Annotated in this window: 46 protein-coding genes and 1 pseudogene (2 of these 47 only partly in view); 19 read left to right on the top strand and 28 right to left on the bottom strand. The window is 72.8% G+C overall.

Going from position 1 to position 57,671, the window contains the following annotated elements; genetic code table 11:
* The 5 genes from dapB to eccD all read right to left on the bottom strand — a co-directional run.
* Window positions 1-60, bottom strand: the start of a protein-coding gene (dapB, locus tag ACH414_RS10715) for a 4-hydroxy-tetrahydrodipicolinate reductase (RefSeq protein WP_382547818.1). Its footprint begins 693 nt before the window's first position; 60 of the gene's 753 nt are visible here — the first part of the coding sequence; its start codon is at window positions 58-60; its stop codon lies off the left edge, out of view.
* A 25-nt stretch (window positions 61-85) separates the two neighbouring features.
* The gene (locus tag ACH414_RS10710) at window positions 86-1,465 is read right to left on the bottom strand and encodes a M16 family metallopeptidase (protein ID WP_382547820.1); all 1,380 of its coding nucleotides are present in this window, start codon (window positions 1,463-1,465) and stop codon (window positions 86-88) included.
* Complete coding sequence (locus tag ACH414_RS10705) at window positions 1,462-3,672, bottom strand: polyribonucleotide nucleotidyltransferase (protein ID WP_382547822.1); 2,211 nt, start codon at window positions 3,670-3,672, stop codon at window positions 1,462-1,464. Before ACH414_RS10705 ends, ACH414_RS10710 begins: the two co-directional genes overlap by 4 nt.
* A 293-nt stretch (window positions 3,673-3,965) precedes the next feature.
* Window positions 3,966-4,256 (bottom strand): 30S ribosomal protein S15, encoded by a 291-nt coding sequence (gene rpsO, locus ACH414_RS10700; protein WP_128976159.1) that lies wholly within the window; start codon window positions 4,254-4,256, stop codon window positions 3,966-3,968.
* A gap of 224 nt (window positions 4,257-4,480) precedes the next feature.
* Complete coding sequence (eccD, locus tag ACH414_RS10695; RefSeq protein ID WP_386570459.1) at window positions 4,481-5,956, bottom strand: type VII secretion integral membrane protein EccD; 1,476 nt, start codon at window positions 5,954-5,956, stop codon at window positions 4,481-4,483.
* 182 nt (window positions 5,957-6,138) lie between these two features.
* Between eccD and eccCa the strand changes: the two genes are divergently transcribed.
* The 6 genes from eccCa to ACH414_RS10665 are packed head-to-tail and all read left to right on the top strand — an operon-like array spanning window position 6,139 to window position 14,258.
* Complete coding sequence (gene eccCa / locus ACH414_RS10690) at window positions 6,139-10,092, top strand: type VII secretion protein EccCa (protein WP_398941498.1); 3,954 nt, start codon at window positions 6,139-6,141, stop codon at window positions 10,090-10,092.
* Window positions 10,089-10,607 (top strand): hypothetical protein, encoded by a 519-nt coding sequence (locus tag ACH414_RS10685; protein WP_398941496.1) that lies wholly within the window; start codon window positions 10,089-10,091, stop codon window positions 10,605-10,607. The genes eccCa and ACH414_RS10685 overlap by 4 nt, the downstream gene beginning before the upstream one ends.
* Window positions 10,604-11,233 carry a hypothetical protein gene (locus tag ACH414_RS10680; RefSeq protein ID WP_382547830.1) on the top strand — a complete coding sequence of 210 codons (630 nt, stop codon included), beginning with the start codon at window positions 10,604-10,606 and terminating at the stop codon, window positions 11,231-11,233. The genes ACH414_RS10685 and ACH414_RS10680 overlap by 4 nt, the downstream gene beginning before the upstream one ends.
* Window positions 11,233-12,981: a putative T7SS-secreted protein gene (locus ACH414_RS10675; RefSeq protein WP_382547832.1), complete on the top strand. Its 1,749-nt coding sequence runs from the start codon at window positions 11,233-11,235 to the stop codon at window positions 12,979-12,981. The genes ACH414_RS10680 and ACH414_RS10675 overlap by 1 nt, the downstream gene beginning before the upstream one ends.
* Entirely contained in the window at window positions 12,978-13,958 is a 981-nt protein-coding gene (locus ACH414_RS10670) for a type VII secretion system-associated protein (RefSeq protein ID WP_382547834.1), read from the top strand. The genes ACH414_RS10675 and ACH414_RS10670 overlap by 4 nt, the downstream gene beginning before the upstream one ends.
* Before the next feature lie 54 nt (window positions 13,959-14,012).
* Window positions 14,013-14,258 (top strand): DUF397 domain-containing protein, encoded by a 246-nt coding sequence (locus ACH414_RS10665; protein ID WP_361177472.1) that lies wholly within the window; start codon window positions 14,013-14,015, stop codon window positions 14,256-14,258.
* Window positions 14,259-14,333: 75 nt separating this feature from the next.
* Here ACH414_RS10665 and ACH414_RS10660 read toward each other — a convergent pair whose 3' ends face one another.
* The 4 genes from ACH414_RS10660 to eccB form a co-directional block, all read right to left on the bottom strand.
* Window positions 14,334-14,627: a WXG100 family type VII secretion target gene (locus ACH414_RS10660; RefSeq protein WP_382547836.1), complete on the bottom strand. Its 294-nt coding sequence runs from the start codon at window positions 14,625-14,627 to the stop codon at window positions 14,334-14,336.
* Between the two features lie 44 nt (window positions 14,628-14,671).
* Entirely contained in the window at window positions 14,672-15,010 is a 339-nt protein-coding gene (locus ACH414_RS10655; RefSeq protein ID WP_329424753.1) for a WXG100 family type VII secretion target, read from the bottom strand.
* 179 nt (window positions 15,011-15,189) lie between these two features.
* Complete coding sequence (mycP, locus tag ACH414_RS10650) at window positions 15,190-16,449, bottom strand: type VII secretion-associated serine protease mycosin (RefSeq protein WP_398941492.1); 1,260 nt, start codon at window positions 16,447-16,449, stop codon at window positions 15,190-15,192.
* Window positions 16,450-16,463: 14 nt separating this feature from the next.
* Window positions 16,464-18,005: a type VII secretion protein EccB gene (gene eccB, locus ACH414_RS10645; protein WP_398941491.1), complete on the bottom strand. Its 1,542-nt coding sequence runs from the start codon at window positions 18,003-18,005 to the stop codon at window positions 16,464-16,466.
* Between the two features lie 191 nt (window positions 18,006-18,196).
* Between eccB and eccE the strand changes: the two genes are divergently transcribed.
* From eccE to ACH414_RS10605, 8 genes are all read left to right on the top strand, one after another.
* Window positions 18,197-19,522, top strand: a complete 1,326-nt coding sequence (gene eccE / locus ACH414_RS10640) for a type VII secretion protein EccE (RefSeq protein WP_382547842.1) — start codon at window positions 18,197-18,199, stop codon at window positions 19,520-19,522.
* 278 nt (window positions 19,523-19,800) lie between these two features.
* Window positions 19,801-20,634, top strand: coding sequence for a hypothetical protein (locus tag ACH414_RS10635; RefSeq protein WP_398941522.1), 834 nt, complete (start codon window positions 19,801-19,803; stop codon window positions 20,632-20,634).
* Between the two features lie 226 nt (window positions 20,635-20,860).
* Window positions 20,861-23,683, top strand: coding sequence for an SCO5717 family growth-regulating ATPase (locus ACH414_RS10630; protein WP_398941488.1), 2,823 nt, complete (start codon window positions 20,861-20,863; stop codon window positions 23,681-23,683).
* Window positions 23,684-23,889: 206 nt separating this feature from the next.
* On the top strand, window positions 23,890-25,728 hold the full coding sequence (locus tag ACH414_RS10625; RefSeq protein WP_391770287.1) for an ABC transporter substrate-binding protein: 1,839 nt from the start codon (window positions 23,890-23,892) through the stop codon (window positions 25,726-25,728).
* 3 nt (window positions 25,729-25,731) lie between these two features.
* Window positions 25,732-26,796 carry an ABC transporter permease gene (locus ACH414_RS10620; RefSeq protein ID WP_382547846.1) on the top strand — a complete coding sequence of 355 codons (1,065 nt, stop codon included), beginning with the start codon at window positions 25,732-25,734 and terminating at the stop codon, window positions 26,794-26,796.
* Window positions 26,793-27,677, top strand: coding sequence for an ABC transporter permease (locus ACH414_RS10615; protein ID WP_382547848.1), 885 nt, complete (start codon window positions 26,793-26,795; stop codon window positions 27,675-27,677). The genes ACH414_RS10620 and ACH414_RS10615 overlap by 4 nt, the downstream gene beginning before the upstream one ends.
* Window positions 27,674-28,639 (top strand): ABC transporter ATP-binding protein, encoded by a 966-nt coding sequence (locus tag ACH414_RS10610; RefSeq protein WP_382547850.1) that lies wholly within the window; start codon window positions 27,674-27,676, stop codon window positions 28,637-28,639. The genes ACH414_RS10615 and ACH414_RS10610 overlap by 4 nt, the downstream gene beginning before the upstream one ends.
* On the top strand, window positions 28,636-29,619 hold the full coding sequence (locus ACH414_RS10605; protein ID WP_382547852.1) for an oligopeptide/dipeptide ABC transporter ATP-binding protein: 984 nt from the start codon (window positions 28,636-28,638) through the stop codon (window positions 29,617-29,619). Before ACH414_RS10610 ends, ACH414_RS10605 begins: the two co-directional genes overlap by 4 nt.
* Before the next feature lie 116 nt (window positions 29,620-29,735).
* On the opposite strand, the gene ACH414_RS10600 is transcribed toward ACH414_RS10605, so the two are convergent.
* Both ACH414_RS10600 and ACH414_RS10595 read right to left on the bottom strand, forming a co-directional pair.
* Window positions 29,736-30,956 (bottom strand): hypothetical protein, encoded by a 1,221-nt coding sequence (locus ACH414_RS10600; protein ID WP_398941485.1) that lies wholly within the window; start codon window positions 30,954-30,956, stop codon window positions 29,736-29,738.
* 112 nt (window positions 30,957-31,068) lie between these two features.
* Window positions 31,069-32,394, bottom strand: coding sequence for a type III polyketide synthase (locus tag ACH414_RS10595; RefSeq protein WP_383162131.1), 1,326 nt, complete (start codon window positions 32,392-32,394; stop codon window positions 31,069-31,071).
* On the opposite strand from ACH414_RS10595, the gene ACH414_RS10590 reads away from it, so the two are divergent.
* Window positions 32,393-33,610 carry a cytochrome P450 gene (locus ACH414_RS10590; RefSeq protein ID WP_382547857.1) on the top strand — a complete coding sequence of 406 codons (1,218 nt, stop codon included), beginning with the start codon at window positions 32,393-32,395 and terminating at the stop codon, window positions 33,608-33,610. The two genes, ACH414_RS10595 and ACH414_RS10590, sit on opposite strands and share 2 nt — an antisense overlap.
* Window positions 33,611-33,629: 19 nt before the next feature.
* On the opposite strand, the gene ACH414_RS10585 is transcribed toward ACH414_RS10590, so the two are convergent.
* The 9 genes and pseudogenes from ACH414_RS10585 to rimP all read right to left on the bottom strand — a co-directional run bounded on the left by ACH414_RS10585 (window position 33,630) and on the right by rimP (window position 44,827).
* Window positions 33,630-34,583 (bottom strand): bifunctional riboflavin kinase/FAD synthetase, encoded by a 954-nt coding sequence (locus ACH414_RS10585; RefSeq protein ID WP_398941520.1) that lies wholly within the window; start codon window positions 34,581-34,583, stop codon window positions 33,630-33,632.
* Between the two features lie 2,700 nt (window positions 34,584-37,283).
* Window positions 37,284-37,727: pseudogene (locus ACH414_RS10580) on the bottom strand (serine protease); the annotation flags it as partial.
* Window positions 37,728-37,936: 209 nt separating this feature from the next.
* Window positions 37,937-38,836 (bottom strand): tRNA pseudouridine(55) synthase TruB, encoded by a 900-nt coding sequence (gene truB, locus ACH414_RS10575; protein WP_382547859.1) that lies wholly within the window; start codon window positions 38,834-38,836, stop codon window positions 37,937-37,939.
* A complete protein-coding gene (rbfA, locus tag ACH414_RS10570) occupies window positions 38,833-39,273 on the bottom strand; it encodes a 30S ribosome-binding factor RbfA (protein WP_382547861.1) in 441 nt (146 codons plus the stop codon). Before rbfA ends, truB begins: the two co-directional genes overlap by 4 nt.
* Before the next feature lie 36 nt (window positions 39,274-39,309).
* Window positions 39,310-39,603 (bottom strand): DUF503 domain-containing protein, encoded by a 294-nt coding sequence (locus tag ACH414_RS10565; protein ID WP_382547863.1) that lies wholly within the window; start codon window positions 39,601-39,603, stop codon window positions 39,310-39,312.
* Between the two features lie 137 nt (window positions 39,604-39,740).
* Window positions 39,741-42,830: a translation initiation factor IF-2 gene (gene infB / locus ACH414_RS10560; RefSeq protein WP_382547865.1), complete on the bottom strand. Its 3,090-nt coding sequence runs from the start codon at window positions 42,828-42,830 to the stop codon at window positions 39,741-39,743.
* Window positions 42,831-42,975: 145 nt separating this feature from the next.
* Complete coding sequence (locus tag ACH414_RS10555) at window positions 42,976-43,257, bottom strand: YlxR family protein (protein WP_382547867.1); 282 nt, start codon at window positions 43,255-43,257, stop codon at window positions 42,976-42,978.
* Between the two features lie 74 nt (window positions 43,258-43,331).
* Entirely contained in the window at window positions 43,332-44,327 is a 996-nt protein-coding gene (nusA, locus tag ACH414_RS10550) for a transcription termination factor NusA (protein ID WP_382547869.1), read from the bottom strand.
* A gap of 2 nt (window positions 44,328-44,329) precedes the next feature.
* On the bottom strand, window positions 44,330-44,827 hold the full coding sequence (gene rimP / locus ACH414_RS10545; protein WP_382547871.1) for a ribosome maturation factor RimP: 498 nt from the start codon (window positions 44,825-44,827) through the stop codon (window positions 44,330-44,332).
* Between the two features lie 156 nt (window positions 44,828-44,983).
* Between rimP and ACH414_RS10540 the strand changes: the two genes are divergently transcribed.
* Genes ACH414_RS10540 through ACH414_RS10525 form a run of 4 tightly spaced genes read left to right on the top strand, consistent with a single transcriptional unit; the run spans window position 44,984 to window position 47,850 of the window.
* Window positions 44,984-45,526 (top strand): hypothetical protein, encoded by a 543-nt coding sequence (locus ACH414_RS10540; RefSeq protein WP_382547873.1) that lies wholly within the window; start codon window positions 44,984-44,986, stop codon window positions 45,524-45,526.
* Entirely contained in the window at window positions 45,523-45,939 is a 417-nt protein-coding gene (locus ACH414_RS10535; protein WP_382547874.1) for a ferritin-like domain-containing protein, read from the top strand. The genes ACH414_RS10540 and ACH414_RS10535 overlap by 4 nt, the downstream gene beginning before the upstream one ends.
* A 41-nt stretch (window positions 45,940-45,980) precedes the next feature.
* Window positions 45,981-46,865, top strand: a complete 885-nt coding sequence (locus tag ACH414_RS10530; RefSeq protein ID WP_398941480.1) for an aminoglycoside phosphotransferase family protein — start codon at window positions 45,981-45,983, stop codon at window positions 46,863-46,865.
* 40 nt (window positions 46,866-46,905) lie between these two features.
* Window positions 46,906-47,850, top strand: a complete 945-nt coding sequence (locus tag ACH414_RS10525; RefSeq protein ID WP_398941479.1) for a slipin family protein — start codon at window positions 46,906-46,908, stop codon at window positions 47,848-47,850.
* Between the two features lie 88 nt (window positions 47,851-47,938).
* Here the strand turns inward: ACH414_RS10525 and ACH414_RS10520 are convergent, their stop codons facing one another.
* The 8 genes from ACH414_RS10520 to ACH414_RS10485 form a co-directional block, all read right to left on the bottom strand.
* The gene (locus ACH414_RS10520; RefSeq protein ID WP_382547880.1) at window positions 47,939-49,639 is read right to left on the bottom strand and encodes a proline--tRNA ligase; all 1,701 of its coding nucleotides are present in this window, start codon (window positions 49,637-49,639) and stop codon (window positions 47,939-47,941) included.
* A 70-nt stretch (window positions 49,640-49,709) separates the two neighbouring features.
* Entirely contained in the window at window positions 49,710-50,264 is a 555-nt protein-coding gene (locus ACH414_RS10515) for a GNAT family N-acetyltransferase (protein WP_382547882.1), read from the bottom strand.
* Between the two features lie 42 nt (window positions 50,265-50,306).
* Window positions 50,307-51,152, bottom strand: coding sequence for a GNAT family N-acetyltransferase (locus ACH414_RS10510; protein WP_382547884.1), 846 nt, complete (start codon window positions 51,150-51,152; stop codon window positions 50,307-50,309).
* A gap of 130 nt (window positions 51,153-51,282) precedes the next feature.
* Window positions 51,283-52,440 (bottom strand): flavodoxin-dependent (E)-4-hydroxy-3-methylbut-2-enyl-diphosphate synthase, encoded by a 1,158-nt coding sequence (ispG, locus tag ACH414_RS10505; protein ID WP_382547886.1) that lies wholly within the window; start codon window positions 52,438-52,440, stop codon window positions 51,283-51,285.
* A gap of 115 nt (window positions 52,441-52,555) precedes the next feature.
* Complete coding sequence (locus ACH414_RS10500) at window positions 52,556-53,860, bottom strand: M50 family metallopeptidase (RefSeq protein WP_382547888.1); 1,305 nt, start codon at window positions 53,858-53,860, stop codon at window positions 52,556-52,558.
* Window positions 53,857-55,104, bottom strand: coding sequence for a 1-deoxy-D-xylulose-5-phosphate reductoisomerase (gene dxr / locus ACH414_RS10495; protein ID WP_382547890.1), 1,248 nt, complete (start codon window positions 55,102-55,104; stop codon window positions 53,857-53,859). The genes ACH414_RS10500 and dxr overlap by 4 nt, the downstream gene beginning before the upstream one ends.
* Window positions 55,105-55,137: 33 nt before the next feature.
* A complete protein-coding gene (gene aroA, locus ACH414_RS10490; RefSeq protein WP_398941476.1) occupies window positions 55,138-56,385 on the bottom strand; it encodes a 3-phosphoshikimate 1-carboxyvinyltransferase in 1,248 nt (415 codons plus the stop codon).
* Between the two features lie 90 nt (window positions 56,386-56,475).
* Window positions 56,476-57,671 carry the 3' portion of an acyl-CoA dehydrogenase family protein gene (locus ACH414_RS10485; RefSeq protein WP_382547894.1) on the bottom strand. Its footprint extends 733 nt past the window's final position, so the window shows 1,196 of its 1,929 coding nt (coding positions 734-1,929); the start codon falls outside the window, past its right edge; its stop codon occupies window positions 56,476-56,478.

Here is a 57,671-nt window from a genome sequence, read left to right as displayed (position 1 = left end):
GACCGCCTCGGAGCCGATGCGGCCCTGGGCACCGAGGACCGCCACGCGCAGCTTGCTCATCGCACTTCCTTAGGGGACTCGTCGGTCAGGAGACCGCTTGGTGGAGGCGGTCCGCCTGCTTGTCCTTCAGCGGGCCTATCACCGAGAGGGAAGGCCGCTGCTCCAGTACATCGCGGGCCACTTCCCGTACGTCGTCCGGGGTGACGGCCGCTATCCGGGTCAGCATGTCGTCGACCGACATCTGGGTGCCCCAGCACAGCTCGCTCTTGCCGATGCGGTTCATCAGCGCACCGGTGTCCTCGAGGCCGAGCACGGTGGAGCCGGAGAGCTGGCCGATGGCGCGGGCGATCTCGTCGTCCGTGAGCCCCTCGCGGGCGACCTTGTCGAGCTCGTCCCGGCAGATCCGCAGCACGTCGTGGACCTGACTGGGCCGGCAGCCCGCGTACACGCCGAAGAGGCCGCAGTCGGCGAAGCCCGAGGTGTACGAGTACACGCTGTAGGCCAGGCCGCGCTTCTCCCGGACCTCCTGGAAGAGACGGGAGGACATGCCGCCGCCGAGGGCGGTGTTCAGCACGCCGAGCGCCCAGCGGCGCTCGTCGGTGCGGGCCAGGCCCGGCATGCCGAGGACCACGTGCGCCTGCTCGGTCCTGCGGCCGAGCAGCTCGACCCTGCCCGCGGTGCGGATGGTGCGGTGCCCGTCGCGCGGGGCGATCGGCAGGGCGTCGGTACGGGTGAGGGCGCCGGCCTTCTCGAAGGCGCGGCGGACCTGGCGTACCACCGTGGCGTGGTCGACGTTGCCGGCGGCGGCGACGACCAGGTGGGTCGGGTCGTAGTGCTTCTTGTAGAAGCGGGCGACCTGGTCCCGGGTGAGCGCGTTGATCGTGTCGACGGTGCCGAGGACCGGGCGGCCCAGAGGGGTGTCGCCGAACATGGTCTGCGCGAACAGGTCGTGCACCATGTCGCCGGGGTCGTCCTCGGTCATCGCGATCTCCTCGAGGATCACACCGCGTTCGGCGTCCACGTCGGAGTCGAGGATGAGCGAGCCCGTGAGCATGTCGCAGACGACGTCGATCGCCAGCGGCAGGTCGGTGTCGAGGACCCGGGCGTAGTAGCAGGTGTACTCCTTCGCCGTGAAGGCGTTCATCTCGCCGCCGACCGCGTCGATCGAGGCCGAGATGTCGAGGGCGGACCGCTTGTGGGTGCCCTTGAAGAGGAGGTGTTCCAGGTAGTGGGTGGCGCCGTTGAGGGTCGGCGTCTCGTCGCGGGAGCCGACGTGCGCCCAGATGCCGAAGGTGGCGGAGCGCACGGAGGGCAGGGTCTCGGTGACGATCCGGAGGCCGCCGGGCAGGGTGGTGCGGCGGACCGTGCCGATGCCGTCCCTGCCCTTGAGGAGCGTTTGGGTACGGGCGACGGCCCGCCCCTCCGAAGAGGGGCGGGCCGTCGTCACGGAACTACGGGACGTCACTTGTCGGTGTCGTCCTTCGCCTCGTCCTCGCCCTCGATCACGGGGATCAGGGAGAGCTTGCCGCGCTGGTCGATCTCGGCGATCTCGACCTGGACCTTCGAGCCGACCGCGAGCACGTCCTCGACGTTCTCCACGCGCTTGCCACCGGCGAGCTTGCGGATCTGCGAGATGTGCAGCAGGCCGTCCTTGCCCGGGAGCAGGGAGACGAAGGCACCGAAGGTGGTGGTCTTGACGACCGTACCCAGGTAGCGCTCGCCGACCTCCGGCATGGTCGGGTTGGCGATGCCGTTGATCGTGGCGCGGGCGGCCTCGGCGGCCGGGCCGTCGGCGGCACCGATGTAGATGGTGCCGTCGTCCTCGATCGTGATCTCGGCGCCGGTGTCCTCCTGGATCTGGTTGATCATCTTGCCCTTGGGGCCGATGACCTCGCCGATCTTGTCCACGGGGATCTTGACGGTGATGATCCGCGGGGCGTTCGGGGACATCTCGTCCGGCGTGTCGATCGCTTCCATCATCACGTCGAGGATGTGGAGGCGGGCGTCGCGGGCCTGCTTGAGGGCCGCGGCCAGGACGGAGGCCGGGATGCCGTCCAGCTTGGTGTCGAGCTGGAGGGCGGTGACGAACTCCTTCGTACCGGCGACCTTGAAGTCCATGTCGCCGAAGGCGTCCTCCGCACCGAGGATGTCGGTGAGGGCGACGTAGTGCGTCTGGCCGTCGATGTCCTCGGAGATCAGGCCCATCGCGATGCCGGCGACGGGGGCCTTGAGCGGCACACCGGCGTTCAGCAGCGACATGGTGGAGGCGCAGACCGAGCCCATGGACGTCGAACCGTTGGAGCCGAGGGCCTCGGACACCTGGCGGATCGCGTAGGGGAACTCCTCGCGGGTCGGCAGGACCGGCACGATGGCGCGCTCGGCGAGCGCACCGTGGCCGATCTCGCGGCGCTTGGGCGAGCCCACGCGGCCGGTCTCGCCGACGGAGTACGGCGGGAAGTTGTAGTTGTGCATGTAGCGCTTGCGGGTCACCGGGGAGAGGGTGTCCAGCTGCTGCTCCATGCGGAGCATGTTGAGGGTGGTGACGCCCAGGATCTGGGTCTCGCCACGCTCGAACAGCGCCGAGCCGTGCACGCGCGGGATGGCCTCGACCTCGGCGGCGAGCGTACGGATGTCCGTGATGCCGCGGCCGTCGATGCGGACCTTGTCCTTGATGATGCGCTCGCGGACCAGCTTCTTGGTCAGCGCGCGGTAGGCACCGGAGATCTCCTTCTCGCGGCCCTCGAAGGCCGGGAGGAGCTTCTCGGCGGCGAGCTCCTTGATGCGGTCGAGCTCGGCCTCGCGCTCCTGCTTGCCGGCGATGGTCAGCGCCTGGGCGAGCTCGCCCTTGACGGCGGCGGTCAGCGCCTCCAGGACGTCGTCCTGGTAGTCGAGGTAGACCGGGAACTCGCCGGTGGGCTTGGCGGCCTTGGCGGCGAGGTCCGACTGGGCCTTGCACAGGACCTTGATGAAGGGCTTGGCGGCCTCGAGACCGGCGGCCACGACCTCCTCGGTCGGCGCCTCGGCGCCGCCCTTGACAAGCTCGATGGTCTTCTCGGTGGCCTCGGCCTCGACCATCATGATCGCGACGTCGCCGTCCTCCAGGACGCGACCGGCGACGACCATGTCGAAGACGGCGTCCTCGAGCTCGGTGTGCGTCGGGAACGCGACCCACTGGCCCTTGATCAGGGCGACACGGGTGCCGCCGATCGGGCCGGAGAAGGGCAGACCGGCCAGCTGCGTGGAGCAGGAGGCGGCGTTGATGGCGACCACGTCGTACAGGTGGTCGGGGTTGAGCGCCATGACCGTCTCGACGATCTGGATCTCGTTGCGCAGGCCCTTCTTGAAGGAGGGGCGCAGCGGGCGGTCGATCAGGCGGCAGGTGAGGACGGCGTCCTCGGACGGCCGGCCCTCACGGCGGAAGAAGGAGCCGGGGATCTTGCCGGCCGCGTACATCCGCTCCTCGACGTCCACCGTCAGGGGGAAGAAGTCGAGCTGGTCCTTGGGGCGCTTCGAGGCGGTGGTCGCCGAGAGGACCATCGTGTCGTCGTCCAGGTAGGCGACGGCGGAGCCGGCGGCCTGCTTGGCGAGGCGGCCGGTCTCGAAGCGGATCGTGCGGGTGCCGAAGGAGCCGTTGTCGATGACGGCCTCGGCGTAGTGGGTCTCGTTCTCCACTAGCGGTTTCTCCTACGTGTTCGTCTTTGCGTCCGTCGGCCCGTGTGGCCGGGGACGGTGTCGACGGAGGCGGAGAGGCGCGCTGGTGCGGGCCGGTCTTCGATCGAAGCTCCCGGGTCTCGTGCCCGGGGGCCACTACCGAGGACCGGCGGCTAGCAGGCGGCTTCTCGCCCTCCGTCTGTGCTGTTGTGCGGTGCGGTTGTGTCACCAGCCTAAGGTCCGGTGCGCACCTTTCGCACGTACAGCAAAGGGAGCGGCCCCCTGAAAGTGGGAACCGCTCCCTTCACGGCTGCTTACTTGGCGCCGCCGGCCGCACCACGGCGGATGCCGAGGCGGTCGACCAGCGTACGGAAGCGCTGGATGTCCTTCTTGGCCAGGTACTGCAGCAGGCGGCGGCGCTGGCCGACCAGGATCAGCAGACCACGACGGGAGTGGTGGTCGTGCTTGTGGGTCTTGAGGTGCTCGGTCAGGTCCGAGATGCGGCGGGACAGCATCGCGACCTGGACCTCGGGGGAGCCGGTGTCGCCCTCCTTGGTGCCGAACTCGGCCATGATCTGCTTCTTGACAGCGGCGTCGAGAGCCACGCGGATCTCCTCTTGGTGTTCGTGCGCCCACGAGTGCCCCTGGTCTGGGTCTCAGGGGAATCTTCCGTGACTCGTGAGCGAAGGTCCGATGAGCGCTGCTTCCCGATCCCGTGAGGGGCTTCCGGAAGCGCGTACACAAACGGCCGTCACACAGCGTACCAGCTCGCCGGTGAGGCCGTTCGGGTGAGCCGGACGGGCGCCCCGGCCGGGAGCTCGGGACGCCCTTAGCTCGTCAGGGACCTGGCCGCCATGAAGACGTCGAGGACGGCGAGGCAGAGCGGGACCAGGGAGAGCAGGACGAAGCCCTCGGCGAGGTCGAGCAGACGGCCCCAGAAGGGCGAGAGGCCCTTGCGCGGGATGATCAGGCCGATCGCGGTGACCAGGGCGGCGCCGGCGGCGACGGCCGCGGTGAGCCAGATCGTCCGCACGTCGAGGCCGCCGCGGTCCCCGTACATCACGAGGTCCTTGACCAGGTCGACCGGCGGGTTCAGCGAGAGGCCCAGGATCAGCAGCGCGATCGCGGCGAGGCCGGCCACCAGAACGCAGGCGACCTGCGAGGTGTAGCGGAAGAGCCGGGCGCGCAGCAGCATCGCGAGGCCGGCTGCCAGGGCGAGCAGCTGGCCCCAGACGTTGCCGGCGAAGCCGAGGACCGCCGCGGAGCCGACGACGACGGCCGCGCAGCCGCCGACCAGGCCGAGCAGCATCTCGTGGCCGCGCCGGGCCTGCAGGGCGATGCGCTCGCCGTCGACCGGCTGCGCCTCCTCGTGGGCGGCGTGGTGCGGGTCGGCGAGGAACTCGTCCTCGGAGGCGCTGCGCGGGGAGGCGTAGCCGATGGGCAGCCGGGCGAAGCGGGCCGAGAGGCCGGGCAGGAAGGCGACCAGGCCGATGGCGACGGGCACGCAGACGGCGGCCGTCTCGGTGGCGGAGGACTCGGTCAGGATCGCCACGAAGGTGGCGAGGGTGCCGACGGTGGCCAGGAAGGTCGCCGCGACGAAGGGGGCGTCGCCGGACGGGGTGAGGGCGACGAGGGCGACGGCCGCGACCAGGACGGTGACACAGCCGAGCAGGAACTGGAGCCGGCCGGGGCCCTGGCCCGCGTCGGGGGCGATGATGCCGGAGCCGGCGATCAGCAGCAGCGGCAGCGCGCCGAGGCCCAGGGCGACGGCGGTGGCGCGGTCCCCGTAGACCCGGGCGCGGACGCCCGCGAAGGCGGTGAGCAGCACGCCGGCGGCGCCCGCGATGACGCCGGGCAGGCTGTGCATGTCGTGCCGCAGCGGGTCGGCGAACCAGAGCACGAAGCCCATGAGGACGAGCAGCAGCACGCCGCCGACGAGTCCGGCGCCGCGCAGCAGGTCGTCGCTCCACAGGTGCCGGTCTCGGGTGACGGCGGAGGCGACGGCGTCGGAGACGTCGTCGAAGACGGCCGGCGGCAGCGACTGCGCGAAGGGGCGCAGCGAGAGCACCTCGCCGTCGAGGACCTGCTGGGCGGCGAGCGTACGGCTGCCGTCGAGGACGGAGCCGTCGCGTCGGACCAGGTGGTAGCCGGTGGGGGCGCCGGCCGGCTGGGTCTGCCCGGTGAGCCTGAGGATCTCCGGGTAGACGTCGGCGACGGCGATGTCCTCGGGGAGTGCGACGTCGATGCGGCTGTCCGGCGCCACGACGGTGACGCGGCAGAAGCCGGTCGCTGCGGTCGTACTCACGTGTCTGGACCCCCTGATTCGCGGTTGCGCACAGTGCGGCGCCACCCTACCGGGGACCGGCTCGGGTGGCTGCAAGTAGGATCCTGCACTCACGGGGGGAGTCCGCATGGAACACAGCCGACGGGGGCGCCGGTGCGGAAACTCCCTCACGAGCCCGCCCGTAACGAGGGATTGATGCGCCGGTGAGCCAGATCGTCGTCAAACGCCCGCCGAGGTCCCTTCCTCCGGAAGTACCCGGTGAGGAACTGGTCCTGGAGTCCCCGCCGGAACTGCCGCGGGGGCAGCAGGAGTCCGCGTTGATGCAGCTCCTCCCGATGCTGGGCATGGGCTCGTCCGTCGTCTTCTTCTTCATGACGCCGTCGCCGATCATGCGGATCATGGGCACGCTGATGCTGGTGTCGACGGTCGGCATGGCCGTCGCCCAGTTCGTCAGATTCCGCCGCGGTGCGCAGGGGCAAATGGCGGATGTGCGGCGGGACTACCTCAAATACCTCGCGCAGACCCGGCGTACGGTGCGCCGCACGGCCCGCCGCCAGCGGGACGCGCAGCTGTATCTGCACCCCGCGCCCGAGCAGTTGTGGTCGGTGGTCGCCGAGGGCTCGCGGGTCTGGGAGCGCCGGGTCGGCGACCACGACTTCGCGCAGGCGCGCATCGGTCTCGGCGCGCAGCAGCTGGCGACGCCGCTGGTGGCGCCGGACACGGCGCCGGTGGACGAGCTGGAGCCGCTGTGCGCGGGCGCGATGCAGCAGTTCCTCGCCGTGCACGGCACCCTGGACGGGCTGCCGATGGCGGTGTCGATGCGGGCGTTCTACCACGTGACGGTCTCCGGCGATCCGGAGTCGGCGCAGTCCGCGGCGCGCGGTCTGGTCGCGCAGCTGGTGACCCTGCACTCCCCCGACGACCTGATGCTGGCCGTGGTCGCGGCGCGCGGTGCGCAGGAGCGCTGGGACTGGACGAAGTGGCTGCCGCACACCCAGGTGCCGGGCACGGTCGACGGGGCCGGCACGAAGCGGCTCTTCGGTGACGACCTGGGCGAGCTGGAGCAGCTGATCCGCTCGCGGCTCGACGGGCGGCCGCGGTTCAGCCGGGACAACCAGCCGGTCCTGGACCAGCCGCACGTCGTGGTGGTCCTGGACGGCGGGATGGTGCCGCCGGACTCGCTGTTCGCGGCGGCCGAGGGCCTGCAGGGCGTGACCATCGTCGAGGTGGTCTCCGGTGAGCTGGACGAGCCGCGGGGCGGTCTGTCCGTGGTCGTGCGGCCCGGGCGGCTGCGCCTGGAGTCGGGCGGCGGCTTCGCGTACGAGGGTGTGCCCGACGTGATGTCGCTGCCGGCCGCGGAGGCGCTGGCCCGGCAGCTGGCGCCGCTGCGGATGGGCGGCGGGGACGACGACGAGCCGCTGCTCGCCAACCTGGACTTCACGGATCTGCTGAACCTGGGCGACGCGGCCTCGGTGGACGTGGCGCGCACCTGGCGGCCCCGGTCGGTCGCCGAGCGGCTGCGGGTGCCGATCGGTGTCGGCGAGGACGGGCAGCCGGTCATGCTGGACCTGAAGGAGGCCGCGCAGGAGGGCATGGGCCCGCACGGTCTGTGCGTCGGCGCGACGGGTTCCGGAAAGTCGGAGCTGCTGCGCACGCTGGTGCTGGGTCTCGCGGTGACGCACTCCTCGGAGACGCTGAACTTCGTCCTCGCGGACTTCAAGGGCGGCGCGACCTTCGCGGGCATGTCGCAGATGCCGCACGTGGCGGCGGTCATCACCAACCTGTCGGACGACCTGACGCTGGTCGACCGCATGGGCGACGCGATCCGCGGCGAGCTCCAGCGGCGCCAGGAGCTGCTGCGCTCGGCGGGCAACTACGCGAACATCCACGACTACGAGAAGGCGCGGGCGGCGGGCGCTCCGCTGGAGCCGCTGGCCTCGCTGGTCCTGGTGATCGACGAGTTCTCCGAACTCCTCACCGCCAAGCCCGACTTCATCGACATGTTCATCCAGATCGGCCGCATCGGCCGTTCGCTCGGTGTGCATCTGCTGCTGGCCTCGCAGCGCCTGGAGGAGGGCAAGCTGCGCGGTCTGGACACGTACCTCTCGTACCGGATCGGTCTGCGGACCTTCTCGGCGGCGGAGTCGCGCACGGCGATCGGCGTGCCGGACGCGTACCACCTGCCGTCGGTGCCGGGTTCGGGCTATCTGAAGTTCGGTACGGACGAGATGACCCGCTTCAAGGCGGCGTACGTCTCGGGGACGTACCGCACGGGCGGGCCGCGTCTGGAGGCCGGGCAGCTGCCGATCGAGCGGCGGCCCGCGCTGTTCACCGCCTCCCCCGTGCCGGTGGTGTACGCGGCTCCCGACCCGGCGTATCTGACGGCGCAGCGCGCCGAGGAGGACGACGCGCTCGCGGACACCGTCCTCGACGTGATCGTGCGCCGGCTGGAGGGGCAGGGCGTGCCGGCCCACCAGGTGTGGCTGCCGCCGCTCGACCAGGCGCCCTCGCTCGACCAGCTGCTGCCGGGACTCGCGCAGACCGCGGACCGGGGGCTCACGGCGACGGAGTACACCCGCCCGGGCGGCCTCACGGTGCCGCTCGGCCTCATCGACAAGCCCTTCGAGCAGCGGCGCGAGGTGCTGTACCGGGACTTCTCGGGCGCAGCGGGCCACATGATGGTGGTGGGCGGTCCGCAGTCGGGCAAGTCGACGCTGATGCGCACGCTCGTGTCGTCGTTCGCGCTCACCCACACCCCGGCCGAGGTGCAGTTCTACTGCCTGGACTTCGGCGGCGGCGGCATGGCCTCGCTCGCCGACCTGCCGCACGTCGGTGGCGTGGCGTCCCGGCTCGACCCGGAGCGGGTGCGCCGGACGGTGGCCGAGGTGATGGGGGTGCTCAACCGGCGGGAGGAGTTCTTCCGCGCGAACAACATCGACTCCATCGCCACCTACCGGCGCAGGCGGGCGGCCGGCGAACTGCCCGGCGAGGCCTGGGGCGACGTGTTCCTGGTCGTCGACGGCTGGGGCGGTTTCCGCAACGACTACGACATGCTGGAGCCGGTCGTCGCGGACATCGCCGCGCGCGGTCTGGGCTACGGCATCCACGTGGTGATCACCGCGGCCCGTTACATGGAGGTGCGGGCGGCCCTCAAGGACCAGATGCTGGGGCGGCTCGAACTGCGGCTCGGTGACGTCATGGACTCCGAGTTCGACCGCAAGGTCGCGGCGAACGTGCCGCCGGGCGTGCCCGGGCGCGGTCAGGTGCCGGAGAAGCTGCACTTCATGGGGGCGCTGCCGCGCATCGACGGTTCGAGCTCGGCGGCGGACCTGTCCGACGGGACGGCCGCCTTCGTCCAGGCCGTGAAGGCCGCGTGGCAGGGCACCCCGGCGCCGGCCGTGCGCCTGCTGCCGCGCCGGCTGCCGGCGGAGCAGCTGCCGAAGGGCTTCGAGTACCCGCAGCACGGCATCGCGATCGGCATCGACGAGACGAACCTGGAGCCGGTGTTCGTCGACTTCGAGTCGGACCCGTTCTTCCTCATCTTCGGCGAGAGCGAGTCCGGCAAGACGGCGCTGCTGCGCCTGATCGCCAAGCAGCTGTGCGAGCGCTACACCCCGGAGCAGGCCCGGATCGTGGTCGGCGACTACCGGCGCACGATGCTGGAGGCGGTGGCGCCCTCGCACCTGCTGGAGTACGCGCCGATGGCCTCGGCGATGCAGATGCACATGGACGCGATCAACACGGTGATGACGAAGCGGGCCCCGAAGCCCGACATCACCCCGCAGCAGCTGCGCGACCGCAGCTGGTGGACGGGACCGCAGCTGTTCGTCCTGATCGACGACTTCGAGCTGGTCGCGACGAACTCGGGCAATCCGCTGCAGGTCCTGGTGGAGAACCTGCCCTTCGCCCGCGACGTCGGCATCCGCTTCATCGTGGCCCGCAGCGCCGCCGGCGCCTCCCGCGCGATGTACGAGCCCTTCATGCAGCGCGCGAAGGAGCTCGGAGCCCAGGGCGTGATCCTCTCCGGCGACCCGGGCGAGGGCGACATCCTCGGCAACGTGCGCGCCAGGCCGATGCCGCCCGGCCGCGGCACCTTCGTCTCCCGCAAGCGGGGCATGCCCCTGGTCCAGCTGGGCTGGCTGCCGGACCGGACGTGACGGTGGTGGCGTCCGGATTCGACGAGGAGTGGAGCGCGGTACGGGCCGAGGCGACCGAACGGGTCGCCGACGGCCCCGCCGCGTCGGGGCGGCCCGAGGCGGCCGCGCCGGTGGACGCGGAGACCGTGCGGGAGCGCCGGGAGGCCGTACTCGAACGGCTCGCGGACTTCCGCTCGCGGCCCGTGCTGGTGCCGACGGACTCCGCGGGCGGCCTGTGGACCGCCGATCTCGGCGGGGTGGACTGGATCTGCGCCTTCACCGACGAGGCCGCGCTGGCCCGGTTCGCCGAGGCGCGCGGCGAGGAGTCGGTGGAGTGGCCGTACCGCAGGGTGCTGGGCTCCCGGCTGCTCGACGACGTGGTGCCCGCGGTCGGCTTCCCCTGCGGGGTGGCGCTGGACGCGGGCAGTCCGGGCGGGGCGGTGTTCCCGCCGGTGAAGGGGATCGTGCCGGACCGGGCGGCGGTCGACGCCGGGGGACACGGAGACACCGAGGGACACGGAGGGGACAGGACATGACGGACGATCCGGATCTCGCCGCCTCGAAGGAGGCGCTGAACCAGATCGCGACGGGGCTCACCGGCGTCCTGGGCGAGCTCGAGGAGCTCGGCATGGTGGGCGAGGCCGGCATGGGCCGGGGCTTCTCCGATCTGCGGCTGACGGGGATGGAGACCGGTCACGACGCGCTGACCGCGACGCTGCGGACGTACTGCGAGCGCTGGGAGTGGGGGGTGCGCTCGCTGGTGCAGAAGGGCACCGTCTACGCCGAGCTGGTGGGCCTGTCCGCGGGCGTGTTCCACGAACAGGAGCAGTACATCGGGGACGCGTTCAAGGTGCTGACGAACGCGGGGATGGGCAATCCGTACGCCTCCGAGGACGAGATCACCCAGAAGGACTGGGGCGAGGTCCTGTCCAGCAACACCTTCACGCACGTCCGGGACGCCGACTACAGCGCCGGGTCCTTCGACCGGGCGCGCGAGAACAGTCTCCAGGCATGGAAGGGCACCGCCTGGGACCTCTCCGACTCCCCCATGGTGATGAGCAACAGCATCATCGACGCCGCCGGCCTGCGCGACGAGTACGACGCGAGCCTGACCGAGGCCATCGGGCCCAAGCCCGCCCGACAGCAGGAGGGTGAGGGCTGATGGCGGGCCTGGGCGGCCTCGGCGACCTCGTCAGCGGCGGAAAGCACCTCGTCGACAAGGGCCTCGAGGTCGTCGAGGACGGTGTCGAGGCGGGCAAGCGGGTCATCGGCACCGGCATCGACAAGGGCACCGACCTCATCGGCGAGGGCCTGGAGAAGGCCGGCGCCGAGGACTGGGCCGACACGGTGACCGACTGGGGTGACGACACCGCCTCGGCGCTCGGGGCCCGGGTCGGCGAGCAGCAGCTGGGCCAGACCGAGGAGGCGGAGGAGCTCGTCCACGGCAAGCCCGCGCGGATCCGCGAGACCGCGGCGCACCTGGCCGACTTCCACGCGGCCTTCGACCGGGTCGGGCAGGGGCTGCGGCGTCTCGACTCGGGGCACTGGAAGGGCGAGGCCGGCAACGCCTTCCGCGAGAAGCTCGGCATGCAGCCCACCCGGTGGCTGCACGCGGCCGACGCCTGCCGGACGGCGGCCTCGGCGCTCGGGCGGTACGCGGAGACGCTGACGTGGGCGCAGGGGCAGGCCGAGGAGGCGATCGCCCTCCACAAGCGCGGCGAGGAGTCGTCGGACAAGGCGCGCGCCGCGCACAGCGGCAAGGTCGACGCGTACGAGGCCGCCCTGCGCGAGGGCCGCGAGCCGGGTCCGGACCCGGGGCCGTTCACCGACCCGGGCGAGGCGGACCGGCAGCACGCCCGGGACCTGCTGCGCGAGGCGCGCCGCCAGCGGGACGAGGCGGGCGCGGCGGCCGAGCGCGCGGTCCGGGAGGCGATGGCCCACGCGCCCCAGGAGCCACCGCCGACGGACCGCATGGCGGCGGCCGCGATGGACGGCTACGGCGCCCTCAGCGTCGAGGGCACCCATGTCCTCGGCGGCGTCATCAAGGGCACGGCGGGCCTGCTCACCTTCGTCCGCGGGCTCAACCCGACGGACCCGTACAACCTGACGCACCCGGCCGAGTACCTCCAGAACGTCAACATGACGCTCGCCGGGGTGGTCTCCACCGCGGCCCACCCGGAACGCGTTCCGGGCGCCCTGCTCGACTCCTTCGAGAAGGACCCGAGCGAGGGCTTCGGCCGGCTGCTGCCGGAGCTGGTCGGGACGAAGGGCTTCGGCGGCGTCAAGACCGGTGTGCGGGTCGGCCTCAAGGAGGGCGCCGAGGAGGCCCTGGAGAGCGCTGCCCGCAAGGGTGCCGACGACATCCCGAAGCAGCGTGTGCCGGATCCTCCGGCGTATCCGCCGGCGGTTCCCGATCGGCTCGCCGTGGCGGCGGACCGGTCGGTGGACGTGTCGAAGCTGCCCGACAACGTCCAGTGGCGCACGTCGGACGAGCCGCTGTTCCGCAACGACGCGCGGGGGCCCGACGAGATCTTCCGCGACGGCTTCAAGCCGTGGAACAACTCGCACACGGACCTCGACGCCTACGTCAAGGACAACCAGCACTCGGTGTACGTGGGGACCACGCGGGATCCGAACCTGCCGTGGAACAAGCAGTACGTCTACGACATCGACGCCCCCGGAGGCATCGACGTCAACAAGTCGGTCCTGGACAACCCGTACAAGCACGAGCAGGAGATCGCGTTCCCGGGCGGCGTGCGCGCGGAGAACATCAAGGGCGCCTGGGAGAAGCTGCCCGACGGCTCAAAGGTCTACCACGCCAATCCGAACTACGACCCGGCGGCCGCCGTGCCCGGCACGGCGCCTCCCCCGCCGCCCGCACCACTGCTACCCCCTGGATGGACCCAATGAGCGAGAAGCTGCTCGGCAGCAGGAACGACGTCGTCGCCGTGCGCGGGGGCGAGCAGGTGCGGTGTGCCGTGCGGTGGTGGACGACCGGCGAGCCGGAGCAGCCGTACGGGGTCGAGGCGACCGGGCCCTGGGGGTCCGTGCGCGTGCTGGAGCGGGATCTGTGGACCGCGTTGCGGGACGTGCGGCGGGGGCTCGAGGCGCAGGGGTGGCTGCTGGCCCTTGCCGGGGCCCGGGGTGACGTGCGGCAGAGCGGGATGCTCGCCGGCAGTGGTACCGACCGGGCCTATGTGCTGATCGCGGGCGAGTACGCGGACCCGAAGCGGATGGTGGGGCTCTTCGAGGACGCTCCCGTGGCCCAGGCGCTCACCGTCGCCGAGCAGGACGCCGCGTACGACCGGATCCTGAAGGTCCCGCTCAGGCCGGAGGAGCCGCCCGCCCCTGCGGGGCCCCAGGACCCGCCGTTGCCGCCGCCCCCGTACGCGCCCGGCACCTGGCAGTACGCGATCGACCCGATGTACGACCCGAACGGCACCGTGCCGCCTTTCGCGGTGGTCGGGGCGTGGGCCATCGACGGCGCGGGGAAGCCCGGTGCCTTCCAGCGCAATCCGGACTACCGGCCCTCACCCGTGAGCCTCGGGCTGCCGCGGCCCACCGATGCCGTCGACGCCGCCGTGCAGCTCGCGGCGACCGGGCACGGGCCCGAGGAGGCGGTGGCGGCGGCGCTGGCGGAGGCGACGGTGTACGTGCCGGACGAGGGGACGGCGGATGTCGCCGTGTACCAGGACGCCGAGGGGCGGTTCGTGCCGGTGCTCACGCACCCGAGTCACGCTCCGGCGCACGTGCCGGGGCTCCGGGCGGTGAACGGGGCGGAGTTGGCGCGGGTGCTGCCGGACGACCTGGTGCTCAAGGTCAATCCGGGCGGGCGGGTCTCCGTGCGGGTGCCGGTTTCGGACGTGCGGGGGCGGGGGCGTCGGTAGGGTGGCCCGCAGGCTCGTTCACAGTACGGATCAGCACAGATAAGGACCGCGCGGATGGCTGACGCCCAGGACAGGGAACGCGTGAAGGAAGAGCTCTACGCCCTCGACATCTCCGGTGTCGAGTGGCAGGGGGCGCCGGGAACCAGTCCGGACGAGGAGCGGGTGGAGATCGCGTATCTGCCGGGCGGCGGGGTGGCGATGCGCTCCTCCCTCGACAAGGAGACGGTGCTGCGCTACACGAAGGCCGAGTGGGACGCCTTCGTGCTCGGGGCGCGGGACGGCGAGTTCGATCTGAAGTAGGCCGCGTACGACCGCGTACGCGTGAGGGGGTGGCCCCGGCTTGTGGGCCACCCCCTCAGTGTCGCTGACGACGCGTCACATCATCATGCGGAAGCGGGCCGCGTTGCCCTTGTCGGTGTCCTGGTAGCCGACGACCGACTCGTCGAGGAGCTGAGCGATGCGCATCAGGTCCTGGTTCATGCCCGCCATGTCCTTGGTCAGGCGGTCCTGGCTCTCGCGGTACGCGACCTTCGCCTCGCCTTCCCAGTTGGAGGCGACGCGGTTGACCTCGGCCATGAGGTCGTCCAGCTTCTGGCTGAGCTGGCTGGAGGTCAGGCGGACGTCGCCCGCCGCCTGGGTCACGGTGTCGTAATTGACCGCAGTAGTCATCTTCGTGGCTCCTGGAGTGTAGAGACGCGGGAGGTGGGCGAGGCTCAGGCCATGCCGAGGATGGCGCTCTGGCCGGCCGTGGTGTCGTCCATCTTGCGGAAGGACCGGATGCGGTCCTCCTCCTCCTGCGTGAAGCCGTCAGCACTCATGCGCATGACCTCTTCGAGCTTCACGAGCTCGACGCGCATGTTGCGCAGACGCAGGTTCAGGTCGTTCTGAACCCGGTCGTACTCCTTGCTCGCAGCACCCTGCCAGCCCGCCTGGATGCGGTCCACCACGCCGTTGAGGGAGGTGATGCGGGCCTGGAGCTCGTCGTGGAAGTCCTGGATCCGGCCGGCGAGCTTGACTTGTTCGGCACTGGTTACGTTCAGGTCTTTCGACATCTTGCCCCTTCTTCCTTCGGTGGCGGCGGCGGTCAGGACGCCGGGCCTTCCGATCGCGATACGGACGGGTATCTCTTGATGCCGCCCCCGTGCTGGGATCGCACTGCCGTGCCCCCGACCGTCACTCTAGCCATTGGGGACGGTAGTTCCAACTGCAAAGTACCCACCGGATACTTGGCTCACCGGACCGGTCCGCGGCGACGGCTGTCGCGGATCACGGCGGCGCTGCCGGCGACGACCGCCACCAGCACCGCGCCGATCCCCAACGCATAGGTGGCGAGCCGTTCGGAGCGCTCCTGGGGAGTCTCCGACATCGCCATGTGGGCCGGTTCGGGCGCCGGTGGCTTCGGCGGTCCCGGGTCCGGCGTCGGACTGCTCGGCGGGGCGGCGTCGTCGGTGGCGTCGGCGAGGGCCCGCACCGGGTCGATGACGCCCCAACCCACGTGCTCGTCACGGTTGTTGACCGAGCGGATGGCGGTCTGCTCGATTCTGGTGACGATCTGCGCCGGGGACCAGTCCTTGTGCTTGGCGCGCAGCAGGGCCGCCACTCCGGCGACGTACGGCGCCGAGAAGCTGGTGCCGTTGTCCACGCACTGCCCGCCGCCCGGCACCGTCGAGACGATGTCCACGCCGGGGGCGGCGACTCCGACGAAGGAGCCCGACTGGGAGAACGCGGCGCGTTCGTTGTTGCGGTCCGAGGACGCGACGGCGAGCACCCCGGGGAAGGCCGCGGGATAGGTGTTCTTGGATTTGCCGTCGATGCCGTCGTTGCCCGCGGAGGCCACCACGACGATGCCGGCGTCGATCGCCCGCTTCACGGCCTGGGCCATGAGCGAATTCGGGCCGAGTGGCTGGGTGGTGTCCTGGGAGATGTTGATGACGTGCGCGCCCTTGGCGCGCGCGTAGTCGATGGCCTGGGCCATCGTGTCGGACTTGCCGCTGTTCCTCTCGTCGTTCTGGCGGATCGGGATGATGGTCGCCTCGGGGGCGAGGCCCACGAAGCCCGTGCCCTTGCGGGGACGCGCGGCGATGATGCCGGCGACCTTGGTGCCGTGGCCGACCTCGTCCACGGTGCCGTCGGTCTTGCCGCGCTTGTCGTCGCCGATGCCCGGGTTGTCCTTGTCGGGCTTCAGGTAGTCCTTGCCCGACTTGGCGTCCACCGCCTCCTTCAGCTGCGGGTTGACGTCGTCGACGCCGGTGTCGATGACGGCGACCCGGACGCCCTTGCCCTTGGTGTCCTGCCACAGCTCGTCGAGCAGCACCCGCTGGAGCGACCAGGGGATGCCCTCGATCTGCTTCTTCATGGGGAAGGTGCACTCGCCGCTGCCGTCGAGGCCCGCGGGCCGGGCGATGCCCTCGGCGTGCGCGGCGGGCGGCGCCGCGACCAGGGCCGTGAGCGTCGCGGCGGCGAGCAGGGCCGTCGTGCCGTACGTCGTCATCCGCTCCACCCCCCTCACGACCCCTGCGGCTGGCGCGCGCTGTTGGTGTCGAGGCGCGGGCCCTTGGACAGGAACTCCGACCACTCCATCGGGACGGGCACCGGAGTGACCTTCTCGTAGCCGAGACGCTTCTGGGCGTCGGAGGGTTCCGGGCGTCCGTCGGTCTGCTGCTGCTCGCCCGCGCCGATCGCGGAACGGCCCTTGTCGCTGTCGCCGTTGGCCTGCACGGCGTACCGCAGGCCGCTGTCGGTGACGAGGAAGAGCGAGCCCTCGGGCGCGGACTGCCTGCCCTGGACCTGGGTGTAGAGCAGTCCGGTGCCGGGGGTGACGTACGTGCTGGTGCCGCCGGCGGTGATGTCGGCGGGGTACTTGGTGCCGGCCCAGGTCGACAGGGTGGTCTGGCCCTTGTCGCTGACGTGCTCCAGGACCGAGCAGATGGTGTCGCGGGCGCCCGCGCCGCCGACGGAGTTGATCTGCTCCGGCTGCCGCTCGGGCCAGCGGCGGTCGGCGGCGAACGGGGTGGAGTCGGGGCTGAGCGACTGGATGTCGACACCGCTCGCGGTGCCCTTCATGCCGAGGCCGACGGTCTCCGGGGAGTTGATCAGCAGCCAGGCGGTGAAGGCGGAGACCGGCTGCACCCTGCCCTGGAGCACGACGTAGTTCTGGGGGCCGGAGCCGGTCTGGGCGAGCAGCACCATGCCGACCTTGTCCTGGGCCGGGGTGAGGCCGCCGTCGACACCCGCGTCGGCGCCGATCTCGCCGGGGATGTCGGGGAAGTCGACGGGGGTGCCGGTCTTCAGGGTGGCCAGCCAGTCGTCGGTGACCTGCTGCGGCTGCCGGTTGACGCCGAAGAGGGCGGTGGTGAGGTTGGGCGCCTTCTCGTTGACCCGGTACTTGGTGCCCGTGTGGTCGACGAGGTACTGGGCGCTCTCCTTCTGCCCCTTCACGTACAGGACCTGCCCGGGACGCAGCTTGCTGCTGTTGTCGGTCCGGCCGAGGTCCCGCTTGGCGAAGAGGAAGGTGGCCTTCTGCACACCGCCGCCGTTGCCGCCGCCGGGCTGCTCGCACACGGCCCAGCGCTTGGCGGTGCCCGCGTCGTCGGCGCCCGGCAGCCGGTCGGGGGCGTACGGGATGCCGAGCATCGGGCCGCGCGGCGGCTTGCCCTTGTCGAGCTCCTTGTCGTCGACCTGGATGACCTGGAAGTCGTCCGGGTTGAGCAGCAGCCGGGCCGAGGCCAGGTTGAGCACCGGGTGGAGCAGGGTCTTCCTGTCCTTTCCCTTGCCGGTGGTGAGCACCACGTAGCGGGTGGTCGACTGCTTGCCGACGATCACCTTGGTGCCGGGCTTGTCCCAGTCCTTGGGGGCCGCGGGCTTGAACATGCCCCAGGCGCCGAACCCGGCGAGCACCAGCGCGCCGATGATCAGGCCGGGGACGACCGCGCGCAGCGGCTTGGGTGCCCCCTCCTCCGTACCCGAGGGAGAGGGTTGGAGGAATGCCGCGACCGTGCGCTTCTTCGCAAAGGTGTACGCGTTGAGCTCGTCCCGCCGTGATGCCATGAGTCCCCATTTTCGTCAGGCGCAGTCTTCGCTCGGGAGCCCGGGGAGCATGGCGCCCGGGCCCCGGCTGTCGGACCGGCCCCCTACTATGCCTGCTGTCCGCCGGTGCTCGTGGGGCGGGTAGGGTGATCCAGCCGCCAAAGGCCTGGCGGGCCAGGGTGATCGGGATGAATTGAGGGGGATTCTCCATCATGGCTTCCGCGACGCGGGCGCGGCCCACTGCCGCCGCGCCCTCTTCCGCGCCCTCCGTCTCCCCTTCTCCGGGGCCCGGTTCGTCCGTTCCGTCCTCCGTCTCGCCGCGACTCCAGGCGCGCCCCGGGCACTTCGGTTCGTTCCGATTGCAACAGCTCGTGCTGATCGAGGTCGCGGCGGCGCTGCTGCTCGTGGCCGCGGTCGTCGACAAGCTGATGCTGGTCCCCGCGGGTGTGGTCGCCGCGCTCCTGGTGCTGCTCGCGGTCGTGCGCCGGCACCGGCGTTCGCTGCCGGAGTGGCTCGCCACCTTCTTCGCGCTGCGCGCGCGGACCCGGCGGGCCGGTTCCCTGACCGTGCCGGAGGGCACCGAGCCGGGGCTCGCCCCGGTCGTCGAGTGCGACCCGGCGCTGCGGACGTACGCGTACAGCGACCGTGACCGGCGGCCGGTCGGCATGATCGGCGACGGCACCTTCCTCACCGCGGTGGTGCGGGTGGAGTCCGAGGCCACCGCGCTGCGCCCGGACCGCTCGGCGCGGCCGCTGCCGGTCGGACTCGTCCGTGACGTGCTGTCGGTGGACGGCATCCGCCTGGAGTCCGCGCAGATCGTGCAGCACACCCAGCCGGCGCCCGCGCCGCACCTGCCCGCGCAGGCCATGGCCACCCGCAACTACGCGCCGCTGCAGGCGCAGACGGGTTCCCCCGCGCTGCGCATCACCTGGATCGCGCTGAAGCTGGACCCGGAGCTGTGCCCGGAGGCGGTGGAGGCGCGCGGCGGCGGTCTCGACGGCGCGCAGAAGTGCGTCGTACGGGCGGCGGACCAGCTGGCGAGCCGGCTGGCCGGCGCCGGCTTCCGGGCCACCGTCCTCACCGAGCAGGAGCTGACCGCCGCGCTCGCCACCTCGACCTGCGCGAGCCCGATGGCGATAGCGCAGGCGGGCCGTGGGCAGGCCCAGGCGCGTCGGACGCAGGAGACGGCGCGGACCTGGCGGGTGGACGACCGGCGGCACACCACCTACTGGGTGGGGCGCTGGCCCCAGCTGGGCGGGGCGGGCGGCGCGGGCGCGTCGATGCCGCAGCTGGTGGCGCTGCTGACCTCGCTGCCGGCGCTGGCGACGACGTTCAGCCTGACGCTGAGCGGCGGTGACCGCCAGGAGGTGACGGTCACCGGACACGTACGGATCACCGGGCGCAGCGACGAGGAGCTGGTGGCCGCCCGTCACGAACTGGAGCGCGCGGCACGCGGCGTGAAGACGGGACTGGTGCGGCTCGACCGCGAACAGGTCCCGGGCATGCTGGCGACGCTGCCGCTGGGGGGTGCGCGCTGATGACTTCTCCGGTGGGCGGACAGGGGCCGGGTCCGGGCGTGGGCATGGGTACGGGCCCGGGCATGGGTACGGGCCCGGGCATGGGCATGGGGCAGGCGACGGGCCAGGCCTTCGGGCAGCCGGTGGGACAGCCCGGCGGGCAGCTTGGCGGCCAGCCGGTGGGGCAGCCCGGTGGCCCGGTCGCGGGACAGCCGATGGGGCAGGCCCCGGGGCAACCCTCGGGCCAGGCCATGGGACAGCCGGTCGGCCGGCCCGGCGGGCCGGGCGCGGGGCAGCCCATGGGGCAGGTCTTCGGACAGGCCGGGGTGCCGGGCGGGGCCGGCGTGTCCGGCGGCCGGCCGGCCGGGGCGCCCGCGCGGCGGAGCGGCGGCGGTGCGCGCGGCGCCGCACGGCGTCCGGGGCGGGGCACGAAGCCCCGCTTCGGGTTCGGGCTCATCGGGCCGCGCCGCGACCGTCACTCCGTCCCGCTCGACCAACTCGGCGCGCTGGCCCTCCCGGTGGGCGACGACGGTCTGGTCGTCGGCGTGGACGCCGAGGGACGGCCCGCGGTGCTCGGCATCAACCGGCCGAGCCCGTACGACGTCACGCTGATCGGCGGCCTGTGGACCGCGCAGGTCATCGCGCTGCGGGCGGCGGCCACCGGCGCCCGCATCGCCGTCGAGACCGGCCGCGCGCAGGCCTGGACCGCGCTCGCCCAGGCGGCGGGCGGCGGGCAGCCGTGCATCACCCTCCACGACGTGGGCCGGGTGCCGCCGCAGGGAGCGTCCGCGGGCAGCCCCGTGGTCGTCATCCGCGACTGCGGAATGCGTCCCCCGCGCGGGCGGGTCGTGTCCGGGCCCTGGCAGTCCGTCGTGACCCTGCTCCCCTATCTGAGCCCGGTGGCCCCGCGGCTCCTGGAGAAGTCCTCGCTGGTCGGGGTCCAGCGGGTCTCCCCCGACGAGGCCGCGCAGATCGGGCGCATCATGGGCCTCCAGCGCACCGAGTCGGAGGCGCTGTCGACGCTCGCCGACGGCGTGACCCTGTGGTGCACGCCGAACGACCGGCAGTTCGTGATGACGCAGGCCACGGACGCCGAAACCGGATTGTTGGGCGGCGCGCGCCGCATGGACTGACCCGCGGAAGCGCCAGCGATACGGCTGAACCTGTCCGCTTTTGTCTTGATTTGAATCACCGGGGGTTTCACTCTCCGGTACGCGTGGGTCACTTGGGACCCGGGCGTGTTCCGCGCGGGGCGCGGCGCCGGGCCGTCGGCCCTGCCCGAGGGGCACGGTTGGCGTTTAGGGTGGGAAGGGCCCGCCCACGACGGCACAAGGGTGCGCGACCACACCAGGAGGCAAAGTGAACGGCGATCGGGACGAGATCAACGGGGGTTGGAACCCGCCCGTCGACGATCAGTCCGACGCGGATCCCGCCGAGATGACGGGTGAGTTCACCATCGACTACACCCCGCCGGCCTGGTACACCCAGAACGCCTCGGGCGGTTCGACCGGTGGCGCGCCCACGCCTCCCCCGCCGACCGGCGCACCGGTCGCGGTGCCGGGCCTCCCGGCGAGCGGCGGCTTCGAGCCCACCTGGACGCCGACCCCGCCGCCCGTGGCCCCGGTGCCCCCGCAGGCCCCCGCGCCCGCGGCTCCCGCCCCTGTCCCTGCCCCCGCCCCTGCCCCCTCCCCCGCAGCCACGCCCTTCGGCGGTGGCGACGTGGAGAGCGGCGCCACCATGCGCTTCTCCCCCGCCGCGCTGAAGCGCGAGATGGCGGAGGTGGCCGCGGAGCAGGCCCCCGCGGAGCAGGCGGCACCGGCCGACGCCCCGGCCGCGCCCGTCGCGGCCCTGGACACCGGCGGCGCACCCGAGGCGACGGCGGAGACCGCCGCCCCGGAGCCGGCCGCCGAGGCCGATGCCCAGGCCGAGGCCGATGCCCAGGCCGAGGCTGCGGCCGAGGTGGAGGCCCAGGCTGCGGCCGAGGCCCCGGCCGCTCCCGGCGTCGACGCCGACTCCGACGCCGACGAGACGCCCGCAGCGGCCCCTGAGGGCCCCGAGGCGCCCGAGGGCACGGCTCCCGAAGCCGCCCCCGCCGACGACGCGGCGCCGGAGGCCGAGCCGCAGGAGCCCGCGTCCGAGAGCCTGCCGCCGGCCCAGCCGGTCCCGCCCGTCCTGCCGGTCGAGGACGCTCCGGCCGAGCCCCAGGACACCGCGCCGGCCCCGGCCCTTCCGCCCGCCCAGCCCGCGCCCGCCTCGGCTCCCCTGCCTCCGCAGAGCACCGGACTGCCGCCGCTGCCGCCCTCGTTCCAGCCCGCGACGCCCGCGCCGGCGCCGCAGTGGCCCGCCCCCGCGGTCCCCGGCGAGCAGCCGCCCGCGGCGCCGATGCCCCCCGTCGCGCCCTGGCCCGCCGCCCCGGTCCCGGGCCAGCCGCAGCCCCCGCAGGGCGGTTACGGCTTCCCGAACCCGGGCCAGCCCCAGCCCCAGGGCGCCCCGACCGCGCCCGTACCGCCGCAGGCCCCGCAGGCCCCGCACGGCGGTTACGGCTTCCCGAACCCGGGCCAGCCGCAACCCCCTCAGGCCGGCTACGGCTTCCCGCACCCCGGGCAGCCCCAGGCCCAGCCGCAGCCCCCGTTCCCCGGGCAGCCGCAGGCCCCGCAGCCGCCGCAGGCCGGTTACGGCTTCCCCCACCCGGGACAGCCCCAGCCCCAGCCCCAGGACGCCCCGCCCGCGCCCATGCCCGCGCCGGTCGATCCGCGGACCGGGGCCGCGTGGCCCACGGCCGTGACGCACGACCAGCGCGAGCGGTCCGTGCCGGGGGCCCCGCTCGGGTACAACGCGGCCGTCGAGCTCTCCTCGGACCGACTGCTGCGCAACAACAAGCAGAAGGCCAAGTCCAGCCGCAATCCCGGTGCTTCGGCCCGGTTCAAGCTGGGCGGCAAGAAGGAGGAGGCGGAGCGGCAGCGGAAGCTGGAGCTGATCCGTACGCCCGTGCTCTCCTGCTACCGGATCGCGGTCATCTCGCTGAAGGGCGGCGTCGGCAAGACGACGACCACCACCGCGCTGGGCGCGACCCTGGCGACCGAGCGGCAGGACAAGATCCTGGCGATCGACGCCAACCCGGACGCCGGCACGCTCGGGCGCCGGGTGCGCCGCGAGACCGGGGCGACCATCCGCGACCTGGTGCAGGCGATCCCGTACCTCAACTCGTACATGGACATCCGCCGGTTCACCTCGCAGGCGCCGTCCGGTCTGGAGATCCTCGCCAACGACGTGGACCCGGCGGTCTCGACGACCTTCAACGACGAGGACTACCGGCGGGCGATCGACGTCCTGGGCAAGCAGTACCCGATCATCCTGACCGACTCCGGCACCGGTCTGCTGTACAGCGCGATGCGCGGGGTGCTCGACCTGGCCGATCAGCTGATCATCATCTCGACGCCGTCCGTGGACGGCGCCTCCAGCGCCTCCACGACGCTCGACTGGCTCTCCGCGCACGGGTACGCGGAGCTGGTGCAGCGTTCGATCACCGTCATCTCGGGGGTCCGCGAGACCGGCAAGATGATCAAGGTCGAGGACATCGTGCAGCACTTCCAGACGCGCTGCCGCGGTGTGGTCGTGGTGCCGTTCGACGAGCACCTGGCGGCCGGCGCCGAGGTCGACCTCGACATGATGCGGCCGAAGACCCGCGAGGCGTACTTCCACCTCTCGGCGATGGTGGCCGAGGACTTCGTACGGGCTCAGCAGGCGCAGGGGCTGTGGACCGGCGACGGCCAGGGCGGGCTTCCCCCGCACATGGCGCCGCCGATGCCGGGCCAGCCGGGCCCCGGGCAGCCGATGCCGGGTCAGCCGGTGCCCGGGCAGCCCATGCCCGGCCAGATGCCGGGGCAGCCCGCGCCCGGGCAGCCGTACCCGCAGCAGCCGTATCCCCAGCAGGCGCAGCCGCCGGCGCCCGGACAGCCCTATCCGGGTCAGCCGTACCCGCAGCCGGGTCAGCCGTACGGAGCACCGCCCGCACCCGGACAGGCGTACGGGGCGGCCCCCGGTCAGCCCGGAATGCCGCAGGGTTGGCAGCAGCCGCCGGCGCAGCCGCTGCCTCCGCAGACGGACGCGCAGGGGCAGGTGCCGCCGCCCAACTGGCCGCAGCAGCAGCCTCCGCAGGCTCCGCCAGCCCCTCAGCAGTAGGGCGTCACAGGAGTAGACCAATGAGGCCCCGTACCGGTGTTCCGGTACGGGGCCTCGTGGCATTCCCGCAGCCCACACGGTGTTTGAGACATCGTTGACGACGGCAGACCACCGCTGATACACCTTCGCTTCATCCATCGTCAGCCCAAGATCCACGGCACTTCCCCCGACGCACGCATCCCGACGCGAGGTCACGTCCCATGGTCATGGTCACGAAGGCTCCACCCCGTCCGGCACCCACCCCCAGAGCTCTCCGCCTGCTCGTCGCCGGCGGTGTCGCCGCCGCCTCGCTCGTGGCCGTCCCGCAGGCGGCCCAGGCGGAGGACGGCAAGGCGGGCTCCGGCAGCACGCTCACCGTCGCCGTCTCGCAGAGCGTCGACTCGCTCTCGCCCTTCCTGGCCCAGAAGCTGGTCTCCACCAGCATCCACCGGCTGGCCTACGAGTACCTGACCAACTACGACCCGAAGGACGCGCACACCGTCCCGGGCCTCGCGACGGCGTGGAAGTCCTCGCCCGACAAGCTCACCTGGACGTACACGATCCGCAAGGACTCGAAGTGGTCCGACGGGCAGCAGGCCACCGCCGAGGACGCCGCGTGGACCTTCAACAAGATGATGACCGACCCGAACGCGGCCACCGCCAACGGCAGCTTCACGACCAACTTCAAGAAGGTCACCGCGCCCGACCCGGAGACCCTCGTCATCGAGCTGAAGCAGCCGCAGGCGACGATGACGGCGCTCGACGTGCCGATCGTCCCCAAGCACGTCTGGGAGAAGGTCTCCGACTTCTCCAAGTTCAACAACGACCAGCAGTTCCCGATCGTCGGCAACGGGCCGTTCATCATCACGGACTACAAGGTCGACCAGTACATCAAGCTCAAGCCCAACAAGGACTTCTGGCGCGGGGCGCCCAAGTTCGACGAGCTGGTCTTCAAGTACTACAAGGACGGTGACGCGGCCGTCGCCGCCCTCCAGAAGGGCGAGGTCTCCTTCGTACCGAACCTGACGCCCGCCCAGGCCGCCGCGCTGAAGACGCAGAAGGACATCAAGGTCAACGACGCCCCCGGCCGCCGCTTCTTCGCCCTGGCCACCAACCCGGGCGCCCGCGCGAAGGACGGCAAGACCTTCGGCAACGGGCACAAGGCACTGCTCGACCCGGAGGTGCGCAAGGCGCTCTTCCTCGCCGTGGACCGCGCCACCCTGGTGACCAGGGTCTTCCAGGGCCACGCCGTCGAGGGCGAGGGCTACGTCCCGCCGCGCTTCGGCTCCTACTTCTGGCAGCCGGCCCCCGAGCAGAAGCGCTCGTACGACCCCGCCAAGGCCGAGCAGGTCCTGGACGCGGCCGGGTACCGGAAGAACGGCGAGGGCAGGCGGGTCGGCAAGGACGGCAAGCCGCTCGACTTCCGCATCCTGTGCCACGCCACCGACCCCAACGACAAGGCCACGGCCAAGTACCTCCAGGAGTGGTGGGGCAAGATCGGCATCGGGCTGAAGGTCGAGTGCCTCGACAGCGTCTCCGACCCGTGGGTCAAGGGCGACTACGACCTCGCCTTCGACGGCTGGTCGGTCAACCCGGACCCCGACTACGTCCTGTCGATCCACACCTGCGGCGCGCTGCCCGCGACCCCGAAGGACTCCGGCGCCACCGACAACTTCATCTGCGACCCGCGCTTCGACGCGCTGTACGCGCAGCAGGCCGTCGAGTACGACGCCGCCAGGCGCTCCGCGCTGGTCAAGCAGATGCAGTCGCGCCTCTACGACACCGGGTACATGAACGTCATCGCGTACCCGAACGCCCTGGAGGCCTACCGCACCGACCAGATCCGCTCCATCACCACGATGCCCGAGGCGGCCGGCAACATCTGGGGCCAGGACGGCTACTGGAGCTGGTGGTCGGCCGTGCCCGCCGCGCAGGCCTCCGACGAGGGCTCCGGCTCCTCGTCCGCGGGGGTGGTCGTCGGGATCGGCGTCGCCGTGCTGGTCGTCGTCGGCATCGGGATCTTCCTCGGGATGCGCCGCCGCTCCACCTCCGACGACCGCGAGTAGCCCGTGACGAGCGCAAGCACTCCCGCCTCCGTGGCACGGACCGAGCCGGTCCGTGCCACGGAGGGCGGCGCAGCACGGTCCGGCACCGCACTCGCGTATCTGCGGCACGCGGCGGGGAAGGTGGCCGGCGCGGCCGTCTCCCTCCTCGCCGTGCTCGTCACCAGCTTCTTCCTCTTCCGCATCATCCCCGGCGACCCGGTCAAGGCGATGACCCACGGCATGCCGACCTCGGCCGAGCAGCTGGCCACGCTGCGCCACCAGTTCGGCCTCGACCAGCCGATGTGGCAGCAGTTCACCGACTACTGCGCCAAGGCGCTCAGCGGCGACCTCGGCACCTCCTTCCAGTTCCGTGCCCCGGTCGGCGAGCTGATCGCCCAGAAGCTGCCGGCGACGCTGCTGCTCACCGGCACGGCCGTGGTGCTCTACTCGGCGCTCGGCCTGTGGCTCGGCACCCGCTCCGCCTGGCGGCACGGCAGCCTCGGCGACCGGCTGAACACGGGGGTGGCGCTGACCCTGTGGTCGGTGCCCTCGTTCTGGCTCGGGCTGCTCCTGATCATCGTGTTCTCGGTGGGCATGGGCCCCATCCCGGGCCTCTTCCCCACCGGCGGCATGGAGTCCGGCACCGGGGAGACCGGCTTCGGGTACGTGGTCGACGTAGCCCACCACATGGTGCTTCCGGTGCTCACGCTGGTCGCCGTCGGCTACGCCCAGACGCTGCTCGTGATGCGTTCCTCGCTGCTCGACGAGATGGGCGGCGACTATCTGACCACCGCGCGGGCGAAGGGGCTGCGCGACGACGTCGTACGCCGCCGGCACGCCGTACCCAACGCGCTGCTGCCGACGGTCACGATGGTCTTCATCAACCTCGGGCACGTGGTCGCCGGCTCGATCCTGGTCGAGACGGTCTTCTCCTGGCCGGGGCTCGGCGGGCTGTTCTACCAGGCGCTGAGCGTGCCCGACCTGCCGCTGGTGCAGGGCCTCTTCGTGGTCTTCGCCGGCGCGATGATCGTGATGAACCTGATCGCCGACCTGCTCTATCCGCTGCTCGACCCCCGGGTGGGCCGATGACCTCACTGACCTGGGAGCGCAGGCGCGGCACCGTCGCCCGCTTCTGGACCTCCTACCGAAGCCACCGGGCCGGTCTGTACGGACTGGTCGGACTGGCCGTGATCGCGCTCGTCGCGGTCACCGCGCCGCTGACGGTCGGCGCCGACGTGCAGTCGGTGACGAACGCGCCGGGCACCGCACTGGAGCCGCCGAGCGCCGAGTTCCCGCTCGGCACCGACCAGTTCGGGCGCTCGCTGCTCGGCCTGCTGGTCTGGGGGGCGCGGATCTCGCTGCTCGTCGGGCTGCTCGCGGCGACGCTGTCCGTGGCCATCGGCACCCTCGTCGGGATCGTCGCCGGGCACTACGGCGGCTGGTTCTCGACCGTCGTCCTGCGGGTCACCGACTGGTTCCTGGTGATGCCGACGCTGGTCCTGGCGATCGTGCTCGCGACCGTGATGTCCCGCTCGATGTGGACGGTGATCCTCGCCATCGGGGTGACCAGCTGGCCGACCACGGCCCGGCTGGTGCGGGCGCAGACGATCGCCGTGGAGTCCCGCCCGTACATCGAGCGGGCGACCGCGCTCGGCGGCGGACACGGGCACGTCATGACCCGGCACGTGCTGCCGAACGTGATGCCGCTGGTGCTCGCCCAGACCACGCTCGGGATCTCCACGGCCATCCTCACCGAGGCGACGCTGGCCTTCCTCGGGCTCGGCGACCCCACCGTGGTCTCCTGGGGCGGGATGCTCCAGGACGCGCGGGAGGCGGGCGCCGTCTCGTCCGGCCACTGGTGGTACCTGGCGCCGCCGGGCATCGCCATCGCCCTGGTCGCGCTCGCGTTCACGCTGTGCGGCCGGGCCGTCGAGTCCGTGCTCAACCCGAAGCTGGGGGTGGGCCGATGAGCCTCCTGGAGGTACGGAACCTCTCCGTGACGTACGGCTCGGGGGCGGCCGCCGTCCCCGCCGTGCGCGGGGTGGACCTGAGCCTGCCCGCCGGCAGCAAGCTCGGGCTCGCGGGCGAGTCCGGGTGCGGGAAGTCGACGATGGCGCTGGCGCTGCTGCGGCTGCTGCCCGCCTCGGCGCGGCTGAGCGGGGAGATCCTGCTCGACGGCGAGGACGTCCTCGCCATGAAGTGGGGGCGGCTGCGCGCGGTTCGCTGGGCGGGGGCGTCGATCGTCTTCCAGGGCGCCATGCACTCGCTGAACGCGGTACGCCGGATCGGCGACCAGATCGCCGAGCCGCTGTTCGTGCACGGCCGGGCCACCCCGGCGGCGGCCCGGGTCCGGGTCGGAGCGCTCCTGGAGCACGTGGGCCTGCCGGCCGCGCGCGCGGCGGCCTATCCGCACGAGCTGTCCGGCGGTCAGCGGCAGCGGGTGATGATCGCGATGGCGCTCGCCTGCGATCCCCGGCTGATCGTGGCGGACGAGCCGACGACCGCGCTCGACGTGATGATCCAGGCACAGATCCTGCGGCTGATCGAGCAGCTGGTCGCCGAGCAGGACATCGGCCTGCTGATGATCAGCCATGACCTGGCGGTGCTCGCGGACACCTGCGACCGGCTCGCGGTGATGTACGCGGGACGGGTCGTCGAGGAGGGTCCGGCGAAGGCGGTGTACGAGGCCGCCGCGCACCCCTACGGGCGGGCGCTGTCCTCGGCGTTCCCCCGGATCGGCGACCCGGCCTCCCGGCGGGCGCCGCGCGGCCTGCCGGGCGATCCGCCGGACCCGGCGGCGCTGCCGGCCGGCTGCGCCTTCCACCCGCGCTGCCCGGTGGCGGTGGCGGGCTGCGCGGAGCAGGACCAGGAGCTGCGGGACGCGGGCGCGGGGCGCCGGGCGGCCTGCGTACACGTGGGGAGCACGTCATGAGCGCGACACCGCTGCTGTCGGCACGCGGGCTGCGGGTCGTCTTCCCCGGCCGGCGGGGAGGTCCCGCCGCGCGGGCGGTGGACGGGGTGGACCTCGACATCGGCGCGGGCGAGATCGTCGCCCTGGTCGGCGAGTCCGGCTGCGGCAAGACCACACTGGCGCGGTCGCTGCTCGGTCTGGTCCGGCCCAGCGGGGGCGAGGTGGCGTTCGCGGGAGCGCCGCTCGCCTATTCGGCGAAGGCGCTCAAGGCGTACCGGAGGCGGGCCCAGCTGGTCCTGCAGGACCCGAGCGGCTCGCTGAACCCGCGGCACACGGTGTACGACGCGGTGGCGGAGGGGCTGCGCATCCACGGGTACGCGGGCGACGAGCGGGCCGCGGTCTGCGAGGCGCTGTCCCGGGCCGGGCTGCGGCCGCCGGAGCGGTTCCTGCTGCGCTATCCGCACGAGCTGTCCGGCGGGCAGCGGCAGCGGGTGGTCATCGCGGGCGCGCTGGTCCTGGAGCCCGAGCTGATCGTGGCTGACGAGCCGGTGGCCTCGCTGGACGCGTCGGTGCGCGGCGAGATCCTGGCGCTGCTGCTGCGGCTGCGCGACGAGCTGGGTCTTTCGGCGCTGGTCGTGACGCACGACCTGGGCCTCGCGTGGAACATCGCGGACCGGGTGGCGGTCATGTATCTGGGCCGGATCGTGGAGACGGGCCCGGTGGAGTCCGTACTGACGGATCCCCGGCACCCCTACACCCAGGCGCTGTTGTCGGTCCTCCCCGAGTCCGGGGGCGAGCCGGTGGTGCTGACCGGCGAGCCCCCGGACCCGGCGCGCGTCCCGTCGGGATGCCGCTTCCACGTCCGCTGCCAGGTGCTCGCCGGAGGGCGGGCGACCGAGGTGGCGGACCGCTGCCGCACGGAGGACCTGCCGGTCCTGGGCGGCGGCGCGGAGCGGGGGGCGGCGTGCCACTGGGTGGAGCGGGCGCCGGTGACGGGCTGACGCGGGGTCGGCGCACCGGCGCTTGGAGGGAGTGGCCGGCGGCCCGGCCGCTCCCGGGGGGGCGGCGCGGGCGGCCGGGCCGGTGCTTCACCGCGTGGCGGCTGGTGTCCCGGTGCTCAGGGGGTGGCGGCCGGCGGCCGGGCCGGGGCTGCGGGCTGCTGGGCCGCGGGGGCGACGGCGTCCGGAGCCACCGGAGCGACGGCGTCCTGCACCGGCTTGGTCACGGGGTCCTGGGCCGGCTTGGCCGCGGGGTCCTGAGCCTGGGCCGGGGATTGGGCCTGCGCCGGGGTCTGGGCAGGAGCCTGGGCAGGGTCCTGGGCCTGGGCGGGGTCCTTGGCCTGGGCCGGCTTTGCGGCCGGCTGCTCGATCGGCTTTGCGGCCGGCTGGTCGATCGGCTGTGCGGCCGGCTGCTCGATCGGCTTGGCCGCCGGTTGCCCGACCGGCGTGCCCGCCGGCTGCTCGGCCGGCTTGCCGAGCGGCTTGTCGATGGGCTTGCCCGACGGCTTCTGGGCCACCGAGCCCTTCGGCATCACCTCGCACGAGGAGATGGACGTCCGGGTGGAGACCGACTTCACGATGCAGGTGTCGTCGCCGACCCCGGCGTCCACGGTCCCCCAGTGCTCGCCGACGACCAGCACGGCCCCGTCCGGGCCGCTGATGGTGTCGTTCCCGGGCCCGGACTGGATCAGCCCGCCGGACTCCGGGCCGAGGGCGGCGGCCTCGATCCTGTCGTCCTCGCTGCCGCCGAGCACCCGGCCGGAGAAGTCCACCGTGCCGACCTTGATGACGTCCTTGCCGTCGTTGCCGGTGACGAGTCCGCCGCCGCGGTTGAACTGTCCGGGTGCCCCGAAGACCGAGCCCGTGGTGATCTGGTCGTCGCCGTCGTCCCCGTGGACGATCGCGCCGTGCTCCGCGCCCTCGCCGTGCACGGTGGCCACCTTGATGATGTCGTTGCCGCGGTTGCCGCGGACCATGCTGAAGCTGTTCTGGGCCACGAGGTGCTTGGCGCGGATGACGTCGTCGCCCTCGCCGCCGAGCACGGCGGAGTCGATGACCAGGCCCTTGACCTCGATCACGTCGTTCCCGGCGCCGCCCGAGACGGTGACCCCCTCCAGGTCGCTGTCGCAGAAGATGTGGTCGTCGCCCGAGGTGCCCTCGACCCGGTCGCCCGGGGGCGCGGCGACGTCGTTGACCCAGCACTGGTGCATCGGCACCCGGCCCGCTCCGGGTGCCGCGGCGGCCGTGGGGGCGCCCGCGAGGGAGGCCGCGGCGAGCAGGACGGCCAGCGCCGCCGGGCCGCGTGCGGCCCGGCGGAGAGGGGGTGGCGTGACGGACATGCGGAACTCCTCTGCGGTGCTGCGGGGGTGGTGGCGGAGGCGGAAGGGCCTGCGGGAAGCGGACGGCCGCGCGGGAGCGGCGGCCGTCAGGGAACGGGGTGGGGGCCGCCGGTCAGGCGACCGTACGGGCCGGGGCGGCGTGCCGGGGCGAGTAGCCCACGATCCGGCGGGCGTCGAGCCCGGGCTCGCGCGCCGTCGCACCGTTGGTCCACCGGCCCAGGCACATCTCCGCGGTGATGCCGGGGCCGAAGCCGGCGAGGATGCCGCGCGCGCCCTCCGGCAGACCGCCCTCGTCGAAGAGCCGGCGCACGGCGTCCAGGACGACGGCGCTGGCGATGTTGCCGTACTCCGTGAGCGTGGAGCGGCTGAACCGGAAGGACTCCGGCGGGACTTCGAGATAGTGGCTGAGGTCGTCGAGGATGCGCGGACCGCCCGCGTGGATGATGTAGAAGTCCAGGTCGCCCGCGTTCCAGCCGTGCGCGCCCGCCAGTTCGCGCAGTGCCGGGGCGAGCGGCTCCATCGTGCCGGGGACCCGCTTGTCGAGCAGGAAGTGGAAGCCGGTGGCGCGCACGCTGTAGGCGATCCAGTCCTCGGTGTCGGGCACCAGGTGGGAGTCGTTGCGCTCCAGGACGATTCCGGTGCCGCCGCTGCCGCGCACCACGGCGGAGGCGACCGCGTCGCCGAACAGGCCGTTGGAGAGCAGCGATCCGACGCCGAGGTCGGTGGGCTGGTAGCACAGCGAGCAGAACTCGCAGGCCACGATGAGGACGTTGGCGTCCGGGTACGCGGTGCAGAAGTCGTGCGCCCGGTTGACCGCGGCGCCTCCGGCGGCGCAGCCGAGCTGGGCGATGGGCATCTGCCGGGTGTGGCTGGGGAAGCCCATGTTGTTGATCAGCCAGGCCGTCATCGAGGGCATCATGAAGCCCGTGCACGAGACGTAGACGATCATGTCGATGTCTCCTGGGCTCAGTCCGGCGTTGGCCAGGGCCTCCTTGACCACCGCAGGGACGCGCGCCTTCGCCTCCGCCTCGTAACGGGCGTTGCGCTCCTCGAAGCCGGGGTGCTTCAGGGTCTCCTCGATCGGCTGCACGATGTGCCGACGGGTCACCCCGGTGTTCCCGATCAGCCGCAGGGCCAGGGGGAGTTGGGGGTGGTCGGCATGGCGTGAGCGGGCGAGGTCGAGGGTCTCCTCCATCGTGATCACGTACTCGGGTACGGCCACCGCGGGCTTGCACAGGGTCACCACGACACGCGCTCCTTCGTCTCGTTCGCCGTGAACTGCGGACCACACTCGCTCCGCCGCAGCAGGTCCGCAACCGCGAGGGCGACGGGACGGCCACGGAGCGTCACCGAGCGGGGCGCGGGCGTGTGCTCCGTTCAGGCGGCTGTCCGCACCCGGCGTGTCGCGGTCGGTGGGCGGCGGGAACAGCGCCCTCATGAGCCCTGAACCCATGGCCGCACCGCGGCCCGTCCGCACCTGGGCGGTCGAGGACCTGCCGGCCCTCGACTTCGACCCGCTGCTGATCGAACTGCTCGCCGACGAGCCCGTGGCCCGGATCCGGCTGCCGTTCGGCGCGGACCACGAGGCCTGGCTGGTCACCCGGTACGAGGACGTGCGCACGGTGACCTCGGATCCCCGCTTCAGCCGAACGGCCCTCCTGGAGCGCCAGGTGACCGGCATGACCGGGCACATGGTGGCCTCCAAGGCGGCACTGAACTACGCCGACCCGCCGTATCACACCCAGCTGCGCAAGGCCGTGACGAAAGCTTTCACCGGGCAGTCCACCAAACGGCTTCGCCCGCTCGCCCAGGCCACCGCGGACCGGCTGCTCGACGCGATGGAGGAGGCCGGCCGCCCCGCCGACCTGATGAAGCACCTGCACGGCCCGCTGCCGATGGCCGTCGTGTGCGACCTCCTCGGGATCCCCGAGGCGGACCGGGCGGAGCTCGCCTCCTGGCCGGACCTGATCCTTTCCTCGGGCCCCGGGCCGGAGAGCAGCAGGGCGGCGAAGGCGCAGATCCACGCGTACGTCACCCGGCACCTGGAGCGGCGCCGGGCCGAGCCGGCCGACGACCTGGGCGGGGTGCTCGCCGAGTCCCTCGCCGAGGGCCGGATCGACGTCGACGAGGCCGTGTCGCTGGCGATGGCGATCCTCATCAGCGGCGCGCACGCGGTACGGAACAACAGCGCCAACATGGTCTGGCTGCTGCTGACCCGGCCCGAGCTGACGGCCCGGCTGCGCGCCGAGCCGGAGCTGCTGCCGCAGGCCGTGGACGAGCTGCTGCGCTGGATCCCGCACCGCAACGGCGTCGGGCTGCCGCGGATCGCGCTGGAGGACGTGGAGGTCGGCGGGGTGCTGATCCGGGCCGGCGAGGCGGTGTACGCGTCCTATCTGGCCGCCAACCGGGACCCGCTGGTCTTCGAGGACCCGCACACGATCGACTTCGACCGCACCGGCACCGGGCACGTGTCCTTCGGACACGGGCCGCACCACTGCATGGGCGCGATGCTGACCCGGATGGAGTCCGAGGTGATGCTCTCGACCCTGCTGGCCCGCTATCCGCGGCTGGCGCTCGCGGGCAGGCCCGAGGACACGGTGTTCCAGTCCAAGGGCCTGATCCGGGGTCCGAGGGAGCTGCTCGTCACCTGGTGAGCGGGGCTCCCGACGCGGCTCAGGCCTCGTCGTAGGCGGCGGTCAGCTCGCGGCTGCGCTTGACGTCGTCGGCCATCGCCGCGAGCAGGTCGTCGAGGGTGTCGAACTTGAGCATGCCGCGCACGTACGCCAGGAAGTCGACGGCGACGTGCAGGCCGTACAGGTCCAGGCCCTCGCGGTCGATCGCGTACGCCTCGACGGTCCGCTCGGTGCCGTCGAACTGCGGGTTGGTGCCCACCGAGATGGCGGCGGGCATCCGCTCGCCCGCGGCCGTCAGCCAGCCCGCGTAGACGCCGTCGGCGGGGATCGCGGTGTGCGGCAGGGTCTCGACGTTGGCCGTCGGGAAGCCCAGCTCGCGGCCGCGCTGGGCGCCGCGCACGACGATGCCCTCGACGCGGTGCGGGCGGCCGAGGATCTCGGCGGCGCCCGCCATGTCGCCCTCGGCGACCAGCCGGCGGGTGAGCGTCGAGGAGAACGGCTCCCCGCCGCCCGCGGCGCCGGTCACGCGCAGGTCGATGACCTCGACCTCGTAGTCGTACGTGGCGCCCAGCTCGGCCAGGAAGTCCACGTTCCCGGCGGCCCGGTGGCCGAAGCGGAAGTTCGGGCCCTCGATCACGCGCTTGGCGTGCAGCTTGTCGACCAGCACCTTGACGATGAAGTCGGCCGGGGAGAGCTGGGAGAACTCGGAGGTGAACGGCAGGATCAGCACCGCGTCCACGCCGAGCTCAGCCATCAGCTCGGCGCGCCTGTGGTGCGGGGCGAGCAGCGGCGGGTGGCTGCCGGGCCTGACGACCTCGGAGGGGTGGGGGTCGAAGGTGACGACGACCGAGGGGATGCCGAGCTCACGGGCGCGCTCCACGGCGCGCCCGATGATCAGCTGGTGCCCGCGGTGCACCCCGTCGTAGGAGCCGATGGTGACGACGCTGCGCCCCCAGTCCTGGGGGATGTCCTCCAAGCCACGCCAGCGCTGCACTGTGACCGCTCCTCGTCCGCCTGTACCCATGTCCGCGTGTACGCCTGTTGGCGCAGGTCTAAGACTGCCATGAGCATGCGGCCGCGACGGCATCGGCATGGGTGAGGTGACCTTCGTTACGGCGGTCGCGACCGCCCCGGGGGCCGCGGAGGTCACGGCGGCGGGCTCGGCACGCGGAACGGCGCACAGCTCGGCGCGCAGTTCGGCACGCAGGAACCGGGAGGCGCCGGTGCCGCGGGCGGCGAGCACCGGGGCGAGTGCGGCGCGGACCGCCGGATGGGGTCCGGCCAGCAGCCGCAGCACCAGGGGGTGGAGCACACAGCGGGCCACCGGCCCCTCTTCGAGCCGGGTGTCGACGAAGCCGGCGACCAGGCCGGCGCCCTCCGGGTGCCGCTCGGCGTACTCGGCGACGAGTGCGGCGGCCCGGCGTGCCAGGCGGGGCGTGGAGACGGTGGCGAGGGCCCGCAGGACTGCGGCGGGCTCCGGGCCGTGCAGCCGGGCACGCAGGGCGTCGAGGACGGGCTCGGGGTGACTGGCGAGCGCGGCGGCGAGGGCGTCCACGGGCACGCCCGGCTCGACGAGGGCGCGGGGCAGGTGCCGGGCCCTGGACTCGGGGTCGTGGACGAGCAGCCCGAGCGCGGGCCCGTGCAGGGCGCGGTCGGCCGGCCGGGCGAGCAGGGCGAGGGCGGCGTAGCGCAGGGTGGCCCGGTCGGCCTCGGTCGTGACGTGCCGGGCGACCAGCCGCCCGTACGCGGCGGCGGCGGTGCGCCGCTCGGGCCGCCCGTCGTCGTGGGCCCAGCGGTCCACCGCCCGGCACAGCGCGGTCGGTTCGTCCTCGGCGAGAGCGGCGAGCAGCCCGTCGGCGAGCGGGTGCGCGGTGGCGACCAGGGCCTCGCACAGGTCGTCCACGGCGAACCCGCGGTGGGTGTGCAGCAGCGCCTGGGCGGCGGTGCCGACGGTGGCGCCGGGCGCGGCGGCCAGGGGGCGTTCGTCCGCGAACCAGCGGCACAGCAGCGGCTGCACCCCGCGCGGGTCGGCCGCCAGGAGTCCGGCGACGGCGTCGAGGAACCGGGGCGGCGCCCCCGGGCCGGGGGCCGGGTCGGCGGGCACGAGCCGGCGCAGCAGGTCGACGCGCTCCCCCTCGGGCAGTCGCAGCCCGGCCCAGAACCGGGCGCCGAACCCGGGGAAGGAGTCCGGTGCGCCGGGCCGTTCCCCCTGACGGTCGGCGAGCCGCCGCAGCACGGGCAGGAGGGGCCGCGGGTCGCGGACGCCGTCGAGGGTCCCGGCGAGCAGCCGGGAGGCCCACCAGAGGCCCTCCTCGCCGGCGCCGCCCGGGCCGGAGTGGTCGGCGTGCCGCGCCAGGGCGTCGACCAGCGCGTCCAGCCGCTCGGACAGGGCTCCCGGCCCCTGGTCGCGGTGGAGGTGGTGGAGGGCCTGGAGGACGGGTCCGATGCGGTGGCGGGGCACCGGGAGCGGGGACGGGTGGCGGATCAGCGAGTCGAGGGCGCGGTCGATGTCCAGGTGGGCGCCCTGCAGCCAGTCGGCCAGCTCCTCGTGGGCGAAGCGGTAGCCGCCGCCCGCCGGGACCAGCAGGGCCTCGGTGAGGACCGCGGAGGCCCATCCCGTGCCCCAGGGGAACAGCTCCTCGAAGGACTCGCGGTCCAGTTCGCCCTGGCCGGGGCCGAGGCAGCGGCGGGCGGCCTCGTGGACGTGGCCGCTGACGCGGGCGGCGAGCCTGCGCACGCCCGTCCCGCGCACCACGGGCCGGGTGCCCGCGGCGATCCGGACGGCGACGCGCAGGCACATCAGGGCCAGGTGGGCGGCGAAGACCTCGTCCCGGCCCGGGCGGCCGGGCGCCTCGCCCCGGGTGGCGGCGCGCACCTCGCCGAGGAGCCGCAGGGCCAGCGGGTGCCGGGCGTCCTCGGCGGCGATCCCGTCGTCGGGCACCCCGTGGCGGCGCCGGGCCTCGCGGGCCGCGTCCTCGGAGAGCTCGCCGAGGACGACGGTCCGCGGCGCCGTCGCGTACAGCGGCCCGGCCTGTTCCCAGTGCTCCGGGCGGCAGGCGGTGACGAGACGGGCCCCGTGGGTGGCGAGCCACTCCTCGGTGGCGGCGGTCCAGGGGCCGAGGCGGTGCGCGAGGAGCGGCGGCATCTCCTCGGGGCCGTCGAGGAGGACCAGGAGCGGGCGGCGGGCGGCGCGGGCGAGGGCGGCGGCCTGCTCGGGGGTGGCGCCGGCGGGGTCGCCCGGGGCTCCGGAGGCCGCGGCGACCCGCCCGGCCCGGTGCAGGGCGCGGCCGACGGCGTCGGCGACGGAACGGTCGTCGGAGCGCAGGTCGGCACCGCGCAGCCAGACGGTGGGCGCGGGGTCCTGGCCGCGGGCGCGCTGGGCGGCGAGGCCCGCGAGGGCGGTGCTGCGGCCGGTGCCGGGGGTGCCGACGACGGCGAGGACGAGGGCCTGGCCGTCGTCGTGGAGCCGGGCGGCGGGCGGGTGCTCCTCGCGGGAGCCGGTGGTGGTGGCCGTCAGCTCCAGGACCCCGGCCAGGTTGAGGTCCCGGCCGTAGGCGGGGACGGTGGCGGCGTTGCGGCGCAGCAGGGCCGCCAGCGGACCGCCGGGCGCCGGCAGCGGCGGGGCGGGGATCGGCAGGGCGTGGCCCGCCGCCCGCCGGTCGCCGTGCAGGGCGGTGCCGAGGACGGCGAGGACGGCGCCGGTGGCGGGGTCGAGGACGGGGCCTCCGGCCGCGGGCCCCCGGGCGTGCAGCGCCTCGGCGCCCTCGGTGCCGATGGCCAGTTCGAGGGCGGGGCCGGCCGTGCCGCCGAGGACGCGCGCCTCGCGCCAGCCGTGCGCCGCGATCCGTACGTACGTGCCGGGCTCGATGCCCTGCCGGAAGGCCAGCGGCAGCGGGCGGGCGGTCAGCCCCGGGGCGCGGACGAGGGCGAGCCCGCTGTCGGGCAGCAGGGTGAGGTCGGCGGGGCCGATCCGGCGGCTGCGGCCGTCGGGGGTGCGCAGCTGCAGGGCGGCGCGGCCCTCGACCACCTCGTGGCCGGTGAGGACGGTGCCCTGGTGGTCGGCGAGGAATCCGGTGCCGCACGGGCGGCCGGCCGGATCCTCGATCCGCACCAGCTCCGCCAGGTCCCCGCTCCCCATGGTCCGACGGTAGGTGGGCGGTGATCACCGGGAAAAGCGCGTGCGCGAACGCGCCCCCTCGCGCTCCCCCTGTTCGCTCCGAGCGCCTGCCCAAAGGGGTGAATGCGCGATCACCGGCGGGACAGGAACCCCGCGGAGGGGGATCGTGGGGCGGGCACGCGCGCGTGCCCGCCCCACCGTGAACGATCCGGCTCGGCCGGACGATCGGCTCAGCCGAAGACGGCCAGGCTCTTCGCCTTGCCCCGCTGCGCCTCGACGAGCGCGAGCAGCCGCCCCTCGGGCCCGAAGACCGCGACCGGTCCGGCCGGGTACTCCGGCATCTCCAGACGCACGCCGTTCAGCAGCAGCCTGGCCCGCTTCTCGTCGACGTCCCAGCGCGGGAACGCCGCCGCGGCCGCGTCGGCGACCGGCATGACCGTGAGCTCCTCCTGGAGCTGGTCCAGGGTGCGCGCGGTGTCCAGCTTGTACGGGCCGACCCGGGTGCGGCGCAGCGCGGTCAGATGCCCGCCCACGCCGAGCCCGGCGCCCAGGTCGCGGGCGAGCGCCCGGATGTACGTGCCGGAGGAGCAGACGACGGAGACCACCAGGTCCACGACCGGGGTGCCGTCCTCCGCGGTGTCCTCGCGCACGTCGTACACGCGGAAGGAGGAGACGGTGACCGGACGGGCCGGGATCTCGAACTCCTCGCCGCCGCGCACCCGCGCGTAGGACCGCTTGCCGTCGATCTTGATCGCGGAGACCTTCGACGGCACCTGCATGATGTCGCCGGTGAGCTCCGCGACCCCCGCGTCGATCTGCTCGCGGGTGACCTTCGACGCGTCGACCGACGCCGTGATCTCGCCCTCGGCGTCGTCGGTGATCGTGGTCTGCCCGAGGCGGATGGTGCCCAGGTACTCCTTCTCGGTCAGCGCGAGGTGACCGAGAAGCTTGGTCGCCCGCTCCACGCCGAGGACGAGGACGCCCGTGGCCATGGGGTCGAGCGTGCCGGCGTGGCCGACGCGGCGGGTCTTGGCGATCCCCCGCATCTTGGCCACGACGTCGTGCGAAGTGAAGCCCGACGGCTTGTCGACGATGACAAGGCCGTCGGGCGTGGAGGGTGTCTTGCTCATTCGGCGGTGTCGTCCTCGCCCTGCTTCTTGTACGGGTCGGCGTCACCGGCGAAGGTGGCGCCCGAGGACGCGTCGCGCACCTTGGCGTCCGAGGCACGCGCCCGGTCGAGGAGGTCCTCGATGTTCCGGGCGGTCTCCGGGAGGGCGTCGGCCACGAAGGTGAGCGTCGGGGTGAACTTGGTGCCCGCGGCCCGGCCGACGGCCGAACGCAGGATGCCCTTGGCGCTCTCCAGGCCGGCGGCGGCGCTGGCGCGCTCCTCCTCGTCCCCGTAGACCGTGTAGAAGACCGTGGCCTCCCGCAGGTCACCGGTGACGCGGGTGTCCGTGATGGTCACGTGCGTACCCAGGCGCGGGTCCTTGATGCCGCGCTGCAGCTTCTCGGCGACCACCTCCCGGATGAGGTCCGCCAGCTTCTTCGCCCGCGCGTTGTCGGCCACTGGTCCTTCTCCTCTTTCTTGCTTTGCTTGCTGAGTTCAGTCTTCGTCGGTGTGGAGCCTGCGTCGAACCGACAGCAGTTCCACCTCCGGACGGGCGGCGACCAGGCGCTCGCACCGGTCCAGCACCTCGCTGAGGTGCCCCGGGTCCCCCGACACCATCGCGACGCCGATCTCGGCCCGCCGGTGGAGGTTCTGGCCCGACACCTCCGCCACGCTCACGGAGAACTTCCGCTGGAGCTCGGCGACGATCGGCTTGACGACGGAGCGCTTCTCCTTCAGCGACCGTACGTCGCCGAGGAGCAGATCGAAGGACAGCGTCCCCACATACATGTAAGCCCGGATGTCCCGCCGGTTCGGGTTCGTGGCCCCGCCAACCGCTTGGCAGGGACATCAGAACCGTACACGCAACGGCCGGGGCCGATCGACGGAATTCCTTCCGCCGACCGGCCCCGGTTCAACGCTGTACGTCAGACGCGCGGCTTCTCGCGCATCTCGTACGTCGCGATGACGTCGTCGATCTTGATGTCGTTGAAGTTTCCGAGGTTGATACCACCCTCGAAGCCCTCGCGGATCTCGGTGACGTCGTCCTTGAAGCGGCGCAGACCCTCGATGTTGAGGTTCTCCGCGATGACCTTGCCGTCGCGGATGAGGCGCGCCTTGGTGTTGCGCTTGACCTCGCCCGAGCGGATGAGGACACCGGCGATGTTGCCCAGCTTGGACGAGCGGAAGACCTCGCGGATCTCCGCCGTACCGAGCTCGACCTCTTCGTACTCCGGCTTGAGGAGGCCCTTGAGCGCCGCCTCGATCTCCTCGATCGCCTGGTAGATGACCGAGTAGTACCGGACGTCGACGCCCTCGCGCTCCGCCATCTGCGCGGCACGGCCGGCCGCGCGGACGTTGTAGCCGATGACGATGGCGTCGGAGCCCATGGCCAGGTCGATGTCGGACTCGGTGACCGCACCCACACCGCGGTGCAGGATGCGGATGTCGACCTCTTCGCCGACGTCGAGCTGGAGCAGCGAGGACTCGAGAGCCTCGACCGCACCGGACGCGTCGCCCTTGATGATGAGGTTGAGTTCCTGGACCAGACCGGCCTTGAGCACCTTGTCGAGGTCCTCGAGGGACACCCGGCGGACGCGCTTGGCGAAGGCGGCGTTGCGCTCACGCGCGGCGCGCTTCTCGGCGATCTGGCGGGCCGTGCGGTCCTCGTCGACGACGAGGAAGTTGTCGCCGGCGCCCGGAACGTTGGTCAGACCGAGGACCAGGACCGGAGTCGACGGGGTCGCCTCCTCGACGTTGTTGCCCTTGTCGTCGAGCATCGCCCGGACGCGGCCGTACGCGTCGCCGACGACCATCGTGTCGCCGATGCGCAGCGTTCCGCGCTGGACGAGGACGGTCGAGACGGCACCGCGACCACGGTCGAGGTGGGACTCGATCGCAATACCCTGCGCGTCCTGGTTCGGGTTGGCCCGCAGGTCGAGCGAGGCGTCGGCGGTGAGGACCACGGCCTCCAGCAGGGAGTCGATGTGCAGACCCTGCTTGGCGGAGATGTCGACGAACATGGTGTCGCCGCCGTACTCCTCGGCCACCAGACCGAACTCGGTCAGCTGACCACGGACCTTGACCGGGTCCGCGCCCTCGACGTCGATCTTGTTGACCGCGACGACGATCGGGACGCCGGCGGCCTTGGCGTGGTTGAGCGCCTCGATCGTCTGCGGCATGACGCCGTCGTTGGCCGCGACCACGAGGATCGCGATGTCGGTCGACTTCGCACCACGGGCACGCATGGCGGTGAACGCCTCGTGACCCGGGGTGTCGATGAAGGTGATGCGACGCTCTTCGCCGTTGACCTCGGTACCGACCTGGTAGGCACCGATGTGCTGGGTGATGCCACCGGCCTCGCCCGCGACCACGTTGGTCTTGCGGATCGCGTCGAGGAGTCGGGTCTTACCGTGGTCGACGTGACCCATGACGGTCACGACCGGCGGACGGGACACGAGCGCCTCTTCGCCGCCCTCGTCCTCGCCGAACTCGATGTCGAAGGACTCGAGCAGCTCACGGTCCTCCTCCTCCGGCGAGACGATCTGAACGGTGTAGTTCATCTCGTCGCCGAGGAGCTGCAGCGTCTCGTCGGAGACGGACTGCGTGGCCGTGACCATCTCGCCGAGGTTCATCATGACCGCGACGAGCGACGCCGGGTTGGCGCCGATCTTCTCCGCGAAGTCGGTGAGGGACGCACCGCGCGACAGGCGAATGGTCTCGCCGTTGCCGCGAGGCAGCATCACGCCGCCCACGGACGGGGCCTGCATGGCCTCGTACTCCTGGCGCCTCTGACGCTTCGACTTGCGACCACGACGCGCGGGACCGCCGGGACGACCGAAGGCGCCCTGCGTGCCACCACGGCCACCGGGGCCGCCGGGACGACCGCCGAAGCCACCGGGACGACCGCCGAAGCCGCCGCCACCACCGGGACCACCCGGACGGCCGCCGCCGCCACCGGGACCACCGGGACGGCCGGCGAAGCCGCCGCCGCCACCGCCGGGACCGGCCGGACGGCCGGCGAAGCCGGGACGACCGCCGCCGCCACCGCCGCCACCGGGACGACCGCCGGGGCCACCCGGGCCACGGCCGCCGGGGCCCGGACGCGGGCCGGCAGCGGGACGCTGCGGCATCATGCCGGGGTTCGGACGGTTACCGCCGGGCGCGCCGCCCGGACGGGGAGCCTGCGGACGGGGCATGCCACCCGGGGTCGGGCGAGCGGCGCCGCCCTGCGGACGCGGGGCGCCGGGCACGGAGCCGGGACCCTGCGGGCGCGGGGCGCCCGGAGCGGCACCGGGGCCGCCGGGACGGGGGGCACCGCCACCCGGACGGGGCGCCTGCGGGCGCGCCATGCCGGTGGAGCCGCCGGAGGTGAAGGGGTTGTTGCCCGGACGCGGGCCTGCCGGGCGACCGCCCGGACGCGGGGCCTGCTGGCCGGGGCGCGGGGCCTGCTGACCCGGACGCGGCGCCTGCTGGCCCGGACGGGCAGCGGCGGGACGCGGGCCGGGGGTGGCACCACCGGGACGCTGACCGGCGGCCGGAGCCGACGGGGTCGTCGGGGGCGCCGTGAACTCCGGGGTGGTCGGAGCCGGCGCGGCGGGCGCGGGCTTCGGGGCCGGCTTCGGACCCGGACGCGGGCCCGACGCGGCCGGAGCCGGAGAGGGGGTGCTGCCGGTGGGCGCGGCCGGGGTGGCCGGCGCCGCGGGCGCGGCGGGGGCCGGCTTGGGGGCCGGGGCGCCGGGCTTGGGGGCAGCAGGACGAGCCGCGGCCGCCGGAGACGGCGCCGCGGGCTTTGCGGGGGAGGGCGCCGCCTTGCGGGGCGCGCCGGGCTTGGCAGCGGTCTTGCCGGCGTTGCCGCCGGGACCCTGCAAAGCGTCAGTCAACTTGCGCACGACCGGCGCCTCGATCGTCGAGGACGCCGAACGGACGAATTCACCGAGTTCTTGGAGCTTGGCCATGACGACCTTGCTCTCCACACCGAACTCCTTGGCGAGTTCGTATACCCGGACCTTAGCCACTTCGCTCCTTTTAGGTCCGGTTACCGCCGGACCGTCGCTACTTCATGGGCGTACTCATCGCGTACTCATCGAGTGCTCATCGCAATCTCGACCTACTTCCAACTCGCGAGGTACCTGACCGCACGGGGTTCCGTGCCGTACTTCTTCACTGCGGTGCCACCCGCTCGACGTCGTGGCGCAGTGCCACGGTGTCGAGCGGTCCTTGGGCCCTGAAGGCCCTGGGAAACGCCCGGCGGCGGACCGCCAGGTCGAGACAGACCACGGCGGGGTGCAGATACGCACCCCGGCCGGGCAGCGTACCGCGATGATCGGGGACGCACTCGTCCTTATTCACCACGATCCGCAGCAGGTCGCTCTTGGCCGCTCGCTCCCGGCATCCCACACAGGTTCGCTCAGGGCACGCGCGGGCATGCGTCCGGCCAGACACGATTAAGTCTACCTCCCCGTACCGACCTCACCCGTTTGGGGCAAAAATCGAACAGCTGTTGGCCAAAATCGATCTCAGTCCTGCGGACCCGAGACCTCGGTGTCCGGACGGATGTCGATCCGCCAGCCGGTGAGCCGCGCGGCCAGACGGGCGTTCTGCCCCTCCTTGCCGATCGCCAGCGACAGCTGGTAGTCGGGCACCGTCACCCGGGCCGAGCGGGCGGCCAGGTCGACGATCTCGACCTTGGAGACCCGCGCCGGGGAGAGCGCGTTCGCCACCATCTCGGCCGGGTCGTCCGACCAGTCGACGATGTCGATCTTCTCGCCGAGCAGCTCGGCCATCACGTTGCGCACCCGGCTGCCCATCGGGCCGATGCAGGCGCCCTTGGCGTTCAGGCCCGAACGGGTGGAACGGACGGCGATCTTGGTGCGGTGACCGGCCTCGCGGGCGATGGCCGCGATCTCGACGGAGCCGTCGGCGATCTCCGGCACCTCGAGGGCGAAGAGCTTCTTCACCAGATTGGGGTGGGTGCGCGAGAGGGTGACGGACGGACCGCGGACACCCTTCGCCACCCGGACGACGTACGTGCGCAGGCGCAGACCGTGCGTGTAGTCCTCGCCCGGCACCTGCTCCTGCACCGGAAGGATGGCCTCCAGCTTGTCGTCCAGCTTGACGAGGACGTTCTTCGGGTCCTTGCCCTGCTGCACCTGGCCGGCCACGATGTCGCCCTCGCGGCGGGCGTACTCGCCGAAGGTGACGTCGTTCTCGGCGTCGCGCAGGCGCTGCTGGATGACCTGGCGGGCGGTGCTCGCCGCGATCCGGCCGAAGTCCGACGGCGTGTCGTCGAACTCCTTGGGCTGCTGGCCCTCCTCCAGGTCGGCCGGGTCTTCCTTCGCCCACACCGTCACGTGACCGGTGTGCCGGTCCAGCTCCACGCGGGCGTGACGCCGGGCGGAGGGGGTGCGGTGATAGGCGATGAGGAGGGCCGACTCGATCGCCTCGACCAGCATCTCGAAGGAGATTTCCTTCTCCTGTGCCAAGCCCTTCAGGAGCTTCACGTCGATGTCCACGGCTACGCCTCCTCTTCCTTCTTGTCCTTGCGGTTGAACTCGATCTCGACACGCGCCTTGGCGATCTCGGAGAACTCGATCCGGCGGGCGGTGGCCTTGCGGCCCTTCACGCCCGGCACCTCGGTGTCCAGGCCGTCCTCGTCCACGGCGAGGATGCGGGTGACCAGCTCGCCCCCCTCGGTGAGGTTGAGCTTCACCAGGCGGCCGGTGGCGCGCACGTAGTGGCGGTGCTGGGTGAGCGGACGGTCGGCGCCGGGGGAGCTGACTTCGAGGACGTACTCGCCCTCGCCCATCGCGTCCGTCTCGTCGAGCTTCTCGGAGATGACGCGGCTCAGCTCGGCGCAGGCGTCGAGCTCGACGCCCTCGTCCGAGTCGACGATGACCCTCAGCAGTCCGCGGCGGCCGGCCCGGGACACCTCGATCTCCTCGAGGTCGAGGTCCTTCGCGTGAACGAGCGGCTCCAGAAGACCGCGCAGCCGTTCGCTCTGGGTGGTGCTCATCCGGGTGACTCCTCGGCCGCGTGTGCTGTTGTGGGTTCGTCGCGTGTCAGATCAAAGGGTATCCGGTCCAGGAGGGTGTTGCCGTCCACGGGGCCGGGGGCCGCGGGTACGCTCGCCTGCGGTGATCTTCGAAAACCTGAGCGTGAGGGAGACGGTGTGACGACCATCGGCAGGCGCGCGCTCCTGACGGCGGGCGCGGGGGGCGCCGCGGCGGCGCTCGCCGGCTGCACCTCCGCCGGGGACGGGCGCCCGAAGCCGCCGAGCGCGGCGGAGCGGGCGGCGCGCGCCGAGGCCGCGCTGCGCGCCCGCTCCGCCGCCACCGGGCGCACCCTGCTCGGGCGGTACGACGCGGTGCTCGCCGCGCACCCCTCACTGGCGGACCGGCTGGCGCCGCTGCGGGCCTCGGTGGCGGCCCATGTGAAGGCCCTGGGCGAGGGCGTGGCGCCCCCCGCCGCGGGCCCCACGCCGTCGGCCGCGCCCCCGGCGTCCGGCACTCCGGCCCCCTCCCCCACGCCCGTGGCCGTGCCCGCGGATCCGGCGGCCGCGCTCACCGGGCTGGCCGCGGCCGAACGGGCGACGGCGGACACCCACACGGCCACCCTCGTGTCGGCTCCGCCCGAATACGCCCGGCTGCTCGCCTCCGTCGCCGCCGCCGGCGCGGCCCACGCCTATCTGCTGACCGAAGGGGGCCGGGCATGACCGCGCTCGACGCGGCCCAGGCCGCACTCGCCGCCGAGCACGCCGCCGTGTACGGGTACGGGGTCGTCGGCGCCCGCGTCGCCGAGGCCCGGCGCGCCGAGGCCACCGCCGCGTACGAGGGCCACCGCGCCCGCCGGGACGCGCTGCGGCGCACCGTCCGCGACCTGGGCGGCGACCCGGTCGCGGCGGCCGCGGCCTACGAGCTGCCCTTCACCGTGCCGGACCCCGCCGCGGCCGTACGCCTCGCGGCCGTCCTGGAGGACCGGGTGGCCGGCGTCTACTCCGATCTGGTCCGCTCCGCCGAGGGCCCGCTGCGCCGGGAGGCCGCGACGGCCCTGCGCGAGGCGGCGGTCCGCGCCGTCCGCTGGCGCGGCAGCGACGTAACCTTTCCTGGGCTCGCGGAACGGGCCTAGTCCCTTTCCGGCACCGAGGAAACGAAGGAAACAAGGCGCGTATGGGTTTCGAACCGCCGCAGCGGCTGGTGCGGGCGCTCGGCGAGGCGTACGGGGAGGCCGGCGCGGCCGAGTGGCTCGGGGAGCTTCCCGAGCTGGCCCGGGACGCCCTGGAGCAGGCCGGTCTGGTCGCCGAACGGGTGATGGCCCCGGGCGGTCGGAGCAGCCTCGTCGTCCTCGTCCCGGGGGCCGCGGTGAAGCTCGCGCCCCGCGCCGCCCGTCCGGACCTGGAGCGGGACGCGCTCGCGCACTGGGACGGCTGGGGCGCGGCGCGACTGCTCGGCGGGACGGATCACGGCGGTCTGGTCCTGGAGCGGCTGCACCCGGAGGTCTCCCTGCGCTCGCTGCCGGAGGCGAAGGCGCTGCTGGAGGCGGCCGGGACCGTACGCCGGCTGTGGGTCGAGCCGCCCGCGGGCCACGGCTTCGAGTCGGTCGCCGAGCGGACCGGGCGGCAGGCCGCCGCCATGGCCGCGCACGCGGCGGACGAGGAGGCCGGCGCCCTGGTGGCCGCGGCGCTCGCGGCCCGCGAGGAGCTGCTGGCGGGCGAGGCCGAGACGCTGCTGCTGCACGGCTGCTTCCGCCAGGGCAAGGTGCTGGCCGGCGACCGGGCGCCCTGGCTCGCCGTCGGCCCCGAGCCGCTGGTGGGCGAGCGCGCCTACGACCTGGCGCGGCTGGTGCGGGACCGGGTGGAGGACCTGGTGGCCGCGTCGTCCGGGGCGTCGGCGGCCCGCCGACGGGTGAACAGGCTGGCGGACTCCCTGGAGCTGGACCGGGAGCGGCTGCGCGGCTGGACGCTGTTCCGCGCGGTGGAGTCCGCGACCCGCGCGCGCGAGGCGGGGCGGACGGCGGACGCGGAACTGCTGCTCGAGTTCGCGGGCTGGCTGTAGGGGAATACCCTTTTTGTAACCCTTCCTCAGGGGGCCCGTCATGATCCAAGAGGTGTTGGTGGCGGCCGCGGGGGCGGCAGCGGCGACCGCGGTGTACGCGGGGGCCGCGGCACGGGTCGTGAAGCAGTACGAGCGCGGCGTGGTGTTCCGCTTCGGCCGGCTCGTCTCAGGGGTGCGGCAGCCTGGTTTCACCATGATCGTTCCGATGGTCGACCGGCTGCACAAGGTCAACATGCAGATCGTCACCATGCCCGTGCCGGCCCAGGAGGGCATCACCCGGGACAACGTCACGGTGCGGGTCGACGCGGTCGTCTACTTCAAGGTGGTGGACCCGGCGGACGCGCTGGTGCGGGTGGAGGACTACAAGTTCGCCGTCTCGCAGATGGCGCAGACCTCGCTGCGCTCGATCATCGGCAAGAGCGACCTCGACGACCTGCTGTCCAACCGGGAGAAGCTCAACCAGGGCCTGGAACTGATGCTGGACAGCCCCGCGATGGGCTGGGGCGTCGCGATCGACCGGGTGGAGATCAAGGACGTCTCGCTGCCGGAGACGATGAAGCGTTCGATGGCCCGGCAGGCGGAGGCGGACCGGGAGCGGCGGGCGCGGCTGATCAACGCGGACGCGGAACTGCAGGCGTCCAAGAAGCTGGCGGAGGCGGCGCACCAGATGGAGGACGCCCCGTCGGCGCTGCAACTGCGGCTGCTGCAGACGGTGATGGCGGTGGCCGCCGAGAAGAACTCGACGCTGGTCCTGCCGATCCCGGTCGAACTGCTCCGCTTCCTGGAGCGCGCGGCACCGGAGCACCCGGCCCCGGGGCATTCGACGGCCCATCCGGGCGCGGTCGTGCCGCCGCACTCCGACGCCTATCTGACGGGAGTGGCACACGCGGAGGAGGCGATCGAGGACCTGACGGGGGCGTCGGTGGACCCGGCGCCACGGGATTCAGACGCCGAGGGGGCCGACGGCTTCAGCGAGGGGTCCTGACGGCTTCCGTGAGGACCTGACGGCTCCCGGCACAGGACGGTGCCCCCTCCCCCGGACGGAACCGGGAGAGGGGGCACGCGCACACGCGTCAGGCGGAGAGGCGCGCGATCGCCTCGTCGACCGGGAGCTCCTCGCGCTCGCCGGTGCGGCGGTCCTTCAGTTCGACGACGCCTTCGCCCGCGCGGCGGCCGGCGACCAGGATCTTCGGGACGCCCATGAGCTCGGCGTCGGTGAACTTGACGCCCGGGGAGACGCCCGCGCGGTCGTCGACCAGCACGCGCAGGCCCGCGGCGGCGAGCTTGTCGGAGACCTCCAGGGCCAGCTCGGTCTGCAGCGCCTTGCCGGCGGCGACGACGTGGACGTCGGCCGGGGCGACCTCGGCCGGCCAGCACAGGCCCTTGTCGTCGGCGGTCTGCTCGGCGAGCGCGGCGACGGCGCGGGAGACGCCGATGCCGTAGGAGCCCATGGTCACGCGGACCGGCTTGCCGTTCTGGCCGAGGACGTCGAGCTTGAGCGCGTCGGCGTACTTGCGGCCCAGCTGGAAGATGTGGCCGATCTCGATCGCGCGGTCCAGCTTCAGGCCGGTGCCGCACTTGGGGCAGGGGTCGCCCTCCTGGACGACGACGACGTCGACGTACTCCTCGACCTCGAAGTCACGGCCCGCGACGACGTTCTTGGTGTGGGTGCCGGCCTTGTTCGCACCGGTGATCCAGGAGGTGCCGGGGGCCACGCGCGGGTCGGCGATGTACTTCACCTTGTCGAGCCCCTGCGGGCCCACGTAGCCGCGGACCAGGTCGGTGCGCTCGGCGAAGTCGGTCTCGGTGACCATCTCGACGGTCGCGGGCGCGAAGTGCGCCTCGACCTTGTCCAGGTCGACCTCGCGGTCGCCGGGGACGCCGACCGCGACGATCTCGCCGTCGACCTTCACCAGGAGGTTCTTGAGGGTCGCGGAGGCCGGGACGCCGAGGGAGGCCGCCAGGGTCTCGATCGTCGGGGTGTCGGGGGTGGGGATCTCCTCGGCGGCCGGGACGGCGGAGCCGTCGACCGGCGTCAGGGCGTAGGTGATCGCCTCCGTGTTCGCGGCGAAGTCGCAGTTCGGGCAGTCGGCGAAGGTGTCCTCGCCGGCCTCGGCCGGGGCGAGGAACTCCTCGGACTTGGAGCCGCCCATCGCGCCCGCGGTCGCGGCGCAGATCCGGTAGTCGAGGCCGAGGCGCTCGAAGACCCGCTGGTAGGCCTGGCGGTGCAGGGCGTAGGAGTGGGCCAGGCCCTCGTCCTCGGTGTCGAAGGAGTACGAGTCCTTCATGAGGAACTCGCGGCCGCGCAGGATGCCGGCGCGGGGGCGGGCCTCGTCGCGGAACTTGTTCTGGATCTGGTACAGGATGACCGGCAGGTCCTTGTAGGAGGACGCCTGGTCCTTCACCAGGAGGGTGAAGATCTCCTCGTGGGTCGGGCCGAGGAGGTAGTCGCCGCCCTTGCGGTCCTGCAGGCGGAACAGCTCGGCACCGTACTCGTCCCAGCGGCCGGTCGCCTCGTAGGGCTCGCGGGGCAGCAGGGCCGGGAGGGAGACCTCCTGGGCGCCGATGGCGTCCATCTCCTCGCGGACGATGCGCTCGACGTTGGCGAGGACCTTCTTGCCGAGGGGCAGCCAGCTCCAGATGCCGGCGGCGGTGCGGCGGACGTAGCCGGCGCGGACGAGGAGCTTGTGGCTGAGGACCTCGGCGTCCGCCGGGTCGTCGCGCAGCGTCTTCGCCATCAACTTCGACATGCGCTGGACCGGTGCGTTGGCCATGGTTCTCGTACTCCTGCCGGATAACTGTTGGTGCCTAGGAGGTTATCCGGGGGGAGCCGGGTCGGAGAAATCAGTTCTCGGCCCCGCGCCGCCTCAGCGGCAGCGGCGCGCCCATCACCGCGTACGGGCGGGGTGCGCTGGGGAAGTGCACCTGCCGGGCGAGGTCGGCGTAGCCGAGCGATCCGTACAGGCCGCGGGCGGGGCTGTCGGTGTCGATGGCGGAGAGGATCGAGCGGGGCAGGTCGGAGGAGTCGGTGATGGTGGTGATCAGCTCCCGGCCGACGCCCCGGCCCTGGAAGTCCGGGTGGACGTGCAGCTCGGTGATGACGAAGGAGTCGTCGAGCCAGCCCTCGCTGCCGGTGGCGCGCAGATAGGGCTCGACGATCGTGGACCACCAGTGGGAGCGGTCGTTGGGCATCCCGTACACGAAGCCGACGAGCGTCCCGTCGGGGGTGGTCGCCCCGTAAGCGCAGGCGCCGGGGTTGAGGAGGTGGCGCAGCACGATGTGGCGGCGTACGACGATCTCGTCCTGTTCGAGCCCGAAGGCGAGGGCCTGCACGGCGAGCGCCTCGTCCACCCGCGCGGCGAGATTGACCGGCCCGATCACGACCTTCGTGTCATCCATGCGCCGCACCCTACAAGCCGTACGCGGGCCGGCGAACCCGGTTCAGAACAGCACGCTCATGAAGGCGCCGACCTCGTCGAAGCCGACGCGGCGGTACGCGGCCCTCGCGGGGGTGTTGTAGTCGTTGACGTAGAGGCTGACGACGGGGGCGACGTCGGCCAGCGCGTACTGCAGGACGGCGGCCATGCCGGTCTCGGACAGGCCGCGGCCCCGGTGCTCGGGGGCGACCCAGACGCCCTGGATCTGGCAGGCCTGGCGGGTGGCGGCGCCGATCTCGGCCTTGAAGACGACCTTGCCGTCCTCGATGCGGGCGAAGGAGCGGCCGGCGCCGACGAGCTCGGCGACGCGCGCCTGGTACAGGAGCCCGCCGTCGCCGGCCATCGGGGAGATGCCGACCTCCTCGGTGAACATGGCCACGCAGGCGGGCATGATCACCTCCATCTCGTCCTTGCGGACCCGGCGGACCAGCGGGTCGGGCGCGACCGTGGTGGAGGGACGGTCGGCGACCATCAGCGGCTGGTGGGCGCGGACGTCGCGGGCGGGTCCCCAGCCGGGCTCCAACAGGCGCCAGAGCTGGGCGGTGGGTCCGGCGGGACCGACGATGGAGGAGCAGCGGCGGCCGACCCGGCGGGCCCGGTCGGCGAAGGCGCGGACGGCCTCGGGGGTGGCGCAGATGGGGACCAGGTTGGCGCCGGAGTAGCAGAGCGAGCGCAGCTCCCCGTCGGCGTACCAGCCCCACATCTCGCCGCCCAGGCGCCAGGGGTCGAGTCCGGCGATCTGGACGCGGGCGGTCACGAAGGCGTTCTCGACGGGGGCGCTCTCCAGGACGGCGAGCGCGGCGCCGAGGTCGGCGGGTTCGAGGACCCGGGTGGAGGTCTGCGTCAACACGAGGGGGCCTCACCGTACGGTTTCTGCTGGTCTCCGCACTGTACCCCCGTCCCCCGCCGCCTGGGATGCCCGAAGCCCCTGACGTCCCGGGGGACGCAGGGGCTTCGGGTACGTCGGTGACGCAGCGGGGTCAGCCGGCGACGGCGACGGTCGGCTCGCCGCTGGCGACGCCGTCCTTCTCCATCTGCTCGGCGATCTTCATGGCCTCTTCGATGAGGGTCTCGACGATCTTCGACTCGGGGACGGTCTTGATGACCTCGCCCTTCACGAAGATCTGGCCCTTGCCGTTGCCGGAGGCGACGCCGAGGTCGGCCTCGCGGGCCTCGCCGGGGCCGTTGACGACGCAGCCCATGACGGCGACGCGCAGCGGGACCTCCATGCCCTCCAGGCCGGCGGTGACCTCCTCGGCCAGCTTGTAGACGTCGACCTGGGCGCGGCCGCAGGACGGGCAGGAGACGATCTCCAGGCGGCGCGGCTTGAGGTTCAGCGACTCCAGGATCTGGTTGCCGACCTTGACCTCCTCGACCGGCGGGGCCGAGAGGGAGACGCGGATGGTGTCGCCGATGCCCTCGGAGAGCAGCGCGCCGAAGGCCACGGCGGACTTGATGGTGCCCTGGAAGGCGGGGCCGGCCTCGGTGACGCCGAGGTGCAGGGGGTAGTCGCAGGCGGCGGCGAGCTGGCGGTAGGCGTTGACCATGACGACCGGGTCGTTGTGCTTGACCGAGATCTTGATGTCGCTGAAGCCGTGCTCCTCGAAGAGGGAGGCCTCCCAGAGCGCGGACTCGACCAGCGCCTCGGGGGTGGCCTTGCCGTACTTGGCCAGCAGGCGGGCGTCGAGCGAGCCGGCGTTGACGCCGATGCGGATCGGGGTGCCGGTCGCGGAGGCCGCCTTGGCGATCTCCTTGACCTTGTCGTCGAACTGCTTGATGTTGCCCGGGTTGACGCGGACGGCGGCGCAGCCGGCGTCGATCGCGGCGAACACGTACTTCGGCTGGAAGTGGATGTCCGCGATGACCGGGATCTGCGACTTCTTCGCGATGGTCGCGAGCGCGTCGGCGTCGTCCTGGGTCGGGCAGGCCACCCGGACGATCTGGCAGCCGGCCGCGGTGAGCTCGGCGATCTGCTGGAGCGTCGCACCGATGTCGGAGGTGCGGGTGGTGGTCATCGACTGCACCGACACGGGGGCGTCGCCGCCGACGGCCACCGATCCGACCTGGATCTGGCGGCTCTTGCGCCGCTCAGCGAGCTTGGTCGGAACGGACGGGATACCGAGAGAGATCGCGGTCATCAGCTGTACAACCCCAAGGTGTGGTTCATCGGGCGCAGGTCTTGCTCAGGTCTTCGAGATTACCGCCCCGCGGGCGGGCGGCCGGACACCGCACGGGTTCCGGCCGCTTGCGGCGTCAGGTCAGCTTCACCGGATTGACGATGTCGGCGACGAGGACCAGCAGGGTGAAGCAGACGAACACGCCCGCCACCACGTACGCGGCCGGCATCAGCTTCGCCACGTCGAACGGGCCCGGGTCGGGCCGCTTGAAGATCCGCGCGGTGTGGCGGCGGATCGACTCCCACAGGGCGCCCGCGATGTGGCCGCCGTCGAGCGGGAGCAGCGGGAGCATGTTGAACAGGAACAGCGACACGTTGAACATGACCAGCAGGTTCATGAACCAGACGAGGATCGTCTGGGGCGGCGCGTCCACGGTCATCAGCTCGCCGCTGATGCGGGCGGCGCCGACGACGCCGACGGGCGAGTCCTGGGCGCGCTCGCCGCCGCCGAAGGCGGCGTTCCACAGGGCGGGGATCTTGCCGGGCAGGGCGATGACGGACTCGACGCCGGCCTGGAGCTGGTCGGACATCCGGGTCACGGACTGGCCGAAGGTGAGCGGCATGACCTCGGTCTTGGAGGCGAAGCCCAGATAGCCGGCGGGGACCGTCTGCAGCGGCTGGACGACCCGGCCGTCGGCGTCCTTCTTGTAGACCTCGTTCTTGATGAGGGTGGGGTGGAGGTCGAGCCGCTGGTCGCCGCGCTGGACGGTGATGGTGGCGGGGCCGATGGTGTCGCGGATGTGGTCGGAGAGGGTGTTCCAGTCCGCGACCGGGGTGCCGTTGAAGGCGACGATCCTGTCGCCCTCCTTGAGCCCGGCGGCGTACGCGGGCGAGACCGGGTCGCCGGCCTGGCAGGTGTCGCGCTTGGTGGACTGCGGGATGACGCACTTCTGGACGCCGGCGACCTTGGTGGTCTGGCCCTCGAAGCCGATGGCCATGGCACTGCCGAAGAACAGCAGGACGGCCAGGACCAGGTTCATGAACGGTCCGGCGAACATCACGATGACGCGCTTCCACGGCTTGCGCGTGTAGAAGAGCCGGTCCTCGTCGCCGGGCTGCAGCTCCTCGAAGGAGGCCTCGCGGGCGTCCTCGATCATGGAGCGCCAGGGGGAGGTGGAGCGGGCCTCGATCCGGCCGTCCTTGCCGGGCGGGAACATGCCGATCATGCGGATGTAGCCGCCGGCCGGGATCGCCTTGATGCCGTACTCGGTCTCGCCCTTCCTGCGCGACCAGATGGTGGGGCCGAAGCCGACCATGTACTGGGGCACGCGGATGCCGAAGAGCTTGGCCGTGGAGAGGTGGCCGAGCTCGTGCCAGGCGATGGAGACGAGCAGGCCGAAGGCGAACAGCACCAGGCCCAGTACGTACAACAGAACGGTCATGCGCGCGCCTCCGCGATTGCCTTCGCCGCGAGTTCCCGGGCCCGGGCGCGTGCCCAGGTCTCCGCTTCCAGGACGTCCGACACGGTGAGCGAGGTTCCCGTGGGGGTCCCGTGCTCCGTGACGACTCGGGTGACGGTATCCATGATTCCGTTGAACGGCAGCTTTCCGGCCAGGAAGGCGTCCACGCACTCCTCGTTGGCCGCGTTGAAGACGGCCGGGGCGGTGCCGCCGAGTCCGCCGACGTGGCGGGCCAGGTCCACCGACGGGAAGGCCTCGTTGTCGAGCGGGAAGAACTCCCAGGTGGAGGCCTTGGTCCAGTCGAAGGCGGGGGCCGCGTCGGGGACCCGCTCGGGCCAGCCGATGCCGAGGGCGATCGGGCCGCGCATGTCGGGCGGGGTGGCCTGGGCGAGCGTGGAGCCGTCAGTGAACTCGACCATCGAGTGGACGTACGACTGGGGGTGGACGACGACCTCGATGCGGTCGAACGGGATGTCGTAGAGCAGGTGGGCCTCGATGACCTCCAGGCCCTTGTTGACCAGGGTCGCGCTGTTCACCGTGATCACCGGGCCCATGGCCCACGTCGGGTGGGCGAGCGCGTCCTCGCGGGTCACGTTCGCCAGCTGGTCCCGGGTCCGGCCGCGGAAGGGGCCGCCGGAGGCGGTGACGACCAGCTTGCGGACGTCGTCGCGGCTGCCCGCGGCGAGCGCCTGGAAGAGGGCCGCGTGCTCGGAGTCGACCGGGATGATCTGGCCGGGCTTGGCCAGCGCCTTCACCAGGGGGCCGCCGACGATCAGCGACTCCTTGTTGGCCAGCGCCAGGGTGCGGCCCGCCTCCAGGGCGGCGAGGGTGGGCGCGAGGCCGATCGAGCCGGTGATGCCGTTGAGGACGGTGTGGCAGGGCGACGCGGCGAGCCGGGTGGCCGCGTCCGGGCCCGCGAGGAGCTCGGGCAGCGGCTCGGAGCCGTACAGCGCCGTCAGCGCCTCGCGCAGCTCGGGCAGCGCCTCCTCGCGGGCCACCGCGACCGCGCCGACCCGCAGCCGGTGCGCCTGCTCGGCGAGCAGCCCGATCCGGCCGCCGGACGCGGCGAGGGCGGTGACCCGGAACCGGTCGGGGTTGCGCAGGACCAGGTCGATGGCCTGGGTGCCGATGGACCCGGTGGAGCCGAGGACGACGATGTCCCGGCGTCCGGTGGACACGTCGAAGGCGATGTGCGGGTCGGCGAGAGGAGAGGGGCGGTCGCTCATGCCCCCATTCTTGCCGCAAAGCCCGTGGGCTCCTCACAGCCCCCGGGCGAACGCCTCGAAAACGGTGTGGAAGTCCGGGAACGTCTTCCGTACGCAGCCGGGGTCGTCGAACGTGACGCCGGGGGTGCGCAGGGCGGTGACGGCGAAGGACATCACGATGCGGTGGTCGCCGTGGGTGGCGATCTCGACGGGCCCGGCGGGGGTGCCGGGGTGGATCTCGATCCAGTCGGGGCCGGTCTCGACGGTGATGCCGAGGGCGCGCAGGTTCTCGGCGCAGGCGTCGAGGCGGTCGCACTCCTTGACCCGGGTGTTGGCGACGTCCTCGATGCGGACCGGCCCGTCGGCGAAGGGGGCGATCGCGGCGAGGGTCGGCATGGTGTCGGAGATGTCGCGCATGTTGACCGTGAGGCCGTGCAGGGCGCCGGTGGAGCGGACGGTGGTCCGGTCGGGCCCGACGGTCACGTCCGCGCCCATCCGCCGCAGCACCTCGACGAAGCCGAGGTCGCCCTGGAGGGCGCCGGCGCCGAGGCCGGGGACGGTGACGGCGCCACCGGGGGTGAGGGCGGCCGCGGCGAAGAAGTAGCTGGAGGTGGAGGCGTCGGGCTCGATGGCGTAGGTGGTGGCGCGGTAGCCGGTGGGCGCGACGGTGTACGTGCGCCCCTCGGGGCCGTCCTCGCGCGCGACCTCGGCGCCGAAGGCCCGCATCATCGCGAGGGTGATCTCCACGTAGGGCTCGGAGACCAGGTCGGTGACGGTGATCGTGAGGCCGTCGGCGGTGAGCGGGCCGAGCATCAGGAGGGCGGTCAGGTACTGGGAGGACTGGCCGGCGTCGAGGCGGAGCGCGCCGCCCTTGATGCCGTCGGCGGCGACGGTGAGCGGATGGTGGCCCTCGCGCTCGCCGTGGGCGAGGTCGACGCCGAGTTCGCGCAGGGCGGTGGTGAGGGGGCCGAGCGGGCGGCGGCGCATCTGGGGCGAGGCGTCGAAGCGGAAGGTGCCGTGGCCGGCGGCGGCGAGGGCGGGCAGGAAGCGGGCGGTGGTGGCGCCGTCGCGGCAGTAGACGTCGGCCTCGGCGACGCCGGGGCCGGCGGGGCGGCCCTCGATGTGCCAGGCGCCGGGCTCCTGCCGTACGGCGTAGCCGAGGGCCTTCAGACCCTCGGCGAAGCCCTCGGTGTCGTCGGAGCGCAGCGGCCGCAGGAGGGTGGTGGTGCCTTCGGCCGCGGCGGCGAGGAAGAGGGCGCGGGCGGTGACGGACTTGGAGCCGGGGATGTCTATGACGGTCACGCCGCCAGTCTGCCGTGGGTGGTGACGGGAGGGCGGAACGTTTCGGCCAGTGGACGGGCAGACCCCTCGGCGCCTGCCCGCCTCCGGTGGCTACGGGATCTTCCGGTGGACGTTCTCGCCCGTCGCCGGGCCCGGGGTGGCGTCGGCGATCCAGGGGCCGTCGTCGCTCGGGTCGAGGATGCCCTGCTCCAGCCAGGTGTAGGAGCCCCCGAGGACCGCGTCGACGACCTTCCGGTCGAGGTCGTCGGTGTTGGACCAGAGTCGGCCGAAAAGTTCGGCCACGCGGAGCCGGGACTGGTGGCAGAAGGCGTCGGCGAGCTGGTGCGCCTCGCGGCCGTGGTCGGTGGTGGTGCGCAGGAGTTCGGCCCGCACGCAGACCGCGCTCATCGCGAAGAGCTCGGCGCCGATGTCGACGATGCGGCCGAGGAAGGCCTGTTTGAGCTCCATCTTCCCCTGCCAGCGGGACATGGCGTAGAAGGTCGAGCGGGCCAGCTTGCGGGAGGTGCGCTCGACGAACCTGAGGTGGGTGGCGAGCTCGCCGAACTCCCCGTACGCGCCGGGGAGCTGCCCCTGTCCCGCGACCAGCTTGGGCAGCCAGCGGGCGTAGAAGCCGCCCGCGCGGGCGCCCGCCTTCGCCTTGTCGGCGAGGGCCTTGTCGGGGTCGATGATGTCGCCGGCGACGGCGAGGTGGGCGTCGACGGCCTCGCGGGCGATCAGCAGGTGCATGATCTCGGTCGAGCCCTCGAAGATGCGGTTGATCCGCAGGTCGCGCAGGAGCTGCTCGGCGGGGACGGCGCGTTCGCCGCGGGCGGCGAGCGAGGCGGCGGTCTCGTAGCCGCGGCCGCCGCGGATCTGGACCAGCTCGTCGGCCATCAGCCAGGACATCTCGGAGCCGTACAGCTTGGCGAGGGCGGCCTCGATGCGGATGTCGTTGCGGTCCTCGTCGGCCATCTGGGAGGCGAGGTCGACGACGGCCTCCAGGGCGAAGGCGGTGGCGGCGATGAAGGAGATCTTGGTGCCGACGGCCTCGTGCCGGGCGACCGGCTTGCCCCACTGCTCGCGTTCGGCGGCCCACTCGCGGGCGATCTTCAGGCACCACTTGCCGGCGCCGGCGCAGGCGGCCGGGAGGGAGAGCCGCCCGGTGTTGAGGGTGGTGAGGGCGATCTTCAGGCCGGCGCCCTCCGGGCCGATGCGGTTCGCCGCGGGGACCCGGACCCGGTGGAAGCGGGTGACGCCGTTCTCCAGGCCGCGCAGGCCCATGAAGGCGTTGCGGTGCTCGACGGTGA

Source organism: Streptomyces sp. NPDC020422 (assembly GCF_044386705.1).
Classification (GTDB): Bacteria; Actinomycetota; Actinomycetes; order Streptomycetales; family Streptomycetaceae; genus Streptomyces.
This window is presented reverse-complemented; position numbering and strand designations above follow the sequence as displayed.

Coding starts and splice junctions, on each gene's coding strand:
- ACH414_RS10600 (WP_398941485.1), bottom strand. CDS start 30,956: ATGTCCGTCACGCCACCCCCTCTCCGCCGGGCCGCACGCGGCCCGGCG.
- ACH414_RS10680 (WP_382547830.1), top strand. CDS start 10,604: ATGACGGACGATCCGGATCTCGCCGCCTCGAAGGAGGCGCTGAACCAG.
- ACH414_RS10665 (WP_361177472.1), top strand. CDS start 14,013: ATGGCTGACGCCCAGGACAGGGAACGCGTGAAGGAAGAGCTCTACGCC.
- ACH414_RS10615 (WP_382547848.1), top strand. CDS start 26,793: ATGACCTCACTGACCTGGGAGCGCAGGCGCGGCACCGTCGCCCGCTTC.
- ACH414_RS10525 (WP_398941479.1), top strand. CDS start 46,906: ATGATCCAAGAGGTGTTGGTGGCGGCCGCGGGGGCGGCAGCGGCGACC.
- ACH414_RS10520 (WP_382547880.1), bottom strand. CDS start 49,639: ATGGCCAACGCACCGGTCCAGCGCATGTCGAAGTTGATGGCGAAGACG.
- eccB (WP_398941491.1), bottom strand. CDS start 18,005: ATGGCATCACGGCGGGACGAGCTCAACGCGTACACCTTTGCGAAGAAG.
- ACH414_RS10610 (WP_382547850.1), top strand. CDS start 27,674: ATGAGCCTCCTGGAGGTACGGAACCTCTCCGTGACGTACGGCTCGGGG.
- ACH414_RS10515 (WP_382547882.1), bottom strand. CDS start 50,264: ATGGATGACACGAAGGTCGTGATCGGGCCGGTCAATCTCGCCGCGCGG.
- ACH414_RS10635 (WP_398941522.1), top strand. CDS start 19,801: ATGGGGCAGGTCTTCGGACAGGCCGGGGTGCCGGGCGGGGCCGGCGTG.
- ACH414_RS10595 (WP_383162131.1), bottom strand. CDS start 32,394: ATGAGGGCGCTGTTCCCGCCGCCCACCGACCGCGACACGCCGGGTGCG.
- mycP (WP_398941492.1), bottom strand. CDS start 16,449: ATGACGACGTACGGCACGACGGCCCTGCTCGCCGCCGCGACGCTCACG.
- eccE (WP_382547842.1), top strand. CDS start 18,197: ATGGCTTCCGCGACGCGGGCGCGGCCCACTGCCGCCGCGCCCTCTTCC.
- ACH414_RS10530 (WP_398941480.1), top strand. CDS start 45,981: ATGGGTTTCGAACCGCCGCAGCGGCTGGTGCGGGCGCTCGGCGAGGCG.
- truB (WP_382547859.1), bottom strand. CDS start 38,836: ATGAGCAAGACACCCTCCACGCCCGACGGCCTTGTCATCGTCGACAAG.
- ACH414_RS10535 (WP_382547874.1), top strand. CDS start 45,523: ATGACCGCGCTCGACGCGGCCCAGGCCGCACTCGCCGCCGAGCACGCC.
- rimP (WP_382547871.1), bottom strand. CDS start 44,827: ATGAGCACCACCCAGAGCGAACGGCTGCGCGGTCTTCTGGAGCCGCTC.
- ACH414_RS10565 (WP_382547863.1), bottom strand. CDS start 39,603: ATGTATGTGGGGACGCTGTCCTTCGATCTGCTCCTCGGCGACGTACGG.
- ispG (WP_382547886.1), bottom strand. CDS start 52,440: ATGACCGCGATCTCTCTCGGTATCCCGTCCGTTCCGACCAAGCTCGCT.
- ACH414_RS10625 (WP_391770287.1), top strand. CDS start 23,890: ATGGTCACGAAGGCTCCACCCCGTCCGGCACCCACCCCCAGAGCTCTC.
- ACH414_RS10590 (WP_382547857.1), top strand. CDS start 32,393: ATGAGCCCTGAACCCATGGCCGCACCGCGGCCCGTCCGCACCTGGGCG.
- ACH414_RS10670 (WP_382547834.1), top strand. CDS start 12,978: ATGAGCGAGAAGCTGCTCGGCAGCAGGAACGACGTCGTCGCCGTGCGC.
- ACH414_RS10655 (WP_329424753.1), bottom strand. CDS start 15,010: ATGTCGAAAGACCTGAACGTAACCAGTGCCGAACAAGTCAAGCTCGCC.
- ACH414_RS10675 (WP_382547832.1), top strand. CDS start 11,233: ATGGCGGGCCTGGGCGGCCTCGGCGACCTCGTCAGCGGCGGAAAGCAC.
- ACH414_RS10605 (WP_382547852.1), top strand. CDS start 28,636: ATGAGCGCGACACCGCTGCTGTCGGCACGCGGGCTGCGGGTCGTCTTC.
- dxr (WP_382547890.1), bottom strand. CDS start 55,104: ATGAGCGACCGCCCCTCTCCTCTCGCCGACCCGCACATCGCCTTCGAC.
- ACH414_RS10660 (WP_382547836.1), bottom strand. CDS start 14,627: ATGACTACTGCGGTCAATTACGACACCGTGACCCAGGCGGCGGGCGAC.
- ACH414_RS10500 (WP_382547888.1), bottom strand. CDS start 53,860: ATGACCGTTCTGTTGTACGTACTGGGCCTGGTGCTGTTCGCCTTCGGC.